Source organism: Proteiniclasticum ruminis DSM 24773 (genome assembly GCF_000701905.1).
GTDB lineage: Bacteria > Bacillota > Clostridia > Clostridiales > Clostridiaceae > Proteiniclasticum > Proteiniclasticum ruminis.
On record NZ_JNKC01000008.1, the window covers coordinates 1 to 57671 of the forward strand.

Genomic DNA, 57671 nt, shown 5'->3' on the forward strand with positions numbered 1-57671 from the left:
AAGAGATAGAAAATATAAATGCTCATGTGGCTTCAAAACACATAGAGATAGAGTTGGTGCAATGAATATCATCAAAGCACCTGTGATAGATGGTAAAAGTCTATCAGCCTAAGATACTAAATGTACTGTCTTAGGAGGGGCAATGGCATGCCCTCAGCTTGGGGTCATACTCGCCTACTGGAAACAGACTGGCGTTTCATCACCCAAGAATCCCATTGCTTTAGCTGTGGGAGTGTCAAGTATCTTGATGACACACAGGTTGGAAAAACAGGGGAGCATACTGATACGTATCATGGGAGATTCACGGAACTTAAGCCCTACGAGAAAATTGTGGAAGAGCTCCAGTTTGAAAGTGAGGAAGAGGGCCTTAGAAATAGGATGTCTCTTACATTTTTGCTGGAAGAAATAAAAGAAGGAACGAAGCTGACGGTGATACACGAAGGGCTTCCGGAGTCCATTTCAATGAAAGACAATGAACTGGGCTGGTTGGAAGCACTGGAACAATTGAGAGTGATTTTGCAATTGGAATAGGAAACCATCCTTTAAGAGAACTGAATGAAATGAATGATAAGAGCAGCTTCTTTTTCAGGAGGCTGTTTTTTTTGATTCACATTTTTTGTCACAGTTAAAACATAATTAGAGTGTATGATAAAGTTACAGAAATAGTGAAAGAGGTGAGATGTATTGATTTCCTGGTGGAAAAGACTTCTTGAAAGAATTGCCGAGTCCAACAAGAAGCAGTATGGTAATAAGAAACTGGATTGCTGTGATCTGAATAAACAGAAATAATGATAAAAGGAGGCCATTCAAATGTTTTTGATACCTGTCTTGCTGCTGGTATTTCTATACCTGCATTATAATGGCCGTGACAGATTAACTCCATCTTCAAAGGGCAATAGTGCTTTAACGAAGCTGAAGGAAAGATATATCCGTGGTGAAATCGACGAGGAAACCTATCTTAGAATGAAAACTGTCATAGAAGACTAAGTAGAAAGGAGGAATGACTTATGATGTTTGGCAGAAGATTCTATGGTTCCGGAAGGTACTTCGATCGGTATTTTGACAGATCCTATTATGGACACCATTTCGGTGATTTTGGTATTTGGCATATCCTCATGATGGTAGGGTTTGTATTATTAATTGTTCTTTTAGTGGTACTGATACTGAAGAAATCCAAAGGAAATAACGACCATCCCGTTCAGGAAGATCATTTAAAGAAGATGCTGGATGAACGGTTTGTCCGAGGAGAGATTACCGAAGAAGAATATCAGCAGAAACTTCGTGTTCTCAATCTGAAGTAAAGGATCAAACTATAGACAAAATCTTGATATAACACCCCTGTCTCAATTAAATCTATAGTTCTGACCGTAAGCCTTATGTGGATGCACATAAGGCTTTTTTTGATGCAATCTTTTTTTCTGAGGGGGTCAACATTCAACGTCAATCAGTTCAGATACAGGTATCAGCAGTAATTTTTGTCTTGAATTCATTGTGATTATTGTCCGTAATTATGGACACAAAACATACTATACTTGACTCATAAGCCCCTGGGAGAGAGAAGGCTCATATATAGTAGAAGATGTTACCACTTCTTCGTAAAGCTGTTATGAGGATTCTTGAACCATGGGGCCCTATTGAGTATAGAGAGCTAAGCTTAATTTACTCATCACGCAATAGGGCCTCTTCCATTGAGGAAGAGGTCTCCTATTTGTCCACATATTTGTTACTACTTCGTCTTTCTTCTGTTACTCCTTTGACAAGTAAATTCGTTCACCAGTGCTACAATAGAATCGACAAAAAGGACCTTCATCAATAAAAGAAGGAGGCGCAACCATGAAAACAAGAAGGTTCATCCCAAAGGTTGTGGTCTCTGCGTTTTGTTTGGTTTTGCTTTTGGTTTTTTCTGGAGTTTCTTTGAAGGAAATACATCATATACTCACGGAGAATATCGCAGCAACAGCGGAAGCGACTGAAGTTAAAGTGACAACAGCGAATTTGAATCTTCGTACAGGTCCCAGCACAAGCTATCAGGTAATCCTTGTCATACCTAAAGGTGCTCAGGTGGAAGTCACGGGGTACAGTGGAAACTGGGCGAAGGTAACCTATAATGGAAAGACGGGTTATGCATCCAATGCCTATCTGAAACCTGCAGCAGTGGAAATGTACTATACCACTGCAAGTCTAAACTTAAGATCTGGTCCGGGTACCAGCTATAAGGTGCTCCTTGTGATGCCCAAAGGTGCAGGTGTTGAAGTGCTGATGAAAAATGGGGACTGGTATCAGGTTAGATATAAAGGCACTACGGGCTACGCCAGCAGAAAGTATCTGACTGCAGAAAAGCCTAGCACAGTTGGAACGGTCCTTTATACCACTGATGAACTGAATCTGAGAAAAGGACCAGGGGTCTCTTATGCAATCGTTGCAGTCATGCCAAAAGGATCTGAGGTAACGGTTCTCAGCACATCAGAAGCATGGCCAAAAGTACGCTATAAAACATATGAAGGCTACTGCAGTCCCAAATACTTGTCGGCGACGAAACCTATGGCTCTAGCACCTGTCCTTCATAAAGGCGATAAAACAAGCAGTGTGAAGCAGATTGCGCTCACCTTTGATGATTCACGCTCTGCAGCGAATATCAGGTCCATTTTGAAGGCTCTCGACGCCTATGGGGCAAAAGCTACCTTTTTCCGTTGCCAAAACATTATAGAACTCTATAGTTTTGTTTCATTCCCCATTCATCGTGTCCGATTTTGCCTAGGCTACTTTCGTTTGATATAACACTCCAAGGGCGTAAATTCCCATACAACGCATGGTACATATTAACAGCTATCTTTCAGGAGATTAGGCCGCTAATCTATATCGAGAGAGATTTATGCTGGCGTTATAATCCCTGTCTATAACACAATCACATTCCTCGCAGATATAAGTCCTTTCTGATAGTGACAATCTTGTTTTTACATGCCCACACTCACTACAGGTCTTGGATGATGGATACCAGGTGTCAACCTCTACAAATTCTATCCCATTAAACTCACACTTATACTTCATCTGCCTTCTGAACTCGTATAAGCCTTGCTTCCCAATAGCCTTTGCTAAGTGTCTATTACTCATCATACCTCTAATATTAAGAGTCTCCATAACAACTCGAGATGGTTTGGTTTTCACGATCTCACTTGTCGTCTGGTGCAAATAGTTACTTCTTATATTACTAATTTCCCTATGAAGCAGCTTAATCTGCTTCTCCAGTTTCACTATGTTACTGGTTTTTACGAACTTTCCTCCGATCTTATTCATCTCATATTTCCTGGACACCTGACGCTGTAACCTGCGTAGCTTCTTCTCCTTCTTCCTCATCTCTTTACTTTTGTTTATATTCTTATATACTTTTCCATTAGAACATACTGCCAGGTCTTTAATCCCAACATCAATACCTAAGCTCTCACCAGTCAATTCTAACTCAGGCTTTTCCATTTCTACCCCATAGACTACGTATTTCCCATCATAGGAAACTCTGGGGTTTCTGTACTTCTTCCCCAATGGAATCTGATTTATCTTTATACTTACCCAACCAACCTTCTCTAATAATACACTGCTCTCCTTGAATTTAATTTTCATATTGTCATTATAAAATGAAGGCTTTGACCTTTTTCTACTCTTAAACTTCGGTTTTTCAGATACCTTCTTAAAGTACCTCTTGTAAGCATCACAGGCATCTTTTACAGCCTGCTTTGCTACATTGTTTGAAACCTCACTTAACCACCTGTACTCATCTTCCTTCTTCATCAGAGTAATCTCTTTCCTCAATTCATTGTCAGACATGAATTTATTTCCATTGTTATAGTTTTCTTCTTGTCTCGCTAGAGTCCAATTATACACAAACCTAGCAGTGCCAGCAGATCTCCATAAGGCCTTCTCCTGCTCTTCACTAGGAAATAGCCTCACTTTCCTCCCCAGTATCATTCTTTAACAACTCCTTCATCATCTTCTTTTTGCTTAGATGAACTCACCCTGTAGTATCCTATTATCCTTCTATTTTTAACTTTAATACCGCTTATGCTTAAAAAATGATTTAGCTGTTCCTGAAAATAGTATCTGTACCCAGTTGGAGCTATATGGTGTGGTTTAAACAAGTCTTTTTTACCCCATTCTCTTAATGTTTGAGCATTTTTACCTATGAGCTCTGCAAATTCACCAATCGTATACTACTTCATATAATCACCTTTCTTCTAGCATAACTTAAACATTGAAGTAATTAAATATATTAAATAGATTTATAGAAACTCTTGTAATGTTATAGTCACTGTTATTCTGCCCCAATGGTGATTTTGTGAAGAATAATCCGGGGATCATTTCAGAGATCGCAGCCAAAGGTCATGAGATTGAAAGCCATGGATACAGCCATAAGAGCCTTACAGGTCTTTCGGACAGTGAAGTGAGAAATGAGATCAGACTGGCAAAAAATGCCCTCTATTCGGCCATCGGCAAAACCTCCACACTGTTAAGGCCACCCAATGGAAGGTATGATGAAAGGATCCAGAGACTGGCAGCAGAGGAAGGCATGAGATATCTGATCCTGTGGTCTGTGGATACCAGCGACTGGGCTACCACCAGGTATGGCGTAACCATCACCACCCAGTATGTCATTGATGAAGCGGTAACAAAAGCAACTCAAAGTGGCATCATTCTGATGCACATGCATTCTTCTAAGACCATGGAAGGACTGCCCACGATCCTGAAACGTCTGAAAGATGCCGGATACAGTTTTGTGAGAATTTCGGATATGGTTCAGTGATGTGACGATAGTAGCCCCTCTGCTCAAAAAAGCAGAGAGGCTTTTTTTATTCCCCTGTGACTTCTACTTTCATCCGATCCGGATCTTCGAAAAATACCGCGTAATAATCGGGTCCACCTGCATAGGGGTGCTTTTCCTCATAGAGGATTTTCACGCCCTTCTCCTTCAGTTTCAGCGTGAGACTGTCAACAAAGTCTTTGCTTCCCCCATGAAAAGCCAGGTGATTGAGGCCTGCTCTGCATCTATGGTAAGGGATGTCCAAAAATCTTTCTTCTGTCTGTACAAATACCAGGTAGGTATGTCCCAGGAGATAGCTGATGCCTTGAGGCCAGACTTGATATTCTTCATAGCCTAGTTCCTGCAGCAGCCACCCCCAGAAAGCCTTGCTTTTTTCGAGATCTTTCACATATAGTTCAATATGATGCAATGCACCCTTCATATTTCATCACCCTTTCTCATGGTGTTTAGTTACTTCTTTCTAGTATAAAGGATTTTAGCACATACATCCTGCATCTGTGATAATTCTTCTAGTGGAAGCTGTATATTTTCTAAGTAAGAGAGGTGGTATACTGAAAACAATGAGAATGAAAGGTGTGGTGAGGATGGAGCTGAGAACAGATAGACTGATCCTGAAGAAGCTCGATCGGCGGGATGCAGAGGAGCTGTATAGGTATCGCTCAAAAGAGGAGGTGCTGAAATTCCAGAGCTTTCACCCTAGGAGCCTTCAGCATGTGGGAGATTTTTTTCAGGATCTTGCAGAGATGCCTGATGTGGAGGATACTTGGTTTCAGCTCGGCATCCATCTGAAAGAAGAGAAGAAGCTCATTGGAGATCTTGGGCTTCATTTTCTGCCAGATGGCTGTCAGGTGGAAATCGGGTATAGCTTGGACCCTTGTTATCAGGGGAAGGGATATGCGACAGAAGCTATAAAAGAGATTCTGAAGTACCTTTTTGAGAAGCTTCAGAAGCATCGCGTCACAGCCTCCGTAGACCCACTGAATGAGAATTCTATCAGGCTTCTGGAAAGACTGGGATTTCGGAGAGAAGCACATTTCATCAAAGGACTTTTCTATGAGGGAGCATGGGTGGATGATGTGATCTATGCTATGCTGCGGGAAGAGTGGGTAGAGAGGAATCAGTAGAAAAAAAGAATATTTCATCGTATTATGTTAAAATGCTAACATAATCATTGAAATGGAGCGGATAGCATCATGAATTACACAATCAAGAAGTTTGCCAGTATGCAGGGTCTAACCGTAGATACGCTGCGTCAGTATGAGAAAAAGGGGATTATACAGCCTTTTCAGGATGAGGAAAATGGATACCGGTATTATTCGGATATGGACGTTCGCATTGTATCTACCTCCAGATGGTATTCCAGTCTTGGATTTACCTTGAGTCAGGTGGCGGAGATTATGAAGACGCTGTCTAATGAATCTCTACAGTCCGCTTTTTCAGAGAAAATCCTGGAGCAAAAGAGGCAGATCGTGTATGAGGAGGAAAAACTCAAGGAGCTGATAAGATTTCAAAGATACTATAATCTTATTGAAAGAGGCGAACCATTCTATGAAGAAGTGGCTCTTCCGGAGCTTCTCTACCTTCCTCATTCTATGAAAGACCAGCTCATGCAGGATGAAGATATTCTCCCTTATGTCAGGGCGTGGATGGAGCTTTTGCCTGTGACGTTCTATACCAGATGGGTACCCAAAGCATCCATCGAAAAGAGAGAGCCCTTTCACTACTATATGGCTCTTTGCATTTCAAAGGAAAATCTAGCTCTGTGGCCAGTACCCCTTCCATCATGCGTGAGAACTTCACCTGAAAGAAAATGTATCCATACCATCCTTAGAAAAAAACATGAGGAAGTACTCTCTGGAAAACATCTGGATCAGGGGCTGCTGTATTTGGAGAAGAATGGCTATCGTCTATCTGGTGATGTCATGACCATGTACATTTCAAGCAGAATAGAACAAGGACAGAAAGTGAACTATCACTACGCATATTTTCCTGTGGAAACCGAATAATATTCCCTTGACCTTGGTGCTGCACCAGGGTTTATATTTAGTTTGATAAATATCAAACTTGAAAGGGGAAAAGGAAATGTTCAAAAAGAAATGTATGGCAGCAGTGCTCCTGATGCTCCTCCTCATCAGCGGTGGCTGTGGAGCGAAAGAGGAGGAGGTTCCTGAAACACCATCGGCTGGATCTGAAAAGCTTTATACCGCAGGAGAATATACAGCAACGGGTGAAGGAAACTACGGGGAAATTCCAGTAACCATGACATTCAGTGAGACAGAAATTCTGTCTATTGTTGTCGGAGATAACGAAGAAACGCCAGATATTGCAAAACCTGTATTTGAAAAGATTCCTGAGGAAATCTTGAAGGGCCAGACTCTTCATGTGGATGTCATTGCGGGAGCAACCAATTCCAGTAAAGGTCTTCTGGCTGCCATTGAAGCTTGCATTCTAAAAGCAGGCGGAGATGTAGAAAAACTCAAGAATAAAGTGGTCGAGCAAGGAAAGAAAGAACCAATAGAAAAGACAGTGGATGTTGTCATTATTGGCGGTGGCGGAGCAGGCGCAGCAGCCGCTGCCTCAGCAGCTGAGAATGGAGCTTCTGTGATTCTAGTGGAAAAAGGTTCCTCACTAGGTGGAAATACTGTTCGTGCAGGCGGTGCCTATAATGCGGTAGATGAAGAAAGACAATCTGCCGTGGACATGAACGATGCACTGATCAATGATCTGAAAGCGATTCTAGAAGTGGATGAAAACACATTTGGTGATTTCAAAGATACAGTCGTAACACTGAAAGGTCAGATTGAGAAGTATTTTGAAGACGGGGATACCACAAAGCTTTTTGACTCTGAAGAACTTCATATGTATCAGATCTACATCGGTGGAAAGCGTACAGATAAGAACGGTGAAGAAATCACAAGCAATCTGTCCCTGGCAAAGAAGCTGACGAGTCAAGCGCTGGATGCGCTCAATTGGCTGGTGTCCAAAGACTCTACTTTAAAAATCAACGACAGCATCGGAACTGTACTTGGAGCCATGTGGCCAAGAACCCACGGACTCTCAGCTAGTGTTGGGGTGGGCTTTATAAACCCTCTAGCAGAGGATGCGAAGAAGAATGGCGCTGAGTTCATGCTGGAAACAAAAGCAGAAGAGCTGATCATCGAAAATGGACGTGTCTCTGGGGTGAAAGCGGTAAAAACAGATGGCACGGAAGTGACATTACATGCGACGAAAGGTGTCATCATGGCTACTGGCGGATTTGGTGCCAATGCAAAGATGGTTGCACAGTACAATACCTACTGGCCTACTATTCCTGAAGATATGAAGAGCACCAATACTTCTAATGCCCAAGGCGATGGCATCAATATGGGTATTGAAGCGGGAGCAGACCTTGTGGGGATGGGATTTGCACAGCTGATGCCAAGCTCACATCCTGAAACAGGAGCTCTTTCCGGTGGTGTGTGGGGAAGTGCAGAATCTCAGGTTTTCATCAATAAAGAAGGAAAGAGATTTGTCAATGAATACGCAGAAAGAGACGTGCTGGCCAGCGCTGCGCTGAAGCAGACAGACAGCCTCTTCTATATCATCTGCGATCAGGTCACCGCAGGAAATCCACAGCCTGGAGATAAGAACGGCTGGGGAGATGTCATTGATGATCTGGTGGCTACTAAGAGCATCTACCGGGCAGGTACTTTGGAAGAACTTGCAGAGCAGATGGGTATTCCTGCAGATGTATTTGTCTCTGAAATCGAGAAGTACAATACCTTTATTGATGATCAGAAGGATCCAGAGTTTGGAAAAACCAATTTTGGTACAAAGATCCTGGAAGCGCCTTTCTATGCAACACCTCGTTCTCCATCGCTCCACCATACCATGGGTGGTCTAGCAATCAATGACGAAGCTCAAGTGCTGGATAAAAACGGAGCAGCTATTCCTGGCTTCTATGCAGCAGGAGAAGTCACCGGCGGTATCCATGCTGGTAACAGACTGGGTGGAAATGCACTGACGGACATTCTGGTCTTTGGAAGAATCGCTGGCAAGAATGCGGCAGAAGGAAAATAAGGATATACAGCAATTAAGAAAGCGGCGATTATAGCCGCTTTTTTGATTCTAGAGCATAAATTAAGTACCTAAGAAAGGTCCATTTGAAATCCTGTGTTTTTAAAAATTGCTGAAATAACTGAAAAGATCAGCAAACCGCCTTGAAACCTTGCAGAATGAAGCTAGAAAGGCTACATTAAAAGAAAAGAACTTGGAGGACAGATGAAATGCAGCTACTTAAGAAAATCAACTACAGAATCGCCCTCATTGCACTCATCATTGTGGTGCAGCTTTTATGGGGAACTCTCTTTCTCATGGACTTTGTGGGAAATCGGGAGTGGATCAGTGTCATGCTTTCCATCCTCAGTCTTATGGTGGTCTTGTTCCTGAATATGAAAGAGGAGAATGCTTCCTATAAAATTGGGTGGATCATTCTCATTATGACACTTCCAGTTTTTGGCGGACTGTTCTATCTTCTTTTTGGCAACAAGAGGCCTTCAGGATTCATGAGACTCAGGCTTCTAAGATCCCATGAAAGAATCCACCCGCTGCTTCCAAAGAGCAAGGAAGTGTTGGATAAACTGAAAAAAGAAGATGACAGGGCTCATGGCACAGCCAAATATGTGGCCAAGAAAAATGACTTCCCATTATATGAAAAAACCGATGTGAAGTACTATCCTGTGGGGGAAGAAATGTTCTCTGATATGATCAAAGTCATGGAGAAGGCAAAACACTTCATATACCTGGAGTATTTTATCGTGGAAGAAGGTCTCATGTGGAACCGGATGCTGGAAGTTCTATCCGGAAAAGTGAAGGAAGGGGTGGATGTCCGCATGATTTACGACGATGTGGGATCCATGTTTCTTCTGCCCAATGACTTCGTCAAAAAAGTGGAGGCTGCTGGCATCAAGTGCATGGCATTCAACCGGTTCCGCCCCATTCTCTCAGTGGTGATGAACCATCGGAACCACAGGAAGATCCTGGTGGTGGACGGTCATACAGCGTTTACCGGAGGAATCAACCTGGCGGATGAGTATATCAATGAAAAGATGCGGTTCGGACACTGGAAAGATACTGGAATCAGGCTTAAAGGAGAAGCAGTGAAAGGCTTTACCCTGATGTTTCTTGAGATGTGGAATGCGTTCCGTAGTGATGCAGTGGACCCCCTGGCACTGCCAGAGGTCTTGTATGATCCGTCATCATTCACTGCCAAGGGCTATGTGCAGCCTTTCTCGGATTCTCCACTGGATGATGAACCCCTTGGAGAGAATATCTATATTGAAATACTGTCTCAAGCCAGAGACTATGTCTATATATTCACTCCTTATCTCATCATAGACAATGAGCTGCAGTCCGCCCTTTGCCTTGCGGCGAAACGCGGGGTGGATGTAAGAATTGTTACCCCTGGGATTCCTGATAAGAAGCTGGTCTTTCGGATCACCAGGTCCAATTACATGCCTCTCCTGAAGGCTGGGGTCCGGATCTATGAGTACACCCCAGGATTCATACACGCTAAGAGCTATGTCAGCGACGATGACATTGGGGTGGTAGGTACCATCAACATGGACTATAGAAGTCTGTATCTTCATTTTGAATGCGGTGCCCTCCTCTATGGACATGAGGTGCTGAAGGATCTAAAGAAAGATGCACTTGAGACCTTTCATGTGAGTAAAGAGATTAAAAAAGGGGACCTGAAGGAAACGCTCCCTGCCAGAATCTTTGATGCTCTCTTGCGGCTCTTTGCCATACTGTTCTGATGATGTTCACCACGGGACTGCCAGGTTCCTTCATATGATACTGAAGTAGAGGAAAGTGTCTCATTCCCCACGATGGCGTAATCCGGAGGAGATAAAAAAGACGAAAAGGAGTGAACCCTTTAAAGGAACGCTCCTTTTCGTCTTTTTCGTCACTCGATGATCTTCACAAGAATCTTTCCACGAACATGTCTAGTGGTCAGTTCCCGGAGTCCTTCCTTCAATGCGCTGAAAGGGAGGATCTTGGAGATCATAGGATCCACTTTTCCTGAAACTGTGAGGGCTGCAAGTTCTTCTGCCATGACCCGGAGGTCTTTTCTTTGCAGGTCATTTTTCGAGCTGTGGGCTCCGCCTAGGGCCAGGCTGTGGATAGAGACAGCTTTTCTGTAAGGGTTAAAACCCGTGAGATCCGGAAGATCCACAATGGAAATGAGATGACCGTTATAGGCAAGCCTATTGAGATCCTCTTCGGCGGATTCTTTACTCACCGTATTAAGGATAAGGTCAGCCCCAAGGGATCTGGTGAGGGTCATGACCCGTTCTGTGACATCCTCACTTTTGTAGTCGATGACTTCGTCAGCGCCAAGACCCTTCACATAGGATTCATTCTCCTTGGAGCAGGTGGTGATGACGTTGAGACCCAGGCTTTTCGCGATCTGTAGGGCGAAGCCGCCAACCCCGCCTGCACCTCCATGGATGAGCACCCAGTTCATAGGGGCTGTGTTTACTTTTCTAGTGAGGGCCTGATAGGCGGTAAGACCTGCGCAGGGAAGTGCAGCGGCGGCAGAAAAGTCCATACCATCAGGAATCTTTGCCGCAGTTAAGGCTGTGGTCACAGCGTATTCTGCAAAAACGCCCGGTTTACTGAGGTCTCCATGATAAAAGACCCGGTCTCCAACCTTGAAGTCATGGACTTCCTCTCCCACAGCTTCCACTTCTCCGGCTCCATCCAGACCTGGCACAAAGGGATACACCCACTTATTATGTCCTCCTGAAAGAACTTTATAGTCCACAGGATTCAGTCCTGCCACATGGATTTTCACAAGGATCTCCCCTTTTTTTGGTTCAGGTTTTGGCAGGTCCATGAGGGTCAGATTCTCAAAAGAGCCTGGACTTTCTATTGCATATGCTTTCATTATATCCACCTCGATCTTTTCATTGTGCCATAGGGATGACACACTACAATTCTACAATGACACTATGAAGCGGAGAAGAAGAACTGGTGAAATTTTTTTAGATTCCCATGGATTGCGTCAGTTATTCGTAACTTCCATACAAAATCTTTGCTATGATAAAAAGAAAAGAGATGACTGGCGGGCTGGTCATTATTGAAGGACCGGTGAATGATGGAAACAGCGCTCTGGACTATAATGGGACCTTCACTGTATCAGGAGGTACGTTGCTTGCACTGAGATCCAGCGGTATGGCCATGAATGTCTCAGAGACCTCTACTCTAGGAGCCTTTCTCTTAAATGGGGAAGAAGTGGTTGCGGGTGAAACCCTGGTCATCAAGACATCCTCAGGAGAAGAGCTGTTATCTTATACTACTGAGAAAAACAGTGCTTCTCTCCTGTTCTCCTCAGAAGACCTGAAACAAGGAGAAACCTATACGGTTTATGCTGAAGGGAATGAGCTGAGTGAAGTGTCTATGACAAGTCTTGTGACAACCATGGGGGCTTCTGGTATGACACCTGGTGGCGGCAATAACCCAGGAGGAGGAAAGATTCCGGGGGGTAGACCTTAAGAAAACAGAGCAAAGGACTGCGCAGACAATGATTTGCACAGCCCTTTGCTTCTTCTTTTTGATGATTATGAAGAAAGTCATGAATCTTTCAGAAAAAACTTGGACTTTTCTAGACTTCCATGGAGATAATAGAAGAAAGTGTAATAATGCAAGGTGTGAGGTGCGAAAATGGAAGAAAAACTGAAACAGGTCGTGGGCGTTCTTTTACTATGTACGTTGATATTCATCCTCTGGATGTTTTTTGGAGGACCTTTTGATACTTATTATCTTCTTTGGAATCTTTTCCTCGCGTGGATTCCCCTCGGAATGGCACTGCTTCTAATTCGTGAGAGGAAGAAAGAGCCATCCGGACCCCGGTCCTTGTTAAAAGGACTCTGGGCGGCGTTATGGCTTTTCTTCTTTGCCAATGCGGTCTATGTGATTACGGATTTTATCCATCTCAGTCAGGATGTTTTTTATTATCCGAACCCGTCCTATGAGCCTTATTCCGGGGCAGAACGTATTCTCTACAGCATGGAGAAACTGCCCTGGAACAATTTTTTCTCCATTTCCTATGCGGTGTTTCTTGGATGTGCTCTCAGTGCCCTTTCCTTATACCTTCTGCATCGGGAGCTAAGAAGGACAAAGGGAAACCTCAAAGCTTGGGGGATGGTTGTAGCTGTCCATCTTCTTAGTGGCTATGCCATCTATCTTGGCAGGTTCATCCGCTTCAACTCCTGGGATGCGGTGCTTCGGCCAGTGCATCTTCTCCGGTTTGTTGTGGGGAGTTTTGATAAACAAGCACTTTCTTTCAGCCTTCAGTTTTTCCTCTTGTCTCTTTTTATTTATCTGATGTTTTATCTCTTTGCAGATCTTGGGAATAGTGAAGGAAAAGCAAAGTAGCTCTGTTTTTCTCTGTTTGAAGATTGGAGAAACAAGCTGCTGCATAGAAGAGTATCCTGGTGATCTTAAGGGAGTGTCATCTGTCCGTACTGGGACTGTTTTCATCACTCATCTGTCATGATGAAATTTAATTCTAATATAATGGGAAAAAAACCAAATCGTTAATAAAAGGTTTACATTCATCTGTTGAATCCATTCGTTTTTTGCTCAATAATAGAGATATGAGGATTCTTTGAGATTCAAATATGTTTCTTGAATGTAGGAAGTATTATGCATTTTAAAGAGCTTTAATATCGTATAAAAGGAGAATGAGTAATGAGAAGACTGATCAATGATCCTTATGATGTGGTGGAGGAAATGCTGTCTGGTTACGTGAAGACACACAGCGACTATGTAAAACTTCTGGAGCATGACGGAAGAGTGGTTGTCACTACAAATCCTGTACCTGGAAAAGTCGGTGTCATCATTGGTGGCGGCTCAGGACACGAACCTCTATTTTTGGGCTATGTAGGAAAAAACTTTGCAGATGCTGCTGTCATCGGCAACATCAATACTTCTCCCTCACCAGAACCTTGTTATAACGCTGTAAAAGCAGTAGATCAGGGCAAAGGCTGTATTTATCTTTATGGAAACTATGCAGGAGACGTGATGAACTTTGATATGGGTGCTGAAATGGCAGCCGACGATGGTATCCGTGTGGAGACAGTTCTTGTGACAGATGACGTGGTTTCTTCTGAAAATATTGAAGACAGAAGAGGAATCGCTGGAGACCTTTTTGTGTTCAAGGCTGCTGCTGCCGCTGCTGCCAAGGGTATGGACCTGGATGAAGTAGTTGCGGCTGCAAAGAAATGTAATGACAATACCCGTTCCATGGGTGTTGCACTGTCTTCCTCCACCATTCCAGTAAAGGGTGGCACCATTTTTGATATGGAAGATGGAGATATGGAAATCGGTATGGGTATTCACGGTGAGCCTGGAGTACGTCGTGGTAAGATCGAACCTGCGGATCAGGTTGTAGATGAAATCATGGAACATATTCTAAAGGATTTCCCGCTTTCTGAAGGCGATGAAGTGTACACACTGGTGAATGGTCTTGGCGGCTTGCCTTTGATGGACCAGTATATCATTCATAACCATCTGGAAGAAGTGCTGAGAGAAAAGGGTGTTAAAATCTACAAATCACTCGTAGGAAACTATGCGACTTCTATGGATATGATCGGTATGGGCATCACCATTGTCAAGGTGGACGAGGAGCTGAAGGAGCTTCTGGATTATCCAGTGGATACTCCTTATATGAGCATCAGATAATATACATCTCTACTTGAGGATATCCGCAGAAAAAGAGGTCTTGGCCTTTTTTGAGCGGATATCCTTCCATTTCAAAAGAAGATAATAATCCCGGAACCAAAGGTTCTGGCCGGAGGAAATAGTATGGTATATAACAAGGAATTTTTTAAAAACTTTATTCTGCGTCTCATCCCCATGTTTGAGGAGCATCGGGACTATCTGTCAAAGCTGGACTCGGATATCGGAGATGGAGACCATGGAATCAACATGTCCATCGGGTTCCGTGAGGTGGAGAAGCAGCTGGATAAAATCTATGAGGAAACAGAAGACATCGCTTCTTTTTATAAGAAAGTCGGCATGATCATTCTTGGAAAAGTAGGTGGGGCTGCAGGTCCCCTTTATGGCAGTCTTTTCATGAAAGCCGGAGACGATGTGAAGGGTAAAAATGAGCTGAGCTTTTCTGAACTTGTAGGATTCATAGACAATGGTGTTAAAGCCATTGAAGCGAGAGGAAAAGCTGTAGTAGGAGATAAGACCATGGTAGATGCGCTTCGTCCTGCAGTAGATAAGCTGAAGGAATCAGCAGAATCTGGAAAGGATGAACTGGAAAGCTTTGAAGCCTTTGTGGAAGAGCTGAAGGCAGGTTCTGACAGAACTATTCCCCTCATCGCAAAGAAGGGAAGAGCCATGAGACTGGGTGAAAGAGCCATTGGATTCAGAGATCCCGGTTCCTTCTCCTCTTATCTCATTTATCAGGAAATGCTGAAGGAAATGAAGAATGCATAAGGAGAACACCATGAAGAGAAAACCCATCGTGGGCATGAGCCTGAAGATTTACGTGAACCGTATGGAAGAGGCGAAGACCCTGGCAGAGGAGATGAAAAAGAGACTCGGGCAGATGGAAGATCTGGATCTTTTTCTCATTCCCTCCATGGGGACACTCTATCCGGTGGCAGAGATCCTAAAAGACTCTGCCATACACTATGGGGTGCAGAATATTGCGCCCAAAGCCCAAGGTGCCTATACAGGAGAGTTTTCCATTGAGAGTGCGGAAGATCTTTCCTGCTCTTTGGTGGAGCTCGGACATGCCGAGCGTAAAGCTCTTTTCCAGGAGACACCAGACATGATCAATGAGAAGGTGCATCTGACCCTACAATACAATATGTGGCCCATTGTCTGTATCGGTGAACGGGAAAAGGGAGATGGAAGAAAGGAAGCGCTGAAGGATCAGATTCTTTCTTATCTGAAAGACGTCTCTCCGGAAAGATTCCAAGACCTCATTCTTGCATATGAACCGGAGTGGGCCATCGGACAGCCGGAGCCTGCAGAGGCTTCTTATGTGCACAAATCCATGGCCCTCATCCGGGAGATTGTCCGGGAGCACTTTGGTGAGAATGCAAGCTCAGCTGTGCGGCTCATCTATGGCGGGTCTGCAAAGAAAGAGACAGCCATGGAAATTGCAAAGTCAGAAGATGTGGATGGTCTTTTCATCGGCAGGTTTGGACACGAGATGGACAACCTGGAAGCCATCATAAGGAACGTAAGAGAAGCAAAGAAAGGTGGAGTATAGTATGAAAATCGCCATTGGTTGCGATGAAATGGGATATGAGCTGAAGCAGCATATCCTTACAGTATTAAAAGACAACGGATTTGAGTTTGAAGATTTTGGATCCTTCGAAGGAGAAAAAATTCTCTATCCCAATATTGCAGAAAAGGTTGCCAAAGAAGTGGCATCAAAGAAATTTGACAGGGGCATCATCCTCTGTGGAACGGGCATTGGCGTAGCCATTACAGCAAACAAAGTCCATGGCATAAGAGCAGCCCAGGTAGCGGATGTGTATTCAGCAGAAAGAGCCGCGAAAAGCAATGATGCAAACATCATCACCATGGGTGGACTCACCATGGGGAAAGCCCATGCAGAAATGCTGACCCTGGCATACCTTCGCAGCGAGTTCCAGGGAGGACGTTCTCTTCCCAAAGTGGACCGTATGAAGGAAATTGATGACCAGTACAGAGGAGAATAGTCTTTGTGAAAATCAGCACTCTATAGAAGGGTGCTGATTTTTCGTTCTGTGCATGATGGGAAGTCACTTGTTCTTCTTTTTTCGGAGTGCTACAATGAGGTCAAACATTCAGCAGTGTATCTTTAACAGAATATGGACGATGTATTCCTGTCGACTGACGCTCCAGGACGATGGCAGGGGAAAATGACCCTGCATGAAAGAAAGGAAGTGTGGTCATGATCAAGAAGTCTTTACTCATCCGATGGATGAGTGTTCTCATGGTGTCTTTGCTGTTTGCCCTGTTTGTTGGTTGCAGTTCCAAAGAGGAGCCTGAAACACCCGTTAAAACACCGCCTGCAGAAGAAGGAGAAGAAGAGGAAGAGAAGCCGGAAGAGACGCCTGGTGAGGAGAAACCTTCCGAAGAAAATACCCTGAGTGAGGAAGAACTGAAAGATCTTTTTGGCAGTGGAAAAGATATGGCGGAAATCTATTATGAAATGAACGTCACAGGTATGGACAGTGAAAATACCATCAGCCGCATGTACCTCAAAGGCAGTAAAATGAGAGTAGAGAGTGAAGTCATGGGGCAGACTTTTGTGATGATTCATGGAGAAGACGCTCTGTATATTCTGGATGACTCCACTAAAACGGCCATGAAAATGCCATTGGGAGAAAATGTCGAGGGAGAGCAGGATACTTTTACCATGGATGATTTCACCAACGATGTGGATGAAACAGACATGACCTATGTGGGGAAAGAAATGCTTAACGGAGTTTCCTGTCATGTGGTGGAGAGCACAAAGCTTGAAGAGGGTTATCATGTGAAAATGTGGCTCCATGAGGAGTACGGCTTCCCCATGAAGATGGAGTCCTATAACAAAGACGGTTCTGAAGCCTTTGTCATGGAAGTGACAGACTTTAAAGTGGGAGATCTTTCTGATGCGCTGTTTGAAGTGCCGGAAGACTATGAGATTGTGGACATGGGAAATCTCATTCCCACTGTCCCATAAGCGATAGGACGGTCTACAGACAAAATATGACAATTTTTACCGGCAGTGGAAAAACTGCCGGTTTTTTCGTGCGGATTTCCAGAAAAGTGATATGATGAATGTAAGAAATGGAGAAAGAGGTGCAGTGATGAAAAGAATTAAAGTGTTCAGTCTGCTAATGTCGAGTCTCGTTCTTTTTTCTTGTATCTCCAATCCGTACTTTTCTAAAGAAGAGACAGACGAGGAGCATCCTGAAGTCCTTCAAGTGGAGAAGGCTCCGGAAAAAGAAGTGATGGAGCCTGTATCAGATCTTCCTTCCTTACCATCCAGTGGAGAAACATCGGCTCAAGAGCCCATGGAGAATGAAAAAAGAAAAGAAGAGCCTCTCACCTTCATAAAGCATCATCAGGTGTTCTTTATGAAAATGACAGGAAATCTTCGCAAAGGTCCCGGGATTCAGTATGAGATTCTTCAAGTGATCTATGAAGGGGAAAAGATTGAAACCTTAGAAAAGGTCAGCAACGGCTGGTACAAAGTCCAATACGGCAGCGTTGGAGGGTATCTCAGCGGTATTCTTCTTACATTGGAAGAACCCCTTGAAATCTCAAAAGAAAATACTGTACCCGTGAAAGAACCAGTAGAAACCCCTTCAAACACGAAACCATCTGAAGCACCAGAGTCACCCACTGAAACCGCTTCGAAGCCTCAGGAGAAATCACCACAGGATGAAACTGCAAAAAGCGCTGGGGAAACTTCCCCACTGAGTACAGAAAAAACTGTGGGAAGCGATGAAGTGATGCTTCCAGATGCTACGATGAAGCACCAGAGGGAAGTTCGGAATATTGGACTGCGTGTCAATGCCATAGAAATCTCTGATGATACACATCCTTACGGGACCATTTTAGAAATGGTATCAAAGCCAGGCATATATAAAAAAGGGGACACCATTGACATAAAGATAGCGGTGGCATCGGATAAAAGAGCATACTTCAGTACTGCAGATAGAAGCCTTCCGCAAAACTACAAATCTGTTGTCCATGAAAATCTGGAGAAAGAGATTCTATCTATTCTGAATGCCTACAGAAAAGACAATGGACTGAAAGAGCTTCTGCTGAAAGAGGATCTCATCAGTTCAGCTAGATATAAAAGTGAGTCTATGCTGCAGCATGATTATTTTGCGCACTATAATCCCCATTTGGAGTATATTTCCTTTGGTGATCTTATGAACTTTATCTTCGGCTATACGCAGTACACCAAAAAAGGAGAGAATCTTTTTGCCAATATGGGCAGTGAGGCTGTCTCCGCTCAAGTGATTTTTGAAGGGTGGAAAAACTCCCCTTCACACAATAAAGCCATGCTGGATCCGGAGTATATTTATGTAGGAGTTGGAGTCATCACAGCTCCTGTCAGCGGAACTTTCTATGGTGGGAAATATGTGACCCTGGCCACCCAGCATTTCGGGAAGTAAGCATAACCCAATTGGATGGATCAAAAATAGAAAGAACACACGAGAAAAAATATTCTTTCCTAAATTGAAAAATAAAGGAGCAGGAAGTGATGTATGAATCTATTTGCAGTTGATATCGGAGGATCCAGTATAAAGTATGGTCTTTATGGGGAGGATGGATTGCGTCATAAGGGATCTTTCAAAACCCCGGATACTTATCCATTAATGAAAGAAGAGCTGTTTCGGGTATTGTCCGAAATGAAAAAAGAAACAGAAATTTCAGGTGCAGCCTTCAGTGCTCCTGGTACAGTGGATAGCGAGCGTGGGTATATCGGAGGTCTTAGTGCGGTGTCTTATATCCATCATTTCAATATCAGAGAGGACTTGGAGAACTTTTTGGGCGTTCCCGTAACCATTGAGAATGATGCCAACTGTGCGGCGCTTGCTGAACTTTATGAAGGAGCTGCACAGGATGTGAATGACGTCCTCTTTATGGTCATCGGCTCCGGTATAGGAGGAGCTGTGATCATGGACAGAAAGCTCTATAAAGGCAGAAATCTCTTTGGCGGTGAGTTCGGCTACATGCTGCTCGCAGAAAATGACAGTTTGAGCTCACTGGGCAGCCCTGTCCAAATGGCAAGAAGATACAGTGAAGAAACAGGGGAACTGGTGGAAGGCAGTGAAGTGTTTCTTCGTGCCGAAGAAGGAGATCCAATAGCAATAAAGCATGTGGAAAGCCTGATTGATGGCCTTGCAAGAGGGATTTTCAATCTGTCCTGCACGTTCAATCCGGATCGGTTTGTCATTGGAGGAGGAATATCCAGAAGAGAGGATTTGATTCCCAGTCTGCTGGAAAGAACAAAGTGGTACTTAGCAGGAAAAGGAGCAGAGGGACTTGAGGTGAATCTTGTTCCCTGCGCCTTCAGAAGTGATGCCAATCTGATTGGAGCCGCCATCCATTTCAGAGAATCCAGGAAATAGTGACTTTAAGGAGAGCGGATAAATCATCTGCTCTCTTTTTACGAGAAAATCTTTCTTTGAACATTAGAACATCATAGAAAATGTCTGAGTTGAAATTCTTCCGATATCCTTGGTACTCAAAGAAATGGTTTTGAGGTACAATAGGAATTGAAAATATTTTATGGGGGCGATTCCATTTTGATCATGGATCTTGAAATTATACGCAGTGTTATATTGAATATCGGCCTACTTGTTATCTTAGCGCTGCTTCTGACCCAGTTTTCCATCACCAAACGGTTCATCACTGGGGAGAAGAAAGCGCTGAGTGAGCAGATTTTTCTCATGGTGCTTTTTGGTGTCATGGGTATTGTTTCCACCATCACAGGCTATGAGGTCTCTGGTGCCATCGCCAACACAAGAGTCATCAGTGTTATGGCAGGAGGACTCATCGGAGGACCTGTTGTGGGTATCGGAGCGTCTGTCATTGCAGGGCTTCATCGCTATTTCAGTGATGTGGGAGGGCTTACAGCACTGTCCTGTGCCATTTCCACCATGGCAGAGGGTGTACTTTCCGCGTTTTTTTATTCTAGAATCAAGGCAAAAGGATATCAGGAGTCCCATGTGTTTCTTCTGACCTTTGCAGCAGAGCTTCTTCAGATGGCGCTGATTCTTCTCATCGCAAGGCCTTTTGATATGGCATATACCCTGGTTCGTGCAATTTTTGTGCCCATGGTCATGTTCAACTCCGTGGGGATGGTGTTTTTCATGAGCATTTTCAAAAGCATCTTCACAGAGCAGGCTTATGAAATTGGGAAAAACACCACCATGACTTTTGAAATTACGAGAAAGTGTCTGCCTTATCTCGCCAAAGGCACCTATGACAAAGAGAATCTTTTTGAGATCGCCAAAACCATAGTGAACCATTCGGGTCATCAGGCAGCAGTATTTACCCAAGGAGAGAAGCTTCTGATTACCTATGGAGAACTCAGCAAGAAAGATCTGGAGATTCTGGAGGACTTTGCCAGAAAAATCTATGTGGAAAAGTCCAGTTTTCTTTACGAGAGCAATATAGAAACCGGCAAAAGAGAGCTTTTTGCGAAAAGTAAAGTATACATGGGGTCCCCGATTTTTAAAAATGGCGAAACCTTAGGGACGCTTATTGTGATCAGCAATAAATCCGGTTTCAGCATCCCTACAGGAAAAGAGTTTGTGGAAGGGCTGACGCAGTTTTTCTCTGTACAGTATGACTTGGCAGAACTGGATCATCAGAAGGCTCTTCTTCATAAAGTGGAGTACCGCGCACTGCAGTCCCAGATCAACCCGCACTTTATTTTTAATTCCCTGAACACCATTTCTGCTTTTACCAGGGAAAAACCGGAAAAAGCAAGAGATCTTCTCATTGCGCTGGCAGCTTATTTTAGAAACAGCATCAAAACCCAAGATGGATTTGTGAGTATTTATGAAGAGCTGGAGTATGTCAATGCATATCTGGAGCTTGAGAAAGCAAGGTTTGAGGATCGGCTGGATGTGAGACTTTCTATTGAGAGTGATCTTAAAATGAAGGTGCCATGCCTCATCCTGCAGCCTATAGTAGAGAATGCCATCCTCCATGGGGCCATGAAGAGAAAGAAAGGCATTGTTGAGATTACGGTGGAAAGTATAGGCGAGAATGTGAGAATTACCATTGAAGACAACGGGCAGGGAATTCCGGAGAAAGTGCTTGCGGCGCTGAAAGAAGGAGAGACCAAGGAATTCTCCATTGGACTGTTCAATGTAGAAAAGAGACTGCGTTATCTCTATGGAAGAGACCAAGGGCTTAAGATCCAAACAGGAGAAGAGGGGACCAAGGTCATCATCACACTCCCCAAAGTAATGGAAATTGAGTATCAGCCAGTATTTGCATAAGGAGGCTTGGAATATGAGAATAGCCATCATTGATGATGAAAAACCCGCTAGAAGTGAGCTGAAATATCTCATTGGGCTGTATGAGGATGAGGCGGAGTTCACAGAAATCTCTTCAGGAGAAGAAGCTCTGGAAGTGTTGAAGAAAGAAGCCTTTGATCTGCTGCTCATAGATATGAATCTTGGAGATATCAGCGGATCTGCTTTGGCCTATATGGCCAGGAAGAAGATGCCGGAGGCGGAGATTGTCTTTGCCACTGCCCTCAGCACCTACGCAGAAAAGGCTTTTGAGGTAGAAGCGCTTTACTATCTCCTGAAGCCTTTTTCAGGAGAAAAGGTAAAACAGATGCTGGAGCGGTATCATGTGAAAAAAGACAGAAAAGAGGAAGAGGAAGAGCCGAAGCGAAAATCTTTTCAGAAGATTCCTGTGACTCTGGATAAGAAAACACTGATGGTGGATCTATCAGAAGTGGTCTATATAGAATCCCAAAACCGAGTCTGTGTCATTCATACGAAGAATGAAGATTTTGAGGATCACAACACACTGAATTACTATGAAGAGCGGTTGAAGGATAAGGGGTTTTTCAGGATTCAGAAGAGCTACATTGTCAATCTCCGCTATGTCTCTGAGATTGCACCCTGGTTTCATGGCACATATTCAGTGAAGCTTTCGGGGCAAAAAGAGGTGGTGCTGCCGGTGAGCAGGAAGATCATCAAGGAGCTGAGAGAAGAGCTTTGCATTTGACACCAGGTTTATTGCATTTCACCCACCCATAATGATAACCTTTACAAAAAATGAGTTCTAAAATTGAACAAAGTGATACCATGAGAATCAAGGAAATGTCTTTAAGGCCTATAAAGACATTTGAACTAGGATGAAGGAGGATTTATTCATGGTATCATTTTTTATTTGTCTCTTTGTTCTCATCGCTGGTTATGCACTCTACGGCAGGTATGTGGAACGGCAGTTCGGACCTGATGATAGAGTGACGCCTGCGGTTGCTCTGGCGGATGGCTCAGACTATGTTGTAATGCCTATGTGGCGTGTATTTCTTGTTCAGCTTCTGAACATCGCAGGTCTTGGACCAATCTTCGGTGCCATTGCAGGAGCCTTATGGGGTCCATCTGTATTTTTATGGATCACCTTTGGTACAATCTTTGCGGGTGGTGTCCATGACTATCTGACCGGAATGATCTCCATGAGACATGAAGGAAAGAGCATTGGCGAGCTTGTGGGTATTTATCTTGGAACTGGCATGAAGCAGGTCATGAGAGTGTTCTCAGTAGTGCTTCTTGTACTGGTTGGTGTGGCTTTCTCCACAGGTCCTGCGGCACTTCTTGCCATGCTGACACCTGACAGTCTGGATAAAGTGTTCTGGCTGGTTGTGATTCTCATTTACTACTTTATTGCGACGTTTGTTCCTGTTGATAAGATCATCGGTAAAATATATCCAATATTTGGATTAAGCCTGATTTTTATGGCACTTGGAGTTATTGGCGGAATTCTTTTCCAAGGATACCATATTCCAGAAATCACCTTATCCAATCTTCACCCAAAGGGTACACCAATTTGGCCTATGATGTTCGTATCCGTAGCTTGTGGAGCCATCTCCGGATTCCATGCAACCCAGTCACCCATTATGGCTAGATGCATGAATACAGAGAAAGACGGAAGAAAGATATTCTACGGAGCCATGGTGGCTGAAGGTGTCATTGCTCTAATTTGGGCTGCTGCTGGTGTGGCATTCTATGAAACCACAGGTGGACTTCAGGCGGCATTAACAGAGCTTGGTGGACAAGGACCTGTTGTATATCAAATTACCTCCACACTCCTCGGGCCAATAGGCGCAGTCATCGCCATGATCGGTGTTATTGCCTGTCCGATTTCTTCAGGAGACACAGCATTCAGAAGTGCTAGACTTGTCATTGCTGACTGGTTTGGCATTGACCAGAAAGACACAAAGAAGAGATTCCTTCTGACACTTCCAATTCTTGGTGTTGGTGCAGTCCTTACACAGATGGATGTGCAGATGATCTGGAGATACTTCTCCTGGAGTAACCAGACCTTAGCCATGATGGCATTATGGCTGGCTGCTATGTATCTGTACAGAAACGCAAAGAATTTCTGGCTGGCTGCGATTCCTGCGACTTTCATGTCCGCAGTAAGTATGACTTACATTCTGATGGCACCTGAAGGCTTCAAGCTCAGCACTTCCATTGCTTACCCAGTGGGTATCGTCTTTGCACTGGGATGCCTCGGACTCTTCTTGAAGGCCAGTGTGCTGAAGAAAGACCAGAAGGCTGATAAAGCAGCTTAAATCATCGTTATCCATTAGTTTTCCATAGCAAAAGACCTGCTTACTCATGAAGGGATCCCTTCATGGAAGCAGGTCTTCTTATTTTTCTTAGAGGTTTCAGCACTTTATTTTTGCGATCCAGGACACCATGGCGGTGAACTGTCCCTCTAGTTTCACGGTGTCCTTAGCCTCTGTCAAGATGAAATGGTCTCCTTTTTTTATTGGAAGATCATTCATGGTGCCTTCTCCGGTAAGGATACTGACCAAGGTGAATCCAGGAAGTTTCTTGTCTGCTTCTCCATGAACATCCCACTTTTCCACCGTGAAGAAGGTGGAGTCCACATAGTGGGTGATGGTGAGATTTTCTTCTTCCTGTACCGTTGGGTGCACTCTGGTGCCAACATGAGGCACCATGGCCACTTTAATAGAGGACTCTATATGAAGATCTCTCTTCTTCCCTTCATCATCCACACGGTCATAGTCATAGACCCGGTAGGTGGTGTCAGAGGACTGCTGGGTTTCAAGAACCAGTGTTCCTTTACACAGGGCATGGATGGTTCCTGAGGGCACATAAAAGAAATCTCCAGGCTGAATGGAGACGCGAGTAAGGAGGCTGTCCCAGCTTCCGCTTTTTATCATCTCTTCCAGCTCTTTTCGTGTTCTAGCGGTATGTCCGAAGATGAGCTCTGCGCCTTCTTCACAATCGAGAATATACCAGCATTCTGTTTTACCTAAGTCATTCTCCTCTTGCATGGCATACTCATCATCAGGGTGGACCTGCACACTGAGATCATTTTTCGCATCCAGAATCTTCGTGAGCAGTGGAAATACAGGCGAATTGATCCTGCCAAAAAGATCTCTATGGGTTTTATAGACTTCACTCAGCTTCTGTCCTGCTAAATCTCCATTCTCAATGAGGCAGTCTCCGTTCCTGTGAGCGGAGATTGCCCAGCATTCTCCAGTGGTATCGCTGGGAATCTCATATCCAAAGTACTCATCTAAGGCTCTTCCACCCCAGATCCTTTCCTGGAAAATAGGCTTTAGTTTTAATATATCCTGCATGTGGCACCTCGTTTCGATATTTCAAATTCATAAGTCCCTTTCATTATAACGTAAATGGGCTGGAAGTTGAAACGAAGAACTCAATTATGCCATAGTTTCAATCTTGAATAGATATGAACGGCAAGACGAATGCAGAAATTCAGAATCTGTTGTTGCGATGAGAGGTTTATCATGATAAACTTATAGGAAAAAGGGGGAGATCTGTATGAGTGCATATAAACTATTTGAAGCGGAATATAATCTAATGGATATTATTTGGGACCATGAACCCATCAACTCCACAGAACTTGTGAAAAAAGCAGAGGACAGCCTCGGCTGGAAAAAATCCACAACCTATACCGTTCTAAGAAAATTGGCACATAAAGGATTTTTGAGAAACGAAGAAGCAACGGTCAGTGCTCTGGTATCCAGAGAAGAAGCTCTCTATGCTGAAAGCAAAGACTTTCTGGACCGGTTCTTTCAAGGTTCTCTTCCATCGTTTCTAGCCTCTTTCACAGGAGAGGGGAAGCTTTCGGAGAAAGAGCTTGCCGAAATACGAAAAATGATGGAGGAGGATAACGGATGAGAGACTTGTTCATCGCCATCCTCAGCCTATCGATTCAGGCATCCTATGTGGCACTTTGGATCTTCTTTGTGAGAATGCTTCTGAAGAAGTTCCCGAAAGTCTTTTCCTACGCTCTATGGAGTATTCTGCTCATCCGTCTTCTTCTGCCCCTTGGCATCAACAGTCCTGTGAGCATTCTGCCAGAGACTCTGGTGGCAGAAAAGACACAAGAAAGCATCACCATGGAGACCACCGAAGCCTTCATTGAGGTTCCAGTGCTGTTTCTGGGAGATAAGGCGTCTCTCGTAAAGGATCTCTTACTGGTTGATATTTTAGCTGCAGTGTACTTCAGTGTTCTTGGAATCCTGCTTCTTCATTTTGCTGGAAGTTTATGGAAAATCCGAAGAAAGATCCAAGGGACAAAGCGGATATCCGGTGAGATTTTCATGGGCAATGAGATAAAAAGACCCTTTGCCTATGGCGTCATACATCCCAGGATATACCTTCCGAAAGATTTAAGCGCCATGGAGAGAACTCATATCATCGAACATGAGAAAGAACATTTGAGAAGACAGGATCCCCTGATTAAAGCCCTTTCTTATCTGATACTTCTTGTTCATTGGTTCAATCCCATCCTCTGGATTTCTTTCGTCCTCATGGTCCGGGATATGGAACAGTCCTGTGATGAGGCCGTTCTGAAAAATATGGAGAAGCCTCAGCACAAAGCCTATATAGAGACCCTGCTCAGCCTTGAAATGAGAAAACCAGATCCGGTGCTTCTCGCGGGGTATTCCGCTGGGGATCTTAAGGGAAGAGTCCGGAATATCCTTCAGTACAGAAGTCCGAAAAAGTGGGTCAGGGTGTTCTCCTTGATGCTTTTGGGCATATCAGCGGTACTGCTTTTGACAAACCCAGTGATGAAGCCATCTGCGGAGATCATAGATGAAATCCTAGAAACAGAAGAGCAGCAGCCTGTCAAAATAGAGTACCAAATCCAGCCCAAGGAAGTGGAAAGGGTATTCGGAGACCATCTGAAAGTTTATGAATATAAGAACTTTATGTTTGTTGTGAGGGACACCGTGGAAAGAGAAGCTGGCTATGATAAAAACCGAGTACTCACATTCCGTGATGTCCAGTGGGAGATGAAGGACGAAAAGACAGGGATGGTCCTTTTTGAAGCGCGAAACTATGTGGCCGGAGACCAGATGATTGTGGAAGACCATTTAGATCAGGTGTATTACGATAGCGAAAGTGACAACACCTACCTGGTCTTTAACACTGGGGATGGAACAGAAGAATCCTTGTCTTATCCGGGATATCGAGTGAAGGACTTTGTGGAAGGGAAACTTTACCGTTTTGTCTTAGATGTGGTGCCGGTGGTTCCCGGTATGGATCGGTTTGTAAAGCTTGAGTTCCGTGAACCAGAAGTACTGAATTAAGGGGGAATTCATTTGAAAATCATTAAAATCCTGAAAAGAGAAGAAGAAGTAGACCAGAAATCCTATATTCTATGGACCTGGCCAGGTCCCATTCTACTGGCTTTTCTACTATTCCTGGGAACAGAGCAAGGGGACCGGTTCATGGGGAAGTATATGATGCATATGAGCGGAGCTCTGCTCGCTGGGGCATTTCTTGTGTTCCTCCTCATGCTGATTTTTGTTATCTTTCTTTCTGGAAGAAGATTCGTCATGTTTCAGCAGTCCGGATACCTTGCGCTGCTGATGCTTCTCATCCCCGGCTATTTCATCATATGGGTCTATCTTGCCTTTCGAAAAGATCTCTATTATCTGAAAGAAAGCAGAGAAAAATAACGAAAAAAGAATGCATCATGTAGTTGATGTAAGGGAGAGTAGTATGAAAAAATATTGGAGTATTGTTCTGGGCGTGCTTCTCTTATTTGGAGCAGCCTGTGACAAAGAAAAGGAAATAGAAAACTACAACAGTTATCTTCAGACACCACGATACAGCGAAGCACAAAAACGCGCTGAAATCGGGAATCTCTTTTATGAGACAGAAGAAAGGATTGGAATTCATACGTCATTTGGTCTATTTCTATATGATGTGGAAGAAGAAAAAATGCTGACGGCTTTTGACCTCAATGTGGAGAAAGCCTTTGGAGAGGGTGTACTTTCAGAGACTAGACTCAGCAGTGATGAAAAAGGAATCTACCTTTTTGGCTTCACCCATGAGAAAACCATAGACGACTATCATTACTATTATGAGATTGCATCGGGCAGTCTCTACAAAAAGAGTGGAAAAGCAGAGGAGAAAGATCTTTTTCCCTTACCGGACCAGGATCGGCAAGCCTTCACAACCACCAACTGGACAGCGGAAGACTTGGCGTATTATCCTGTAGGAAGCTTAGACCCCATTTACCCACTAAAGGGAATACAGTAAGGTATAAGGTCATATATGGGAAAGTATTCCTGAGAAAGTATCATTATGTAGCGTGAGTGGAAAGAAATAAGATGAAATTTTTTTTGCTCTTATGACAGAAAGTCCTATGACCTTTATTCTTCTTCAGATTGAGACGGTGGAGAATCTCACAAAACGTCTGGAAGAGCTGGAGAAAAACAGTATCGTTCCTACAGCTGATGGATCTAAAGAAGAGAAGCCACAGGTATAAAAGAATATGAATTAGCATAGAAAGAGCTGGCAGCCATGAAATCATTCATAGTTGCCAGCTCTTATTGTTTTATCCTCAAATTCTAAACTCAAAGGGTGGTCACTACATACCCTACGATGGCCACCAAGGTGAGACTGAGAAGATTCACGGCATTATTAGATACCAGTCTGAATCCTTTCTTCGGAAGGTCCATGGCATGGGCTGGAATGTCCTGCAGTTTTCCAGAAACATCTTCATACTTACGTTGAAGAGAGGCCCCTAAAACACTGTCTATGATGGTGCCAAAGAACCCAAGAAGAACCCCGAGAAGATATTCTTCTGCCCCGAAGGCTAGAAGAATCGGAAGAGAAAGAAGGACGCTTCCGACGATACCCGCAACTAGTCCTTGAAGGGTCACGCCACCGGAAACACCCATGGGTAGAGGTTTGCCGGTAAGGATATGGAAGACTCTGCCTTTACTCATCATCCCAATTTCAGAGGAGAAGGTATCCGATGCCGCGGCGGAGAAAACTGTAAAAGCAAGAAACAGATAAATGGGCTCCTCTGTGAAAAAGTAGATCCAAGAGAGGATCACCGCAGGAAGTGAGTTTGCCAGGACCTGCTTCCAGTTTCTGGCGCCTGTATGTTCCTGGGTCTTTTCTGCTTCATGCTTCTCTTTGGTTTTCATCTTGCTGACGCCGGTACCAAGAATAAAGAACAGAATGAGGCTGGAGCCCAAAAGAAATCCGCCAAGGGTATATAGAGTCACAGCGGTGAGAAGAGCGGCCACCATTCCATCCGGGGTAATGGCTTCTTTTCTGAAGGCATAAACCAGTATGGCAAGGGCTGCGGCCAGATAAAGAAAATACTGCAGGGTGCCAAACTCCATGGAAAGGACTGAAAAGAGTCCGGATCCTATGGGTAGAGTCAGATTGTCGCAGCCTTTTTTCCCAGTGAGCTCCATGAAGGCAGAGAAAAAACCGTTCAGAAGTGCAATAAATAGAATAAAGAGTAGACTGCGCTCTGGGCGAAACTCCTCTTGGAAGTAGAGAAGACTGCCAAAAGTGGCTAAAAATGCTGCAACGGCCACCGTAAGACTTCCGGCCAATGACTTTTGAGGTGCAAAGAGAAATGGCTTTCTCTTACCCCATTTTTTACCGGTGATGGCGGCAAAGCCGTCTCCGTAGGCCATGGTGAGGACTCCGATATAAGGCAGCGCGCGGAATCCAAGGATAAAACCAAGGCCGGAGAGGAAGAAGAGACTGACAGCATAATAGACTGTCCCCAAGCTGTCATCGTTTCTTTCCATGGCTGAAATGAGCGTGTATTTAAGACTCAAGCTGTTGATGATGATGAAGGTGAAGGGCACAAGAACCACAGCCCAGAGCTCCGTGAAAAGAGGCGTTAAAAAAACCCAGTTGCCCACCAGAATGTGGACCACTTTTCTCGAGGTTTCTGAAGCGCCTTGGCTTTTCTTTGCCACCACTGTGGCGATCCCGATGACAAAGAAAATATAGCCCAGCGATGAAGTGAGACCAATGATGTTTTCCATATTTCTTATCCTTCCTTTAGTTCATTGCTATATTACAGAAGATCCACAAGACTTTTAGCCTTTAGTACCAGTTTAGCCCGGGTCATGGAATCTGTATAGCATCTTTTTGTGAAAACATTATAGCGGGATTTCCGGATGGCTCCGTGGATGCCCTGATAAAGAAGCGCTGCTGATAATAAAGGGGTTCTTGCTGCAGGATGGAAATAGTGGAGATAAGAAGCAATGCCCTCATAAAGGGGATTTGCAAGTTCCATGAGATGATCTGCCATTTGAATGAATCCAGAGGGCAGAGAATCTTCTGTGGTCTGTTCTCCAAAACTCAGTGACCTTAAAGTTTCTTTTGTAATGCCATAGGTTTCCAGAAACTCTGATGGCAGGTAAATTCTGTTTCTTTCCCGAAGATCTTCCCCCACATCCCGCAGGATGTTTGTGATCTGCATACCGATGCCAAGCTCTTCACAAGCTAATAGAAAGTTCGGATCCTCAGCGAGCTTCTCATCCAGTGCCAAAAGAGGCACCATCATTCTGCCTACAGATCCTGCTACTTTCCGGCTGTATTCCTTGAGATCCTCCATGGTTTGTATCTCCTGAAAAGAAAGATCGCTTTTCTGTCCTTCTATTTGATTCAGAAGAGCATTTAGAGGGATCCCCCAGGAGGTTACGGTGTCCTGAAAGGCAGGCCAGAAGCTTTCTTCCAAGGATGAACCCATACATTCATCAGAATACAGGTTTTTCACGTTTCTTTCCAGCTCTTCCAAGGCCATAAGTCTTTCTTCTCTTGTTTTAGCTGCAGCATCCCCATCTGCCAAGTCGTCTGCATAGCGGTTGAAGGCATAAAGAGCACATACTCCATGAAATCTATCTTCGGGAAGTCTTCTGAAAGCCTCATAAAAGCTTTTGGCACGCTGCTTCATGATGTCTTCTGCGGCTTCGTAGGAGCGCTGAAGGACATCTGCTTTTCTTTCTTTTCCCATCACTTGAACTCATCTCCCGGTTCATCCCGCCTCAGTTCCTCGGCGCAGATCTTTCCAGATTGAAGAACGATGGGAACCCCTGCACCAGGATGAGTGCTGGACCCTGTGAAGTAGAGTCCTTCCACTTCCATGGATTTGGCCTGGGGTCTCCAGTGGTTGCTCTGACGGAGGGTGGGCTGAAGTCCAAAAGTAGCGCCTCGATAGGCAGAAAAGGACCGCTCAAAGTCTTTTGGAGTAAAGATCCTCTCTAACACCACTTCCTCCTGGATATTTTCAAGACCAGGGATCCGGGAGAGGGTTTCAAAGGCTTTTTCCCGGTAATGGCTGATGGTCTCCTCGCTCCACTCATAGGTTCCTGTGCCAAGATCTGACACAGGTATCAGTGTGTAGAAACTGGATTTGCCTGCCGGTGCCATGGAAGGGTCCACCTGGGAGGGCACATGAAGGTAGATGGAAGGATCCTCAATGAGACGTCCGTCAAAGATTCGGGTAAGGTTGTCATCCAGATCTTTAGAAATGATAAAGGTGTGCGGTGCGAGTTTTTCGTAGGTTTTATCCATGCCCCAGTAAAAGACCAGGCAGGAGCAGGAATAGTCCATGCTGTCGATCTTTTCTTTGGTGTATTTTCCTCTGGCGCTGTCCTCTTTGATGAGGTGGGTCATGGTGTAGGGGAAATCCGCATTGCTGATGACATAGTCTGATGTCACAGCCTTGCCCTTCACAGAAAGTCCCAGGGCTTTTCCACCCGCGATGAGAATTTCATCCACCTGATGATTGTAGTGGATTTTACCGCCAAGCTCCTCAAAGAGTCTCGCCATGCCTTGTGCCATGGTGTGCATCCCGCCTTCTATGAACCAGACACCGTAGAGAAGTTCAATCATAGGGATGATGTTGTAGAGAGAGGGTCCTTTCTGTGGGGATACCCCAATGTAGAGGGTCTGGAAGGAGAGCATCTGCTGAAGATCCTTGTCTGGCATGAAGGAGGCCATCATATGGTCCGCACTGTCAAAGGTTTTGAGTTTCAGCGCCTGCTGCATCATAAAAGGGTTGTAGATGTCTTTTTTATTCCGGAAGGGCCTCGTGATGAAATGATCAAGAGCGACCTGATACCGGGTGTAGATTTCAGAAAGATACTGAAGAAAGCCTCTGGCATTTTCTGGTCCTTTCTTTTCCACCATCTCCATGAGTTTTGTCAGATCAGAGCTCACTTCGTAATGCCTGTAGGGCTCATCTTTGAAATACACCTCATACATAGGGTCCAGTCTCTTCATGGGGATGTAGTCATCGGGGTTTCTTCCTGCCAGGGTGAAGACTTCACGGTAGATGGATGGCATCATCACTAGGGTAGGCCCCACATCAAAGGTGAATCCTTCGGCTTTGATCTGATGCATTTTACCACCTGGCTTTGATCCCTGTTCATAGATTTCCACCTCATAGCCTGCATGCTGCAGCCGTATGGCGGAAGACAGTCCGGCCATGCCAGCTCCGACTACTAATACTTTTTTTCCCATTTTTCATTTCCTCCGTTTCTTCTGCGATATAAATAATCCAGTTATTTCTTACAGTTCCCAGTAACCCGTGAGATTATAGCCAATCTGGCGGGATGCTTTGAGAAATACTTCCTTTTCTGTTTCAGTGAGTCCACTGAAACACTGATTTTCCCAGATACTCATGATTTCTCTCAGTTCTGGCAGAATGGAAGAGGATTTTACTGTAAGATGACAGTTTTTGATTCTATGGTCTCCTTCCTCCTCCTTCCGTTCAAGAAGATCCTTTTCTTCCATTTCTTTCAGAAGTTTCGCCACATTGGCTTTATCTGTCTGAAGAAAGGGGATGAGTCTTCCCTGGGAGATGCCTGGGACCTGATCTACCACAAGAAGCACCACCATGGAACGCCAATCCAGATGAAGGGGCTGTAGCATCTCATCCAGAATCTGTTTTCCGTATTTGTGGAACACACTGATTGTACAGATAAACATGTTCTTCCTCCTTAATTTTTCACTTAGTTGTATTATACAACAGATATACGGTTTATAGGGGTAATAAAGAGCAAGAAAAAAGGCATCCCTTTTGTATAAAAGAGGAGAAGTCACTGTAAAGCTTCATTTAAGGGAGTTTCCACAGGTCCATGATCCTTTTGCAAGGAAGACTCGATTTGAAAATATCACGCAATGTAATTTAGTGGAGGTGATATTTCAAAGTGTGATTCCAAGTGGTAGATGAGGAGGAAGACTGAGGTCTATTCATAAAGAAACACATTAGTGAGCTCCGTAAAGATAAGACCCGTAAAGAATATTTCTGTTCGAACAAAGAAAATTATTGTAAAACAATAATTATGATGATAGACTAAGGTAAGAATTATCGTTTCGCAATAATTATAAAGAAGGTGTGTTGTATGCTTCCATCCAAAAAGTTCTGGAAAATCAGTGCGGGGATGCTCTCCGCGATTCTTCTCCTTCTGCTATTATTTCGCAGAAATTCTCCAGAACTGTTTCTTTCCGCGTTCTCTTTTCCTCTCGTGCCCCTTGCAAAGATCTTGAGAAGCCTTTCCTTAAAGGGAGGATTTTATAATGTGCTGGCCTGGCTTCTTTATCTGGATGTGTCTTTGTCTCCTTTATATGTGCTGTTCCTCAGACGAAAAAAAGAGAGGCAGTTTCGGGAACTGATTTTAGCGGCAGGAAGTGTGCTCCTATTTTTCTCCTTGTATCAGCTGATGAACCCAAAAGGGTTGGCTGCGCTATATGGAGACGTTGGCGGGAAGACAGTTTTTTCGACGATCATGGGCGGAATGCTGTATTCTCTTCTCTTTTCCTATATTGTGCTTTCTGCTCTTCATGCCCTAAAAGAGCAGGATCGGACTGGTCTTTTTGCCTATGGGCAAGGAGCACTTTATCTCATGTTTCTTCTTTTTGTTTTTCAAGTGATGGGACCTCAGCTGTGGCAGTGGATCTCTAAAAGTGAAACCCTCATCCAAGGAAATACTGCAATGCTCGGTGGACTCTATGGAAATGACAATCTTACCATCAGCCAGTTTTTCCTTCTGCTGCAGTTTTTACTGGGCGCTCTTCCGTACCTTCTGGGTATCCCACTTCTTTATCGGGGAGCGAAGCTTCTGGAAATTTCAAAAAAGGGGACTTCAGAAGAGGCCATGGCACTCTCAGAGCGGCTTGGAAAAGGGAGTGTTACGCTCATCCAGATGACGGTTCTGATGAACCTTTCCTATCACTTCCTGCAGATGCTCTTTTTGGGGAACATCCTTTCCATGGAAGTGACCCTCCTACTGCCGGTTCTGCCCATGATGGCATCCATCGGGATCTATCTTCTGACAGTGCTTTTGAAGGAAAACAAAGCGCTGAGAGAAGACAATGATCTGTTCATATAAAAAGGAGGGAGTTTCTTGGCGATTAACGTGCATCTGGATGAGATGCTGAAAGAGCGGGGCATGACAGCAAAGGAGCTTTGCGGTCTTGTGGGGATCACAGAAGCCAATCTCTCCATTTTAAGAAGTGGAAAAGCGAAAGGCATCAGGTTCCATACGATAAACCGAATCTGTTATTTTCTGGGGTGTGATGTGGGGGATCTGTTGAAATTTGACGGAGAACTGGAGGAGGAAGAATATGAAGCATAAATTTTTGATTGGTGGTCTCCTATTGGGGGTCATGATGATCACAGGATGTCAGCTGGCGAAAGAGGAGGAGCAGGTTTCCAAAGGAAGGTTCATCGGGGTGTACCTACGGACAGACCGGATGGGTCATCTTGCGGAAGAAGATCTGCCGCAAGTGGTCTATGATGAAGAAACGGAGACCTATGAGGTGAAAGAGGAGAAAGAGGAGAAAGGATATTTCTTTTTTTCTCCTTCTGTAACCAAAAAAGATGGAGAAAGATATCAGGAGCAGGTCACCAGTGGCCATCTTTCAGACATGAATATCACTGTCAGTGTGGGAGAAGGAGGTGGAACCGCGCAAGATGTGGAAGCCGTGCTCTACTTCACAGAGAAAAACCATATCTTCTATCCTTACCGGATTCGCCAGGATGAGAACGGTGAGGTTTTCATGCAGCGGTCTGATGACATGGGCTATCAGGTGGATCATCTCAGTGCGCTGATGCTTTCAGAAGATGACTCTTATGACGAGATCGGAAACAACGAAGGATATCAGATGAAGTTCAAGGTGAGCTTTGAGTATAAAGCGGCACCGGAAGTCGTGAGAATATTTGAGATGGGAAAGGACCATGCCATCAGAAAGAAAACAGTTCTTCAGGCCTCTATGCGTCCGGAAGAGTATAGACCAGAAGAAAATACGGCATATCTTCTCCTGGAGTATGAATCTTCTTTAGAAGGAGAAGAGTCCATAGACAGGCTTCTCGTATCCAAGGAGGAAGCGTCCTTCCCTCTTTATGAGGAAGCGGAGGGCGTTCTTCTAAAGAAGCTTGTGCCCATCCTTTGGAAAGAGTAAGGAAGAGTAAGACCGAAAGCTGTGAGATGCTCCGGTCTTTTCACTTTTACATATGATTTGGTTACTATAACCAAATGAAGCTGGTTTTTTTAGCTGTTTTGTGGGTGGGTTGTTCTTTCTTTCTCATGATAAAGTTATTCCTAGAAAAGGATTTCAGAAAGGAAGGATTATCATGAAAACAGCAGTCATTGCGATAGGCGGAAATGCCATCATCATGGAAGGGCAAAAAGGAACCATCGAAGAGCAGTTTGAAAATGTAAGTAAAAGTTGTGACCATATCATTGATATACTTGAGGAAGGATACAATGTGGTGCTGACCCATTATCTGGTGCAGACCAGCTTCTCCACCAAAGACAAGGTGGACGTGTTCAACTTCGTAGCATCCTCTGGCTACTTCTCCGGACCTACTTGGATGGCTCTTGCGAAGAATGCCATGGACGCTGCCCACAATGTGGAATACAGGTCCATTTTGACCACCATGGCCAGAAATGGATATGAGTTCGGTATCCGTGTCAGCGGACTGGAAGGCAACCAGTGGTTCACTGGACCAGCTCAGGTGGTTGTAGGGCCTCTCTTTGCAGGATTCAAGCCAGAAGACTCAGGCCTTGACATCGGAGACAGCGCCATCACAGAAACCTATGGCATTGGCGGATTCGCTATGTCCACAGCCCCAGCCATCATTTCTCTCGTAGGTGGAACAGTGAATGATGCCATCAACTACACCTAGAAGATGGGTGAAATCACCACCACTGAAAATCCAAACGTGACCATTCCAATCCTGAACTTCCAGGGTATTCCAACTGGAATCGATCTGAGAAAAGTTCTGGAGACAGGTGTTCTGCCACTGATCGATACTGCTATTGCTCTTAAAGGCCTGGTATCGGTATGATTGGAGCAGGTGTTGTAAATCCTCCAATGGAGTGCTTCAAGAAGGCAGCCCTGGCACTGGCGAAGAGAATCAAGGAACTGGAAGCATAAGATCGTTTTATCCCTTATAGACCATGCCTCTCATTTCAAAACCCCATTCTTTCAACGGAGATTTCCGAAAAAGAATGGGGTCTTTTTTGCAACATGAATATCCTGGAGAAACAAGAAGCCTCCTGTTTAAGGTGTTTGCTTAAACAGGAGACTCTAGCTGTAAAAAGGAAGAAGCGCCCAAAAATTAAATCAAGGGAAGGAATGTTTGATTTCAAGGTGGAATTGGAAAAGACACTTCTCCCAAGGGTTTACCCTTTTATGATACAGCAGGTAAAGGTTACATCCTAGACTTATTTTGTATGAAATGAATATTTATGCAAATATTGTGAATTTGATATTTAGAGCGTCTAATAATGAGAATGTGAAAATAAAAAGAAAAGAAACTCTTTGAAAACCAAGGAGTTTCTTTTCTTGATTAAAAGACAGGGTAAGTATCTTTATGACGATTTAGGGAAGTGGTACTTTACTTTAGACTCAGAAAAGTAACACGGACCAGATAAGATTCTAACCTCTCAGCACCTGAAGATCTGGACCACGGCCTTCTAACATGTCCTTCACTCTACGTCCGATGATGGTATTGTAGAGAGGATGAGTCAGAATATAAAATTGATTTTCCTCTATGGCTGTGAGTACACTCATACCGATGGAATCAATGGGCATTCCTGTTTTGATGACAAACTCTGCTCTTTTCAGACCTGCAAAGTAGGAAGGACTTTGATAGTAGGGATCACTTTTGTCATTAAACCGTTCTGGACGATGACGCTCATAATTATGAAGGTCAGTCTGCACAAAGCCTGGACAGAATACAGATAGCTTTATCTTGGATCCAATGGCCTGAAGGTCGAAGCTTGTGCTTTCTGTGAGTGCTACACTGGCATGCTTTGTAGTATGATAGGCCGGCATCCCATTGGAGGTGATAAGGCCTGCCACGGAGGCTACATTGAGAATATGGCATTCTGTATCCTGTTTCAGCATGAGAGGAATGACCTTTTTCATAGCATAAACTTGGCTCATAATATTTGCGGAGACTATCCATTCCCAATCCTGGAGTGGTAGCTCCCAGACAGGTCCGGAGATGGCGACGCCGGCGTTGTTGACAAGAAAATCGATTTGCCCAAAAGTATCGATGGTCCTGTCTACCATCTTATCCACTTCTTCAGGAATTGTGACATCCGCGTGGAGAGTGAGTACTTCTGCTCCTTCTTTACGAAGAGCCTCTGAAGCTATTTCGAGGTCTTTTTTATCGATATCATTTAATGCCAGCTTCATACCTCTAGCTGCACATTCTTTGGCAATTTCAAACCCAAACCCATTTCCTGCACCTGTTATAAGCGCTACTTTATTTTTAAACTCTTTCATCTTTTTCTCCTTTACTCCATAGAGGTGAAAGCGAAGGCTTCCTGATAGCCGTCTTTGATCGCTTCTTGAATTCTACCACCCCGGTTGGCATCGCCGATGACACGAACGTTATTAAATGACTGTCTGAAAGCAGCCACTTGTTCCCTACGTGGACTTACTCCTAATGCAAGAACTATCGTGTCAGCTTCTACGAAGATACCTTGAGAAGTCCGTTGGTTCATAAGCATGACACCCTGGTCAGATATAGACAGAAGTTTATGATTGGGCAATAGTGCAGGATTGAATTTCTTAAACCGCATCATAAGATCGATAAGAATGGTGCGGTTGATGCCAGGGCCAATCTCCTTCTGCATTTCTACTACAGTTACAGGATGTCCTTTCTCTGCAAGGACTTCGGCGGTCTCTAAACCAGTAAGCCCTGAACCGATGATGAGAACTCTCCCTACGGGTTTCACCTTTCCAAGAAGAACATCTTCTGCTTTCAGCACATGTTTTTTATCAATACCAGGAATGGGAGGTATAGAAGGAGAAGCACCCACAGCAACGAAGACGCTGGATGGATTTAGTGCTTTCACATCTTCCACAGAAGCTTTCTTTCCCAACCGGACTTCTACAGAGCTTGCTTTGATTTCACTAATTAGACCATCATTCATAGCTTTGACTTTATCCTTTAAAGGAGCCTGATAGGCAACATTTAATGTTCCCCCCAGATGATCCTTTTCCTCAAAAAGAACCACCTGGTATCCTTTCTTGTCAAGGACAAGCGATGCCTGCATCCCGGCAGGACCGCCGCCGATGACTGCAGCTACTTTTCCGACGCCGTTTTTCTCCAGTGAGCTAAATTCGACTTCTCTGCCCAGTGCACCATTGACCGTGCATTTAATATGTCTGCCCTGGTTCAGTTCTGCGAAGCAGTTGAGGCAGCCGATGCATTTCCGGATTTCATTGCTTCTTCCGGTGGAGGCTTTATGAACAAAGTAAGGATCTGCAAGATGTCCTCGGGCAATACCGATAAAGTCACAAACGCCTTCTTCCAAAAGCGCTTCAGCGGTCTCAGGATCTTTTATGTTATTGACTGCGATTACTGGAATTTTGACATTTTTTCGGATTTCAGAAGCCAGATGTTTTTTCCAGCCTTGTGCATAGGAGCCAGGTTCAATGATGGTGATTGCACTTTCGTAGATTCCTGAACTGATATTTAGAGCATCTATGCCATAGCTTTCAAGGGTTCTAGCAATTTTCACTGAATCAGGAAGGCGTAACCCTCCTTCTACAAACTCATCTGCACTCAGTCTGACAGAGACAGGAAAGTGTGTACCGCACATATATTTGATACCTGTGATGATTTCAGAGAGAATTCTGATTCGATTGTGGAAGCTTCCACCGTACTTGTCAGTCCTATGGTTGGTATAGGGAGACAAGAACTGATTCAAAAGATATCCGTGTGCAGCATGGATTTCCACACCGTCTGCGCCTGCAGTTTTCGCGATAACTGCCCCTTTGATAAATTTTTTTACTAGCGATTCACATTCTTCTGTTGTCAGTGCTCTTGGCATTTCTCCAGTGACTTTGCACATGACTTCGGAGGGGGCAACAATCTGTTTTCCACCAATGAGGGCGCTTTTTGTTTCTCTTCCTGGATGATGCAGCTGGATAAAAACCTTCGTACCATATTTTTGGATGGAAGAAATCATCCGCTCAAGGTGAGGGATGTGTCTTCCTTCTGTTACAGAAAGCTGGTTTGGGGTACCGACACCATACTCCTCATCAATTCTGGCGATTTCTGTGATGATCAGGCCTACACCGCCTTTTGCACGTTCTTCGTAGTAGCGGGAGATGACTTCTGTAGCTTCTCCATTCGTATTGGCTAGATTGACTCCCATGGCGGGCATGACCACACGGTTCTTGAGATAAAGTCCACCTATGGAACCGGGACTTAATAGATGTTCATAATACATGTTGTTCCTCCTTTAGATTGCTTGTTTGGCATTTTGCACATCAGAGAGCTGATGATGTAGAGTCCACTTGATTAATCAAACTGAGGATCGTCTAGAATTAACTCAAGCTTAATAATAGTGAAACATCTTACAATTCATGCTCAAATCTGATTGTGACAATAATAACAATATCTGTTACAATAATAACAATCAATGAAAACAATATCTATGTGAGCTTTGTAAGAAAGTAGTTGGAACAAATTGTGCAAAGAGCACAATGGAACTACAGGAGGGATCAGTATGAAAATAAGTGAGATAATGGAAGAAATCAGAAGAAAGACAAACGTTTTAACAATAGAAGAGTGGATTCTGGAAGAAGACATTGAAGAGGTCATATATGATCAAGAAGGTGCAGAGAGGGAAAATGCTCTGTATTTTGAAAAGGCATCTGAAGTGATGTCTCTGACGAAAGCTGCTGTGTTTTTCTTTGTTTTGGAGGAGCAAAGAGAGATGCTGAGGCCGGTTCTTAAAAAGATGAAGAAAGAAGGGAGAAGCTATTGTGTTTTTCCACTTTCTCTTTACAAGGAGATTTATGAGGTAGTTAAAGAACTCATGTGGATGGAGCTGAAATCAGATCGGTTCATACTAGAAGTAGTTGCCGATGTTCTGAAAGGAGAGACTCTTGATGTAGTACTTGGAAAAATGGAAAAGAGGCTGAAAAACCCCCTCATCGTCATAGATGCAGGTTTTAAGATCATTGGATGGTCAAAGGGGATAGAGGTGACAGATCCCATCTGGTCGGTAAACATTGGCCGAGGGTACTGCAGTTATGAGTTCATCAAAGAGGTGCATAAAATTGAAGCGCTTTCTCCATTCCCTAATAGCTCAGAGCCTTTTGAAGTCGTCTGCACCGCTTCCCCTAACCGTAAGATTTGCACCAAGATTTATGATAAAGGGATCCTTGTGGCATATGTGATTCTTCTAGATCTTCATGGCACAGATGCTGGATATAGGCGCATACTAAAGCAATCTGCAGGAGTCCTTTGTGAAGTTTTGAAAAAATCCGAGCATCATGGGCAGCTTTTTGCATCTCAGAAAGAATCTCTTTTTTTAGATCTTCTTCGCGGAGAGAATGGCGAGCATATGGATCATAGACTGAATATGCATAGTCTTCACTTTACAAAGCCTAAACTACTTTTGTCTGTCCTTCCTGCAAAACATCTTTTAGATCTTTCCGCAGAGGGACATTTGAGAGAAAAGCTGAAAGAGATTTTTCCAATGGCTTTTATTTGTGAAGAAGAAGGCCTTCTTTATATCCTCTGCGAAGAAGAGGAAGGAGGCAAGCTTTGTGAAAAAACAGAGAAAAAGCTTTCTGATCTCACCTTAAATGGAGTAGAGAATATTATCATCTCGAGAAAGATTCAGAAGTCAGAAGAAGTAAGGGTTGCATTTCATGAAATTTCCAGAGTCAGGGAAGCTGCAGAGATGATAGGCGAAAATAAATATCTTTATTATTTTCAGGAATATATGATCTATGTCCTTCTCCTGGAAATAGAAAAAGGCACTTGGAATAGATTTGTGCATCCAGCCCTCGATATACTGAAGAATTTTGATGGACATACTCAGGGAGAGCTCTATAAGACCCTGGAAACATATCTTTCCTGTGAGAGCCAAATGTTACATACAGCAGAAAAGCTGAGCATTCATCGGAACAGTCTGAGTTATAGACTGAATAGAATTATAGAACTTACAGGAATATCTTTAGATAGCGAGGTGGAGAGATTTTCATTAAGAATCTCCTTTAGAATTGATCGATTAGCAACTGGTATTGAATCAAAACATAAAGTTTTGTCGTATACTTAAGAGGGGAAATGTAATAGGGAGGAGATTTAAGATGCCGTTAGAACTGATTAGAGAAGATATCACCAGAATGAAGGTAGATGCCATTGTGAACGCAGCCAATGAAAGCCTTTTAGGCGGTGGCGGAGTGGATGGAGCCATTCATCGTGCCGCAGGCAGCGGTCTTCTTGAGGAATGCAAAGCCCTGGGAGGATGCAAAACCGGTGAAGCCAAAATTACCAAAGGATATGATCTTCCAGCAAAATACATCATCCATACGGTGGGGCCAAGATATCAGGATGGGACCCATGGAGAAGAGGAGCTTTTAAAAAGCGCCTATAGAAACTCTTTACAGATTGCAAAGGAGAAGGGTTTCCATAGCATAGCCTTTCCTCTGATTTCTGCAGGGATATACGGATATCCAAAGAAAGAAGCCATGAGGATAGCGGTGGAGACCATCCGAGAATTTCTGAAGGAAGAGGATATTCTGGTATATCTGGTTCTCTTTGATAAAGGTGCTTTTCTTCTTTCCACACATCTCTATGATGCTGTAAAAAGCTATGTGGACGATCATTATGTGGAGGAAAAAGAAGATCTCTTTAGCCGGGACAGGAGAAATCAGAGAAGGGTCTTCCAGGCAGAAGTCAGGATAGACATGCCGATGATGGAAGTGGAGGAAGCGGTCCGATCCCCAGGGAAGGACAGAAAACTGGAAGAGCTTCTTCATAGAAAGGAAGAGACATTCAGCAGGATGCTGTTAAGGCTCATAGATGAAAAAGGATATACGGATACAGAAATCTATAAAAGAGCCAATATGGACAGAAAACTGTTCTCTAAAATTAGAAAAGATGAAGACTATCAGCCCAGCAAAAAGACGGTACTGTCCTTGGCGGTGGCGCTCCATCTCTCTAAAGATGAAACGGAGGATCTTCTGAAAAGAGCAGGGTATGCTCTTTCAAGAAGCAGCAGGTTTGATCTCATTCTTTCCTACTTCATCGAAGAGGAGAACTACAACATTTTTGAAATCAATGAGGTGCTCTTCACCTTCCTTGAAACGACCCTCACCAGTTCCTGAAGATGTCGCTTTTGAGGCGACCCAATCCCCTCGAAAGTCCTGTATGCTAAAGGCATCATATCATACAGGAGGAAATTTCAATGAAAAAGAATTACACAGAACTGGTCTTTATTCTGGACAGAAGCGGCAGTATGGCAGGGCTTGAGAAGGACACCATCGGAGGATATAATGCACTCCTTGAAAAACAGAAGAAAGAAAAAGGAAAGGCAAGAATCACCACGGTGCTGTTTGATGACCGGTACGAACTTCTTCATAAAATAATACCGCTGAAAGAAGTGCTTCCGCTTACACAGGAAGAATATTATGTGAGAGGCTCCACAGCTCTACTGGATGCAGTGGGACTTACCATCAGCGAGATGATCAGAGTGCACAAAAGTGAAAAGCCGGAAGATAAGCCGGATAAGGTTCTCTTTGTGATCACCACAGACGGCTATGAGAATGCCAGCAGGGAGTTTACAAAGGCAAAGGTGAAAAGACTCATTGAAACACAAAAGGAAAAGTATGGATGGGAGTTTCTTTTCTTAGGTGCGAACATCGATGCGGAGGAAGCTGCGGAGCAGTATGGAATCAGCAGAGACCATGCGGTGACCTATCATGCCGATGAGGAGGGCACAAGACTCAATTATGCGGTGATCAGCGAAGCAGTAAGCAATGTGAGAAAGAACAATATTATGGATCCGAACTGGAAAAAGAAAATTGAAGAAGACTTTGAAAAGAGAAAGAAACAGCCATAGAGTTATAAAATGCTGGAGAAGAGTGCAGATGCATCTTCTCCTTCTTTTTTTTGTGAATATCATTTGAACAGCATAGGTTTTTTCAAGGTATCCGAGTATAATGGAAATAGATTGTATACACTGAATGTGGAAGGATTTTAATCGTATGAATGAACAGAACCTACTGAGTCTTGAGGAGTTTATCGCTGCACTTCAAGCACTGCCCTATCCAGCTGCACTAATATTGGAAAAAAATAAAGAAGAAGTCTTTTTTCTCGGAAGAAATCAGGCTTTTTCTTCATATCTGGAAATTCTGGAAGATCAGAATACTCTTCCGGAGACAAAGAACTGTCTGGACGTATTGAATATCCAGTTGGATGAAAAAAGCAGGAACCCCCTCATTCATCATGGTGGACATACCTTTCCGCTTACTGTAAGAAATGCAGAAGGGACGTCTATGTCCGTTACTGCCAGAATCACTCCTCTGAGGAAAAAGGAAGGGGAAGTGCTGTCACTACTGCTTCTGGAAGACAAAAGAGAGCAGGACAGGCTTCTTCAGAAACTGAATAAAATTCATCTGCAGTATGACGCTTTTTTTGAACAGAGTCCAGACATCCACTATCTCATAGACACCAAAGGATATTTTCAGGAGATGAATCTCAAAGGAACAGAATATTTTAAAAGATCGAAAGAAGAAATCATCGGTCTTCATTATCTTGAAGTGATTCACGAATCGGACCATGCCCTGGTCAATGAGTATTTCAAGAAGGTTCTCGATAAGCAGATTGCCCAGGTGGAGCTCCGCTCCGTGACTAAAACCGGTGATGTGGGATACCTGGACATCACCGCCATCCCTGTCATCATCGAAGGGGAAGTCATGGAAGTCTTTGGTGTGGCCAAGGACATCTCCAAGAGAAAAGATATGGAGATTGAGCTTCTTGAAAGTGAGGAGCGGTACAGATCCCTTTTTGAGGATAACATCGATGCAGTGGTTACCTATGATCTGGAAGGGAACTTTCTGCATCTTAACAAAGCCACAGAGGATCTCATGGGCTACAGCGCAGAAGAACTCATCGGAAAGCCTTTTTTTCCTTTTATTGTGCCAGAGTACCAGCAGTTTACCTTGAAGGAGTTCTCCAAGGTTCTGAATGGTCACTCCATCCGCTACGAAACTGCCATGTACAATAGAAAACAAGAGGTGGTGCATCTTCATATCACCGTAATGCCTCTGATCATCGGCGGAGAAATGAAAGGGATCCACTGCATCGGCAAAGACATCACCAACCGGAAAAATATGGAGCGCTCCCTGAAAAAGGTAGCGTACCAGGATCATCTGACCCATCTACCCAACCAGAGAGCCATGATGGAGGATTTTGAGCGTCTATTGGAGGATGAGGCGAGGATTGGGGTTCTGGTTCTGGATCTGGACCGGTTTAAATCCATCAATGACAATTGGGGACATGAAGTAGGAGATGAACTTTTGAAGGCTGTGTCCCAAAGACTTCTTTACCATGTCCAAGACAATAGAGCAAAACTATACCGTTATGGTGGGGATGAGTACATTTTTCTTTATGGATTCACAGAGCGGAACGAAGTGGAGTCCTTTGCTGAGAATCTTCAAGGTCTCTTTAAAGATCCCTTTATCATTCATTATGCTGAAGTCAGCGTATCGTCCAGTATCGGCATCAGCACCTATCCGGAGGATGGAGAAGATCTGGAAACACTTCTCAAGAAGTCGGATAATGCCATGTACTATTCTAAAAAAACGGGAAGAAACCATGCCACGTTCTATGGAACCAAGGGGATGGGGAAGGAAGATGAAGCGATCCGAATGGAGCTGCTGCTGAAAGAAGCCATGAAAAATGAAGAGTTTTCCCTGGTATATCAGCCTCAGGTCGATCTTTCAAGCGGAAAAATCACAGGGGTGGAAGCGCTTCTCAGATGGCACAGTCATGAGTTGGGTACGGTGCCTACCGGTCAGTTTATTCGGGTGGCGGAGGAAAGTGGGCTCATCATTGAACTAGGAAACTGGGTGACAATGAAAGCACTATCAGATTTAGCCAGGTGGAATCAGATGGGGTATCAGCTGGAAATGTCGGTGAACATCTCTACCCATCAGTTTTATCATCCGGAGTTTCTTCTTTATCTTGAAAGAATAATCAGAGACCAGAAGGTTCCACCAAGCCAGCTGGTGCTGGAGATCACAGAGTCCATTGCTTCCCATGCAGAAGTAGTGTTGAAAGAGCTGCAGAAGATTAAAGAGATGGGACTGAAAGTCGCCATTGATGATTTTGGCACTGGATACAGCTCTCTCAAATATCTCAAGGATTTCCCCATCGATTACTTAAAAATCGACAAGTCCTTCGTGGATGGGATTGAAGAGGATGATAAAAGCAGGGACATCGTGTCCACCATCATTACCTTGGCTCATAATCTGGGGCTGCTCACGGTGGCAGAAGGGGCTGAAACCAGAGAGCAAGTGGATTTTTTGAAGATGGAAGGCTGCGACAGTGTTCAAGGGTATTATTATGGAAAACCCATGACAGAAGCTATGCTGTTGGAGTTCTTAAATAGGGTCCAAGGTTCATAAAGAGTGATAATCAGTAGTCAGCAAGAAGCAAAGAAGAAAGGAGGATGCAAGGATTCTCCTTTCTTTATATTAGTCTAGAATCTCTATCCAATTTTTTTCAGTCCGAAGGATCTGCGCTTCACTCATTTTTCTCAGTTCCCGTGATACAGAAGTTCGTTGAACCCCCATTTTTTCTGCCAGAGCTTTTTTGGTCATTGGCAGAAGAAAGGGGTTTCTCTTTTGTTTTTTCATCTCTATTTCAAAGTATCGCAGAAGCTTTTCCCGCAGTGGCTGGCCCATATAGTTTCTAACCGTATGGCTTAAAGAAGAAGCCTGATTGTTGGAGAAAGAGAGGAAGGAACGGAGTATCACCGGATGGGTCGAGAGAATTTCAAACAGATTTTCTTTTTCAATGGCTAAGATCGTAACATCCGTTTTGCAGGAGGCGGTCATGGGATAATAAGGATACGCTGTATAAAGAAGATTTCCGCCTAGGATATCCTGTTCCTTCAGTTCAAAAAGAGTGAGGAGAGTACCGTCTTCACTAATTCGGTCTATGGTGATAACACCTGAAAGAACAATCTCAAGATGTGTGCAATGTTCTCCTTCAAAATGCAGTACACTGTTTTTTTTATAGTCTTTTCTGAAGAAGAACTGCCTCGATATATAGTTGGACCGCTCAGGGTCCGTTAAACTTTGAAAAAGGGGCAGCATTTCTAATAATTCCTTCATGATAAAATCTCCTTGTAGTATCTCTAACCAGGTGTGACCACAGGTCACACCTTTTTTGTAATTATATCTGTATCATGGGAGGAAATCAAAGAAATTAGGAGTGAGGGAATGCGTAATTGGAAAAATTATGTGCGATGGTTATTTTTTGGTCTTTTTCTATTTATCATTGCGCAGGGGAAGATGGTTCTGTGGCTTATTATTTTTGCTGCCAGTCTTCCGCTGGCTTATTATTTTGGACGGCTTTACTGTGGGTATGTCTGCCCCATGAACACGGTCATGAAGCTTTCGGAGAAGATGTCCGGGAAAATGAAAAGGATCCCGAAAGAAGCGCCCAGATGGCTCTCCAGCGGAAGGATGCCTTGGGTTTTTCTTTTTCTTAGTTTAGGGTGGATGGTTTTCTCAAGAACTGTGCTTGGGAAGAATCCTCCCGTACTTCTGATCTGGCTTCTATTATCGGTGGTGATTACACTTTTTTATAAGCCTTCTGTCTTCCATAATCTCATCTGTCCTTTCGGAGTTCTACAGAAAGCATTCAGCAGGAAGCCCTATCTTGCCTATAAAGTAGTGGAGAGTCAGTGTATAGGCTGCAAAAAATGTGAAAAGGTGTGTCCTTCAGCTTCCATTGAAGTGCTGAAAGCGAGTAATAAGGCATGTATCACCACTTCATTGTGTCTTCAGTGTGGAAACTGCAAACAGGTGTGCCCAAAAGATACTATTTTCTATCAGAAACGCTAAAGAACGTATTCTAAAAACACTACGTTAATAGAAGCTTAGTAATATTGAACGAAATCTAAAAACAAGATAAAGTGAGGAACCATATGAATCGAATTTTTGCTGCACTAGGAAGACGTATTGAAAAGAATCCATTTAAAATGCTTATTATTTCTGTACTTATATTTGTTGTCCTGATGACTGGAGCAAGGGTCATCCGAATGGCTACAGGCAATGAAACCCTTGTGGATAAAGACCATACGGTATACCAGTCTAATGAGAAAATGGAAGAAACCTTTGGTGGGGATTCTATTCTTATTCTGTTCCAAGGAGAGAAGGAGGATCTGCTGGGTTTGGAAACTCTGGAGAAAATGTTTGAGCTGCAAAAGCGGTTTGAATATGAGGAAGAAGTAAGAACCATTCTGAGTCCCGCTGCAGTTCTTCATAGTATGACAGTGAATGGCAGTGAAGAACTGAAAGAGAATCTTCTTGTCATGGGTGAGGGACTGGGAGAGATGGGAGAGAAAATTGAAGAGGTGGGACATACGCTAAAAAGCAAAGATGTTATGGATCCACAGCTGATGGGCGAAAAGCTTGATGGTCTCCGTGGAGTATCAGATCATTTCAGCAAGCTCATCACCGGGCAGGAGAACATTGCTGCAGGAACCGCTGGGCTTCAAACAGGACTTTCAGAAGTTTCCGAGGGACTGGCCCATCTGTCCTTAAAGCTGGTGGAATTCAGTTCATTATCAGAAGGGAATCCGCAGCTAACAGAAGGGCTCCGGATGGCGTCGGAAAGTTTGAAGAAAAGTGCGGAAGGTCTTACCATCATGGCAAGCAAAACTGAGAATCTCAAAAAAGGAGCGGACCAGACTGCTACAGGCTTAACAGAAATCGAAAGAAAGCTTTCAGGAGAGCTGAATGAGATGAAAGGGGCGCTGTCTGATGGTGTAAACCCAAAAGAACTGGAAGAGATGGCGGATGGGTTTCTCCTTATGGGAGAGAACTTAAGTCAGATTTCGGAAGGTCTTCTTACATTTTATGATAAAAGTAGTATGATGAAAGCGTCTTTCCCAGGAACCGAGACAGATCTGAAGTCCATGCTGTATGATGAGAATGAGAAAATCCGATCTGTTTTCCATGAAGTGCTACCCAATGATGAGAGTGCGCTGATGGTATTGAAGCTGGAAGGAAATCTCACGGATGCGGAAAAGGATCAGATGGTAGAAATTGTGATGGAAGCAGTAGAGAAAGAAGAGCTTTCGAACCTCACAGTGACGGTATCTGGAAAACCCGTTCTGGACAGTGCTTTAAGAAGTGAGATGAAAAGTAATATGGCCAGGATGGTGGGCTTTGCAGTGGTCATCATGCTGGGGGTACTGGTGCTGGTTTTCAAAGTGGAATGGAGGGCGCTCAGCTTAGCCATCATACTCATTTCAGTGCTGGCTACCTTAGGGGTTATGGGCTATCTTTCCATACCTGTGACCATGGTGTCCATGGCTGTATTTCCCATACTCATTGGGCTTGGCATTGATTACTCGATTCAGTTTCACAATAGATTCGAGGAAGAAGGATCTGTGGAAACAACACTGAAACATATGGGTAAGGCTGTATTTATTGCAGTGGCGGCCACTGTTCTTGGATTCGCCTCTCTCTATATCTCTCCGGTGCCGATGATCCGGGACTTTGGAAAGATGCTGACCGTTGGTGTGACCATCAGCTTCATTGGAAGTGTTATTGTTCTAATGCCGGTTCTTTATTTAAGAAATAAGAATAGAGGCGATAGAAGCGGTGCCATGAAGAAGAATATCAAAGAAAAAGGAAAAGAAGGGGTATTAGACAGATTTCTGAAAAGAACCACAGAACTTGTACTTAGGGCATCTGTGCCAGTGCTTCTTCTGGCGGCTCTGTTGGCAGCCTCTGGTTACTATCTGGATCAGAAGATCGGAGTGGAGAGCAATATAGAAACCTTTATGCCACAGGAGATGGAAGCGCTGAAGGATATCAAGACTCTCCGCCAAGTAGTGGGATCCACGGATCAGATTGCTCTTTATATGGTGTCGGAAGACTTTATGACTGAAGAAGCGGTGGCTTATCTTCAACAGACAGAAGAAAAGCTTCTTAGTAAATACCCGGATGAAATTGTTTCAGTGGGATCCTTAGATACACTGATTTCAAACTTTCGAGACCCTAGAGAGATGAGCCATAAAGAGTACACGAGCCAGGTGGAAAAACTCCCGCAGATGCAAAGAGAGATGTTTCTCAGTGAGGATCGGACGAAAGGATTGCTGCTTCTAAATACAGTCAGTATGAGTGCAGAAGACCTTCAGATTTTCACGGAAAATCTTGCGGAGGATATTGCAGATGCGCCTTATGATATTTATGTGACTGGAAAAGGTGCTTTAGACGTGGAGATGGTGAAGGGACTGACCACTGGCAGAATGGAGATGACACTTCTCGGGCTTGGACTTGTGTTTCTTGCACTGCTTCTCGTCTATAGAAACATCATGAAAGCATTCATTCCGATGATTCCAGTTCTTGTGATCATTGGAATCTCCAGTGGGCTCATGTACTATCTTGGCATCCAGTATACCCCGATTACTGCAACCATTGGTGCATTAGTTCTTGGGATGGGGGTTGAAATGACGATTATGCTCACGGAAAGATATCTTGAGGAGAGAATCATGGGGAAGAGTAAAAAAGAGGCCATGATTCATGGAGTCTCCACCATCGGCAAAGCCATTGTCGCTTCAGGACTGACCACGGTGGGCGGATTCTCGGTGCTGATGCTGTCTGATTTTGTCATATTGAAAGACTTTGGACTAATGACCGTGATCAATATTTCACTGGCACTTCTCAGTACCCTTGTGGTGCTGCCACCTGTTTTAGTACTATTTGATAGATTTCTCTTCAGCAAAAAAGAAAAAGAAATCTGGGACATCTGAAGAACAAGAAAGCCATCCTTTTGAGGGTGGCTTTTTTCACATAGTATAAGGTTGTGTTGGAAGAAGAGGATTCAAGGATCTACTTCCAAAGAAGGCACAAATTCTGATTCTTTTGAAAGCCTCACCTGATTTCTTCCCATAGCCTTAGCGGTGTAGAGGGCGTCATCCGCTCTTTTGTAGAGTTCATTGAAGGACTCTCCAGGTTGCTTTTCTGCAACACCTAAACTGATAGTAAGAGGTCTTTTCAGTCCAAAATCTGTAAGTTCCACAATCCTTCGGGCACGCTCAGCAAGGTGCTCCGCTGTTTTTAGGTTGCTGTCATAGAGGAGAATAATGAATTCTTCTCCGCCAAGTCTTGTAACCGAATCCTCTTTTCTGAATGTGGTTTCCAGCTTCCTTGCCAGCTCCTGAAGCACCTCATCTCCTTTGTCATGACCAAAATCATCATTGACGGATTTAAAGAAGTCGATGTCCAGAATGATCATGGAGGTTGATTTACCGCTCTTTTCTAGAAGGAGCATTTTATCTTTTGCAAATTTGTCGAGATAATATCTGTTTTTTAGTCCAGTGAGGTGATCTGTGGTTACCTGATTTTTCAGGAAAGCATTTTCCGCCTGCTGCTCCCGGATAAAGTAGAAGATACTGTAGGTGAATACCACAGCTTCCGTTAGAACAGCTGTAAAGATCATCAGACTGATGTTCACATGGCTTTCAATATATGCCAGTAGGCTCAGGCTTTGAAGGATTGAGGAAACCATGAGCACAAAGGTGGCGAAGGGAATCCAAACGGAGAATCTGATCTTGCGCATGGAAGTATACAGTGCCACCAGGAAAATATAGAGATAGGAGATACTTACAGCCACTGAGGTGATGAGCATTTCCCAATCGTGGTCAGTCAGAAGAATGAAAAATGCAGAAAGAGCCGTGACGGCCAGAGCTCCTTGATAGAGCTCTTTAAAGCGGACGCCCTTATTTTTCACTTTCAGGTAGTCATAGAGGAAAAAATACATGAATACCAGTGCCAACATCTGAAACTCCTCATAATAGAAACTGGTACCCATATCATACATCCGGTTTCCGAAGGATGTGTAATAGTAGAGAGAAAGGGTGGTGAAGAGCTGAAACAGACCATGGAAGAGATAGGACTTTTCTTTGAAGATATAATATAGTATGACATTTACGAGGAATATGATCAAAAACACAGTGAAATGCACCGAAAAGAAGAGAGACAGCCGGTTTTCGAAGATGGAAAAATCTTCATAGAGCATGGTCCTGAACTCAGGATTCTGAACTGGACCTTCGATCCGGATATAAATCGGCATTTCAGCATCAATGGAATTTGGCATGTGAGAGAATGCATGAATGCTTCTACCTCTGACTTTTCCTGTAGACAGAATCTCGGTGTTCTGATATTTGGTCAGTCTCCCAGTGAAAATGGGAAAGTAGATGTCAAAATTCCTGATATAGGGCTGAGCTGAGAAAATGGAATAGTCCTGCTTCAGGATATTGCTTGGGATTCTGATCCACATGGCTTCGCCGCTTTCTGCCCGGCTGTATCTTTCATGATCAAATAGCCGAAGGTTTTTCAGCTGCTGGATTTCAGAAAGTCTCAGGGAAGAGCCTGTGGTGATATACTCCGCGTGGTCCATGAGGGTTTCTGATTGATTGCGCCACAATTTCCCCTCCAGGTTCTGGAACCAGGAAGGGTAGAAAGCAAGCAGTATCACATAGAGACTTACCGCAGCAGTAAAAACTGCAGCCAGCCCAAAAGAGTTCCCAATTTTTTTCTTCATTTTTAACACTTCAATCCACCGGGTTTTCACCCTACTCCCTTAATTTCAGAAAAATCCATGATTTACTATAATAATATCGGAAATCCCATGGAGGTTCAATGAAAATCAACAGAGGTGCAGGTTTTGGAAAGATTCTTCCCGTTTCTGAATGTGCGGGTGACCAAAGATGGAACGGATCAGTAAAGGTTTACAAATTTCAGATTCTGTGAGTATTTTTCATCAGTTCTTGAAATATTTATCGTATGGACCCACAGTCATTCAAAAAATAATGATAATCTTGAGGGTTTTACGAAATACAAACTGCACTTTTGAGGGTTTTTCATCCGAGGATATGAATATCCTATGGGGAAATGAGGATTTCCATAGTATAATAAGTGAAATAAAGGAATTTGTTATGATTTGGGGGCGTTACAATGACAAATGAATTGACTGGAAGCGAAGTGAAAACCATAAGAGATCTGGATTATCTGACACTGCTGGCCAAGCAGTATCCGACCATAGACGCGGCAACAACAGAAATCATCAATCTGCAGGCGATTCTGGACCTGCCCAAGGGTACGGAACATTTTCTGTCAGACATCCATGGGGAGTTTGAGTCTTTTCGGCATGTGCTGAAAAATGCATCCGGGGTTATCCGCAATAAAATCAATGATCTTTATGGTAACACCTTAAGAGAAGCAGAAAAGAGAGCTCTAGCGACGCTCATCTATTATCCCAACGAGAAGCTGGATATGCTGGACATCAATGAAAGAGAACTCAGCGACTGGTATAAAGTCCACCTGTTCAGGCTCATAGAAGTCTGCAAGAGAGTTTCTTCCAAATACACCAGGTCAAAGGTGCGTAAAGCCTTTCCAAAGGAGTTCGCTTATATTCTGGATGAACTTCTCAATGAGAATGAAGACCGAATCAATAAGTATGACTACTATAACAAGATCATTGACACCATCATTGATCTGGACAGATCCAGAGCATTTATTGTAGCCATCTGCAATCTTATCCAGCGGTTTGCGGTGGACCGTCTTCATATCATTGGAGATATTTATGACAGGGGTCCTGGAGCGGATATCATTATGGATATGCTGAAAGAGTACCACTCGTTAGATATTCAGTGGGGGAACCATGATATGATCTGGATGGGCGCTTGTGCGGGCAATGAGGCTCTCATTGCAAATGTCATCCGAATCACCGCCCGATACAACCATCTTGAACTTCTCGAAGACCGCTATGGCATCAATCTTTTGCCACTGGCGACCTTCGCCATGGATACCTATGGAAATGAAGAACTGAAGAATTTCATGCCTAGAGGTGTGGAGATCACAGAGAAAAATCAGCGGGAAATGGAAATGGTGGCTAAAATCCATAAGGCAATCTTCCTCATTCAGATGAAGCTGGAGGCCGAAATCATTTACCGTCATCCGGAGTATGGCATGAATGACCGGATGCTTCTGGATATGATTGACTACGAAAAAGGAACCATCCTTGTGGATGGGGTGGAGTACGCTCTCAATTCCAAGGAGTTCCCAACCATAGACCCCAAGAATCCTTTTATCCTCACAGAAGAGGAGAAGGAGATTGTGGACCGCTTGAAGAGAAGCTTTATGAACTCTTTAAGGCTCAATGACCACGTGAAGCTTCTCTATTCAAAGGGCAGCATGTACAAGGTGTTCAACGGCAATCTGCTTTTGCATGGCTGCATTCCCATGGAGGCCAATGGTGACTTCATGCCCATCATGATTGATGGAGAAGAATACCACGGGAAAAGAGCATTGGATGAACTGGAGAGACTGGCGAGGCAAGGATACTTCAATAATGATCCAGTTCTTCGTGAAAAGGGACTGGATGCCATGTGGTATCTCTGGTGTGGACCTGCATCACCACTCTTTGGGAAGAAAAAGATGGCGACCTTCGAACGCTATTATATAGAAGAGAGGGAAACCCATGCGGAAGAGAAGAATCCCTACTATAAGGACCGTGAAAATATAAAATGGATTGAAAAGATCCTGGCGGATTTCGGTCTTGATATTGAAACCTCCCATCTCATCAACGGTCATGTTCCTGTGAAGGTTATGAAGGGAGAAAGTCCCATCAAAGCAGGAGGGAAGCTTTTGGTCATCGATGGCGGATTTGCCAAAGCTTATCAGAAGGAAACTGGTATTGCCGGGTACACCCTCATCTATAATTCTCATGGCATGAATCTTGTGAGTCATGAGCCCTTTGAATCCACCAAGAAAGCCATTATGGAGGAGAAGGACATCGTCTCCACGGTGATGGTTCTTGAAAGCGTCACCAGCAGAAGACGGGTGGCTGATACGGACACAGGATATGAACTGAAGTCCCAGGTGGAAGATCTTCTGCAGCTGGTGAATGCATACAGAAAAGGGTATATCAAGGAAATGATCCAGACAGCCTATATCAATGAAACCAAACCCTAAAGAAAAGGAAAACCCCGAAGACTGGTGTCTTCGGGGTTAAAATATTTGAAATATACAAAAAAGAGAAAGTATATTTCAAATAGGAGGAAGCAAAAGGGTGGTTGTTATCTGATAAACCCTCGGTGCACTTCATATAGAATGTTACTGGGGTCCCGGTGGACCATTTTGTAGCTTTCTGTCTTATAGAGTGCATCATAGATGGAGGGCTCCAGATAGAGGGTAAATGAATGAATTCCAGGATAATGGTCTTCCTTTTCTTTTGGAGAACCTGGCAGCCAAAGATTCATGGCGATGTGATGGTGGTATCCATCTCTGGAATAAAAGCCTGCACTGGGATAATCAAACATTTTCGCAAGTCCCAGGGTTTCCTTGTAATGCCGGGAGGAAGCTTCCAAATCCAGAACATGAAGATGGATATGTCCGAGGACTGTATTCTTTGGGAATTTTATGAATTCATTGGAATACCTTGATTTGAGGACACCATCTATGTCCATCACTTCTGTGGACATATGGAGAGTCCCATCTTTCATCCACTTTTCTTGAGGCCTGTCCCAGTAAACTTCAATGCCGTTTCCTTCAGGATCTGTCAGATATACAGCTTCTGACACATAATGGTCAGAGAATCCGGTGACGGGAATTCTTGTTTTTGCTGCATGATACAGAAAATCCCCGAAATCACCTCTCGTGGGGACTTTAATCGCAAAATGATAAAGACCCACCTCGTGACGTCTGGTTTTGTGGGTTTCATGAAGAATAAGAAGAGGACGGTCGTCTGCATAGAGCACTACTTTTCCGTCTTCCATTTTACCAGTGAGCCCAAGATGCTCATAATATTCTCTCATGTTGGTTAAGTTGTTTACATTGAGGTGCACTGCACCTAGTTCTATTGTTTTCATCTAATCGCCTTCATTTCATCTCAACTTCTAAATCCGTGATTGTTATGGGATTTAGTCTAAGTGTACGGGACGGATGAAAAGTCTGTATGAAGTGCAAGATAAAAAATTGTGAACACTTCCTCTGAAAATGTTGTCATAAAAGGCTTTTAGAAGATTTAGCCTGTTCTTCAGCAAGGTTCTGGAAATAGCTTGAAAGGAGTGCATAGAGATAGACTAGGCTTTCACTGTGATTGCTCTCTGCCACAACAGAAGCGGAAAGAGCAGACGCAGCAGTGAGCGTACTCTGGTAGTGGGAAAGAAAAGATCCATATAGAGTGTAAAGAGTGGCAGTTTCTCCCTTTTCCAGTTCTTTGCTGAGAGGAGAGAGGAGGGTCTTGATCTGAGGCAGAGTCAGGGTTCTTTTTAGAATCTGGATGAGAGACAGCATCATCAAATGCTCTCTGGAGTATTTTTTCTTTTCTGTAGGAAAAAGTATTTTGTCTTTGGTATAATTATTAATCATGGTTTTTGTCAGTGGCCATTTGGGGAACTGTTTCTCCATAAGAGTCATGACCTGATCCATATAGAGGCCAAAATCCGGCAGAGCTTCCACTTCTGGCAGCTGGGGGAAGGATGTTTCAAGCATTGTTTCATCTCCTTATCTTGTTTTCAGAACTACATAACATCATCATAATAGATACAATTCACATTTTCAATATTGCATTTTATGGAAGCTGCGGTATAATACAAATAAGACAACACATAGTTATTAAAACTAGATGGAGGGATCTACATGAAAAAAAGCAAACTGAGAGAGCCTGTGAATGCCTGGACACATTTGGGAGGGGCGATCTTATTCTTTATCGGAACCATTGTGATGCTGGTCCATAGAATAGTGACAGAAGCATCAGTGAAGAGTATCGTTGGTGTTATTATATTCGGACTCAGCCTGGTTCTTCTGTACCTGGCCAGCGGAATTTATCACAGTTATAATGGCAGTGAAAAGGTTATAAAAAAACTGAAGAAACTGGACCACAGTATGATTTATGTGCTCATTGCAGGAAGCTATACACCAATGTGCCTCATGGTTCTTGAAGGACAGCAGAGGGTAGTGATATTAAGCGTTATCTGGGGCATTGCATTGTTTGGGATCCTCTCAAAGATTTTTATACCAGGGATTCCCAGAGTGCTCTACACTCTCTTCTATCTCATGATGGGATGGATGGTCATCTTTTTCATTGGTGATGTGTATTCGAGTATTCCCCAAGGCGGATTCCTCCTGCTTCTTTTTGGTGGGATTCTCTATTCCATCGGCGGCATCATCTATATGATCAAGAAGCCAAACTTTTCCAAGGTGCTGGGCTTTCATGAACTTTTCCATTTGTTCATTTTAGGCGGCAGTCTTCTACATTATTTCTTCACATTCTTTTATCTCGCTTAATTTTTTAAGGGGATACTGGAAACAAAATGGTTACAGAACCCATTGAATTTAGGGGCTTATGGCAGTTGTAAAGACTGCCTTTAATTTTTTGCTGTAAAATGTTTAATTCTCTTCATATTTTCTTTACAAAAAAGACGTACTATAAAAAAGTTGTATGAAAATGATGGAGGAATAAACATGAAGCCTTGGAATAAAGCGGTTGCCGCTGCGTTGGTGATTTTTGCTGTGGGCAGTTTCCCGAAAGTAAGGGTACTGGCAGATGAAAGCAGTAAAGCAAAACTAAATGAAGTTGTTGCACAAATACAGACCTTGGAAGAAGTTAAAAGTGAAAATGAACGTTTGGTTGAAACCAGAATAAATGAAATTGAAACCATTGGACAGACAGTTTCTACATTGCAGGACCGCATTGAGTTCCTGACAGAAGAAAAAGCAGCGGTGGATGAGAGAATTGGCCTCCTTAACCAGCTGAAGCCTTCGAACCTGCTTCAAGCAGCGGTGCTGACCATTGCAAGAGCCTATACGGTACTTGAAGAAGCAGAAAGGACTGCACTGATTCATGGAGAACTTGAAGTGTATGAGACCTATGAAAATCAGTATCTGCATCAGGATACTTACCGCGTAATTGAAGAAGAGCTGCTGCTGAAAAAAGCAGAGATTGAAGAAAATCTTCTTCAGGTGGAAGCTCTGGTGAACTCAGAAATGACTAAGAAAGAGCAGTACACAAACGTAGTGACGGAAGCTCAGAGAGTTTCTTCTGAGGCTTCTGTGACACTGTCTGCCCTCAGTGTGGAAAAAGTCACACTGGAAGAGCAGATTGAAAAAGAAGAGGCCGTGAGAAAATCCACTACCTTTATCTGGCCAACAGCAGGAAGATTGACCAGCCCCTTTGGATACAGAATCCATCCGATCTCCAGAACTAGAAGAATGCATTCAGGAATTGATCTGGCGAACAGCACGGGCACAAACAT

56 protein-coding genes and 1 pseudogene (1 of these 57 running past the window's edge) are annotated in these 57671 nt (G+C 43.8%); 42 read left to right on the plus strand and 15 right to left on the minus strand.

The window, feature by feature from the left end:
* The 6 genes from T487_RS16255 to T487_RS15970 all read left to right on the plus strand — a co-directional run.
* Positions 1-112 (plus strand): zinc ribbon domain-containing protein (locus T487_RS16255; protein WP_155953259.1); only part of this gene is annotated, 112 nt, incomplete at its 5' end.
* Between the two features lie 35 nt (positions 113-147).
* On the plus strand, positions 148-531 hold the full coding sequence (locus tag T487_RS0110010; RefSeq protein ID WP_051651655.1) for an SRPBCC domain-containing protein: 384 nt from the start codon (positions 148-150) through the stop codon (positions 529-531).
* Between the two features lie 153 nt (positions 532-684).
* The gene (locus tag T487_RS16750) at positions 685-789 is read left to right on the plus strand and encodes an LDCC motif putative metal-binding protein (protein ID WP_278245033.1); all 105 of its coding nucleotides are present in this window, start codon (positions 685-687) and stop codon (positions 787-789) included.
* Between the two features lie 21 nt (positions 790-810).
* Positions 811-987 carry an SHOCT domain-containing protein gene (locus tag T487_RS16260; RefSeq protein WP_081827616.1) on the plus strand — a complete coding sequence of 59 codons (177 nt, stop codon included), beginning with the start codon at positions 811-813 and terminating at the stop codon, positions 985-987.
* 20 nt (positions 988-1007) lie between these two features.
* The gene (locus T487_RS0110025; RefSeq protein ID WP_031576889.1) at positions 1008-1301 is read left to right on the plus strand and encodes an SHOCT domain-containing protein; all 294 of its coding nucleotides are present in this window, start codon (positions 1008-1010) and stop codon (positions 1299-1301) included.
* A 532-nt stretch (positions 1302-1833) separates the two neighbouring features.
* On the plus strand, positions 1834-2778 hold the full coding sequence (locus tag T487_RS15970; RefSeq protein ID WP_051651656.1) for an SH3 domain-containing protein: 945 nt from the start codon (positions 1834-1836) through the stop codon (positions 2776-2778).
* Between the two features lie 63 nt (positions 2779-2841).
* Here the strand turns inward: T487_RS15970 and T487_RS0110035 are convergent, their stop codons facing one another.
* Together T487_RS0110035 and T487_RS16265 are read right to left on the minus strand one after the other, a co-directional pair.
* Positions 2842-3960, minus strand: a complete 1119-nt coding sequence (locus T487_RS0110035) for an RNA-guided endonuclease InsQ/TnpB family protein (RefSeq protein ID WP_031576891.1) — start codon at positions 3958-3960, stop codon at positions 2842-2844.
* Between the two features lie 14 nt (positions 3961-3974).
* Positions 3975-4196, minus strand: a pseudogene (locus T487_RS16265) (MerR family DNA-binding transcriptional regulator); the annotation flags it as partial.
* A 104-nt stretch (positions 4197-4300) separates the two neighbouring features.
* Here T487_RS16265 and T487_RS0110040 point away from each other — a divergent pair.
* Complete coding sequence (locus tag T487_RS0110040; RefSeq protein ID WP_081827618.1) at positions 4301-4792, plus strand: polysaccharide deacetylase family protein; 492 nt, start codon at positions 4301-4303, stop codon at positions 4790-4792.
* Positions 4793-4838: 46 nt separating this feature from the next.
* On the opposite strand, the gene T487_RS0110045 is transcribed toward T487_RS0110040, so the two are convergent.
* Complete coding sequence (locus T487_RS0110045; RefSeq protein WP_031576893.1) at positions 4839-5231, minus strand: VOC family protein; 393 nt, start codon at positions 5229-5231, stop codon at positions 4839-4841.
* 139 nt (positions 5232-5370) lie between these two features.
* Between T487_RS0110045 and T487_RS0110050 the strand changes: the two genes are divergently transcribed.
* The 4 genes from T487_RS0110050 to cls all read left to right on the plus strand — a co-directional run bounded on the left by T487_RS0110050 (position 5371) and on the right by cls (position 10605).
* The gene (locus tag T487_RS0110050) at positions 5371-5934 is read left to right on the plus strand and encodes a GNAT family N-acetyltransferase (protein WP_242848052.1); all 564 of its coding nucleotides are present in this window, start codon (positions 5371-5373) and stop codon (positions 5932-5934) included.
* A gap of 69 nt (positions 5935-6003) precedes the next feature.
* Positions 6004-6816, plus strand: a complete 813-nt coding sequence (locus tag T487_RS0110055; RefSeq protein WP_031576895.1) for a MerR family transcriptional regulator — start codon at positions 6004-6006, stop codon at positions 6814-6816.
* Positions 6817-6892: 76 nt separating this feature from the next.
* Entirely contained in the window at positions 6893-8869 is a 1977-nt protein-coding gene (locus tag T487_RS0110060; RefSeq protein WP_031576896.1) for a flavocytochrome c, read from the plus strand.
* A gap of 206 nt (positions 8870-9075) precedes the next feature.
* Complete coding sequence (gene cls / locus T487_RS0110065; RefSeq protein WP_031576897.1) at positions 9076-10605, plus strand: cardiolipin synthase; 1530 nt, start codon at positions 9076-9078, stop codon at positions 10603-10605.
* Between the two features lie 149 nt (positions 10606-10754).
* On the opposite strand, the gene T487_RS0110070 is transcribed toward cls, so the two are convergent.
* Positions 10755-11738 (minus strand): zinc-binding dehydrogenase, encoded by a 984-nt coding sequence (locus T487_RS0110070; protein ID WP_031576898.1) that lies wholly within the window; start codon positions 11736-11738, stop codon positions 10755-10757.
* 152 nt (positions 11739-11890) lie between these two features.
* Here T487_RS0110070 and T487_RS0110075 point away from each other — a divergent pair, with 152 nt between their 5' ends.
* The 12 genes from T487_RS0110075 to T487_RS0110130 all read left to right on the plus strand — a co-directional run bounded on the left by T487_RS0110075 (position 11891) and on the right by T487_RS0110130 (position 24134).
* Positions 11891-12346, plus strand: coding sequence for a hypothetical protein (locus T487_RS0110075; protein WP_143004636.1), 456 nt, complete (start codon positions 11891-11893; stop codon positions 12344-12346).
* Positions 12347-12514: 168 nt separating this feature from the next.
* On the plus strand, positions 12515-13228 hold the full coding sequence (locus T487_RS0110080) for a DUF1361 domain-containing protein (RefSeq protein ID WP_031576900.1): 714 nt from the start codon (positions 12515-12517) through the stop codon (positions 13226-13228).
* A gap of 315 nt (positions 13229-13543) precedes the next feature.
* Positions 13544-14536: a dihydroxyacetone kinase subunit DhaK gene (locus tag T487_RS0110085; RefSeq protein ID WP_031576901.1), complete on the plus strand. Its 993-nt coding sequence runs from the start codon at positions 13544-13546 to the stop codon at positions 14534-14536.
* A gap of 123 nt (positions 14537-14659) precedes the next feature.
* Positions 14660-15301 carry a dihydroxyacetone kinase subunit DhaL gene (gene dhaL / locus T487_RS0110090; RefSeq protein ID WP_031576902.1) on the plus strand — a complete coding sequence of 214 codons (642 nt, stop codon included), beginning with the start codon at positions 14660-14662 and terminating at the stop codon, positions 15299-15301.
* Between the two features lie 10 nt (positions 15302-15311).
* Complete coding sequence (locus tag T487_RS0110095) at positions 15312-16085, plus strand: triose-phosphate isomerase family protein (protein WP_031576903.1); 774 nt, start codon at positions 15312-15314, stop codon at positions 16083-16085.
* Between the two features lies 1 nt (position 16086).
* Positions 16087-16539: an RpiB/LacA/LacB family sugar-phosphate isomerase gene (locus T487_RS0110100; protein ID WP_031576904.1), complete on the plus strand. Its 453-nt coding sequence runs from the start codon at positions 16087-16089 to the stop codon at positions 16537-16539.
* Between the two features lie 215 nt (positions 16540-16754).
* The gene (locus T487_RS0110105; protein WP_031576905.1) at positions 16755-17528 is read left to right on the plus strand and encodes a DUF4412 domain-containing protein; all 774 of its coding nucleotides are present in this window, start codon (positions 16755-16757) and stop codon (positions 17526-17528) included.
* A 127-nt stretch (positions 17529-17655) separates the two neighbouring features.
* On the plus strand, positions 17656-18975 hold the full coding sequence (locus tag T487_RS0110110; RefSeq protein ID WP_162178247.1) for a CAP domain-containing protein: 1320 nt from the start codon (positions 17656-17658) through the stop codon (positions 18973-18975).
* 93 nt (positions 18976-19068) lie between these two features.
* Positions 19069-19935, plus strand: coding sequence for an ROK family protein (locus T487_RS0110115; protein ID WP_031576907.1), 867 nt, complete (start codon positions 19069-19071; stop codon positions 19933-19935).
* 183 nt (positions 19936-20118) lie between these two features.
* Positions 20119-21819 (plus strand): LytS/YhcK type 5TM receptor domain-containing protein, encoded by a 1701-nt coding sequence (locus T487_RS0110120; protein WP_155953260.1) that lies wholly within the window; start codon positions 20119-20121, stop codon positions 21817-21819.
* 13 nt (positions 21820-21832) lie between these two features.
* A complete protein-coding gene (locus T487_RS0110125) occupies positions 21833-22561 on the plus strand; it encodes a LytR/AlgR family response regulator transcription factor (RefSeq protein WP_031576909.1) in 729 nt (242 codons plus the stop codon).
* Between the two features lie 148 nt (positions 22562-22709).
* Positions 22710-24134 carry a carbon starvation CstA family protein gene (locus tag T487_RS0110130; protein WP_031576910.1) on the plus strand — a complete coding sequence of 475 codons (1425 nt, stop codon included), beginning with the start codon at positions 22710-22712 and terminating at the stop codon, positions 24132-24134.
* A gap of 96 nt (positions 24135-24230) precedes the next feature.
* Here the strand turns inward: T487_RS0110130 and manA are convergent, their stop codons facing one another.
* Positions 24231-25175, minus strand: coding sequence for a mannose-6-phosphate isomerase, class I (gene manA, locus T487_RS0110135; RefSeq protein ID WP_031576911.1), 945 nt, complete (start codon positions 25173-25175; stop codon positions 24231-24233).
* A 205-nt stretch (positions 25176-25380) separates the two neighbouring features.
* Between manA and T487_RS0110140 the strand changes: the two genes are divergently transcribed.
* From T487_RS0110140 to T487_RS16455, 5 genes are all read left to right on the plus strand, one after another.
* On the plus strand, positions 25381-25740 hold the full coding sequence (locus T487_RS0110140; RefSeq protein ID WP_031576912.1) for a BlaI/MecI/CopY family transcriptional regulator: 360 nt from the start codon (positions 25381-25383) through the stop codon (positions 25738-25740).
* Entirely contained in the window at positions 25737-27158 is a 1422-nt protein-coding gene (locus T487_RS0110145) for a M56 family metallopeptidase (RefSeq protein WP_051651658.1), read from the plus strand. The genes T487_RS0110140 and T487_RS0110145 overlap by 4 nt, the downstream gene beginning before the upstream one ends.
* 12 nt (positions 27159-27170) lie before the next feature.
* Positions 27171-27530, plus strand: a complete 360-nt coding sequence (locus tag T487_RS0110155; protein WP_031576914.1) for a hypothetical protein — start codon at positions 27171-27173, stop codon at positions 27528-27530.
* 43 nt (positions 27531-27573) lie between these two features.
* Positions 27574-28116, plus strand: coding sequence for a hypothetical protein (locus tag T487_RS0110160; RefSeq protein WP_031576915.1), 543 nt, complete (start codon positions 27574-27576; stop codon positions 28114-28116).
* A gap of 91 nt (positions 28117-28207) precedes the next feature.
* Positions 28208-28345 carry a hypothetical protein gene (locus T487_RS16455; protein ID WP_155953261.1) on the plus strand — a complete coding sequence of 46 codons (138 nt, stop codon included), beginning with the start codon at positions 28208-28210 and terminating at the stop codon, positions 28343-28345.
* Between the two features lie 88 nt (positions 28346-28433).
* Here T487_RS16455 and T487_RS0110170 read toward each other — a convergent pair whose 3' ends face one another.
* From T487_RS0110170 to T487_RS0110185, 4 genes are read right to left on the minus strand one after another with little or no spacing between them, the layout of a single operon-like run.
* Entirely contained in the window at positions 28434-29876 is a 1443-nt protein-coding gene (locus tag T487_RS0110170; RefSeq protein WP_031576916.1) for a DUF92 domain-containing protein, read from the minus strand.
* 32 nt (positions 29877-29908) lie between these two features.
* Positions 29909-30850 carry a phytoene/squalene synthase family protein gene (locus tag T487_RS0110175; protein WP_031576917.1) on the minus strand — a complete coding sequence of 314 codons (942 nt, stop codon included), beginning with the start codon at positions 30848-30850 and terminating at the stop codon, positions 29909-29911.
* Entirely contained in the window at positions 30850-32361 is a 1512-nt protein-coding gene (locus T487_RS0110180; RefSeq protein ID WP_031576919.1) for a phytoene desaturase family protein, read from the minus strand. Before T487_RS0110180 ends, T487_RS0110175 begins: the two co-directional genes overlap by 1 nt.
* A gap of 48 nt (positions 32362-32409) precedes the next feature.
* A complete protein-coding gene (locus T487_RS0110185) occupies positions 32410-32829 on the minus strand; it encodes a MarR family winged helix-turn-helix transcriptional regulator (RefSeq protein ID WP_031576922.1) in 420 nt (139 codons plus the stop codon).
* A gap of 416 nt (positions 32830-33245) precedes the next feature.
* Here T487_RS0110185 and T487_RS0110190 point away from each other — a divergent pair, with 416 nt between their 5' ends.
* The 5 genes from T487_RS0110190 (at position 33246) to T487_RS16620 (ending at position 36193) form a co-directional block, all read left to right on the plus strand.
* On the plus strand, positions 33246-34232 hold the full coding sequence (locus T487_RS0110190) for a hypothetical protein (RefSeq protein ID WP_031576924.1): 987 nt from the start codon (positions 33246-33248) through the stop codon (positions 34230-34232).
* Positions 34233-34247: 15 nt separating this feature from the next.
* Positions 34248-34478, plus strand: coding sequence for a helix-turn-helix domain-containing protein (locus T487_RS0110195; RefSeq protein ID WP_031576925.1), 231 nt, complete (start codon positions 34248-34250; stop codon positions 34476-34478).
* Positions 34468-35304, plus strand: coding sequence for a hypothetical protein (locus tag T487_RS0110200; RefSeq protein WP_031576926.1), 837 nt, complete (start codon positions 34468-34470; stop codon positions 35302-35304). Before T487_RS0110195 ends, T487_RS0110200 begins: the two co-directional genes overlap by 11 nt.
* 172 nt (positions 35305-35476) lie before the next feature.
* Positions 35477-36031, plus strand: a complete 555-nt coding sequence (locus tag T487_RS15470) for an oxamate carbamoyltransferase subunit AllG family protein (RefSeq protein ID WP_207638308.1) — start codon at positions 35477-35479, stop codon at positions 36029-36031.
* Between the two features lie 3 nt (positions 36032-36034).
* Complete coding sequence (locus T487_RS16620; protein ID WP_207638309.1) at positions 36035-36193, plus strand: hypothetical protein; 159 nt, start codon at positions 36035-36037, stop codon at positions 36191-36193.
* A 593-nt stretch (positions 36194-36786) separates the two neighbouring features.
* On the opposite strand, the gene T487_RS0110215 is transcribed toward T487_RS16620, so the two are convergent.
* Both T487_RS0110215 and T487_RS0110220 read right to left on the minus strand, forming a co-directional pair.
* Positions 36787-37641, minus strand: coding sequence for an SDR family NAD(P)-dependent oxidoreductase (locus T487_RS0110215; protein ID WP_031576929.1), 855 nt, complete (start codon positions 37639-37641; stop codon positions 36787-36789).
* Between the two features lie 11 nt (positions 37642-37652).
* Positions 37653-39599 (minus strand): oxidoreductase, encoded by a 1947-nt coding sequence (locus tag T487_RS0110220; RefSeq protein WP_031576930.1) that lies wholly within the window; start codon positions 39597-39599, stop codon positions 37653-37655.
* 279 nt (positions 39600-39878) lie between these two features.
* Here T487_RS0110220 and T487_RS0110225 point away from each other — a divergent pair, with 279 nt between their 5' ends.
* The 4 genes from T487_RS0110225 (at position 39879) to T487_RS0110245 (ending at position 45795) form a co-directional block, all read left to right on the plus strand.
* A complete protein-coding gene (locus T487_RS0110225) occupies positions 39879-41441 on the plus strand; it encodes a PucR family transcriptional regulator (RefSeq protein WP_031576931.1) in 1563 nt (520 codons plus the stop codon).
* Between the two features lie 31 nt (positions 41442-41472).
* A complete protein-coding gene (locus T487_RS0110230; RefSeq protein WP_031576933.1) occupies positions 41473-42492 on the plus strand; it encodes an O-acetyl-ADP-ribose deacetylase in 1020 nt (339 codons plus the stop codon).
* Positions 42493-42572: 80 nt separating this feature from the next.
* Positions 42573-43226, plus strand: coding sequence for a vWA domain-containing protein (locus T487_RS0110235; protein ID WP_031576936.1), 654 nt, complete (start codon positions 42573-42575; stop codon positions 43224-43226).
* A gap of 145 nt (positions 43227-43371) precedes the next feature.
* Positions 43372-45795, plus strand: a complete 2424-nt coding sequence (locus T487_RS0110245; protein WP_051651659.1) for a sensor domain-containing protein — start codon at positions 43372-43374, stop codon at positions 45793-45795.
* Positions 45796-45864: 69 nt separating this feature from the next.
* On the opposite strand, the gene T487_RS0110250 is transcribed toward T487_RS0110245, so the two are convergent.
* Positions 45865-46506: a Crp/Fnr family transcriptional regulator gene (locus T487_RS0110250; RefSeq protein WP_031576946.1), complete on the minus strand. Its 642-nt coding sequence runs from the start codon at positions 46504-46506 to the stop codon at positions 45865-45867.
* Between the two features lie 108 nt (positions 46507-46614).
* Here T487_RS0110250 and T487_RS0110255 point away from each other — a divergent pair, with 108 nt between their 5' ends.
* Both T487_RS0110255 and T487_RS15975 read left to right on the plus strand, forming a co-directional pair.
* Positions 46615-47241: a 4Fe-4S binding protein gene (locus T487_RS0110255; protein WP_031576948.1), complete on the plus strand. Its 627-nt coding sequence runs from the start codon at positions 46615-46617 to the stop codon at positions 47239-47241.
* An 83-nt stretch (positions 47242-47324) separates the two neighbouring features.
* A complete protein-coding gene (locus tag T487_RS15975) occupies positions 47325-50162 on the plus strand; it encodes an efflux RND transporter permease subunit (RefSeq protein WP_051651660.1) in 2838 nt (945 codons plus the stop codon).
* Positions 50163-50233: 71 nt separating this feature from the next.
* Here T487_RS15975 and T487_RS15980 read toward each other — a convergent pair whose 3' ends face one another.
* Positions 50234-51955, minus strand: coding sequence for a sensor domain-containing diguanylate cyclase (locus T487_RS15980; RefSeq protein ID WP_051651661.1), 1722 nt, complete (start codon positions 51953-51955; stop codon positions 50234-50236).
* 413 nt (positions 51956-52368) lie between these two features.
* Between T487_RS15980 and T487_RS0110275 the strand changes: the two genes are divergently transcribed.
* A complete protein-coding gene (locus T487_RS0110275) occupies positions 52369-54387 on the plus strand; it encodes a fructose-bisphosphatase class III (protein ID WP_036909382.1) in 2019 nt (672 codons plus the stop codon).
* Positions 54388-54491: 104 nt separating this feature from the next.
* On the opposite strand, the gene T487_RS0110280 is transcribed toward T487_RS0110275, so the two are convergent.
* Both T487_RS0110280 and T487_RS0110285 read right to left on the minus strand, forming a co-directional pair.
* Positions 54492-55283, minus strand: a complete 792-nt coding sequence (locus T487_RS0110280) for a VOC family protein (protein ID WP_051651662.1) — start codon at positions 55281-55283, stop codon at positions 54492-54494.
* 133 nt (positions 55284-55416) lie between these two features.
* Positions 55417-55908 carry a DUF1836 domain-containing protein gene (locus tag T487_RS0110285; protein WP_051651663.1) on the minus strand — a complete coding sequence of 164 codons (492 nt, stop codon included), beginning with the start codon at positions 55906-55908 and terminating at the stop codon, positions 55417-55419.
* A gap of 147 nt (positions 55909-56055) precedes the next feature.
* Here T487_RS0110285 and trhA point away from each other — a divergent pair, with 147 nt between their 5' ends.
* Positions 56056-56703, plus strand: coding sequence for a PAQR family membrane homeostasis protein TrhA (trhA, locus tag T487_RS0110290; RefSeq protein WP_031576957.1), 648 nt, complete (start codon positions 56056-56058; stop codon positions 56701-56703).
* Between the two features lie 177 nt (positions 56704-56880).
* A protein-coding gene (locus T487_RS15985) for a M23 family metallopeptidase (RefSeq protein WP_051651664.1) crosses the window boundary here: on the plus strand, positions 56881-57671 show its 5' portion. Its footprint extends 259 nt past the window's final position; 791 of the gene's 1050 nt are visible here — the first part of the coding sequence; its start codon is at positions 56881-56883; its stop codon lies beyond the right edge, outside the window.

What these genes read in the sequence shown, in the direction of transcription:
- T487_RS0110250 (WP_031576946.1), bottom strand. Translation starts at nt 46,506, where the DNA reads ATGAAGGAATTATTAGAAATGCTGCCCCTTTTTCAAAGTTTAACGGAC.
- T487_RS0110215 (WP_031576929.1), bottom strand. Translation starts at nt 37,641, where the DNA reads ATGAAAGAGTTTAAAAATAAAGTAGCGCTTATAACAGGTGCAGGAAAT.
- T487_RS0110140 (WP_031576912.1), top strand. Translation starts at nt 25,381, where the DNA reads ATGAGTGCATATAAACTATTTGAAGCGGAATATAATCTAATGGATATT.
- T487_RS0110145 (WP_051651658.1), top strand. Translation starts at nt 25,737, where the DNA reads ATGAGAGACTTGTTCATCGCCATCCTCAGCCTATCGATTCAGGCATCC.
- T487_RS0110025 (WP_031576889.1), top strand. Translation starts at nt 1,008, where the DNA reads ATGATGTTTGGCAGAAGATTCTATGGTTCCGGAAGGTACTTCGATCGG.
- T487_RS0110085 (WP_031576901.1), top strand. Translation starts at nt 13,544, where the DNA reads ATGAGAAGACTGATCAATGATCCTTATGATGTGGTGGAGGAAATGCTG.
- manA (WP_031576911.1), bottom strand. Translation starts at nt 25,175, where the DNA reads ATGCAGGATATATTAAAACTAAAGCCTATTTTCCAGGAAAGGATCTGG.
- T487_RS0110080 (WP_031576900.1), top strand. Translation starts at nt 12,515, where the DNA reads ATGGAAGAAAAACTGAAACAGGTCGTGGGCGTTCTTTTACTATGTACG.
- T487_RS0110170 (WP_031576916.1), bottom strand. Translation starts at nt 29,876, where the DNA reads ATGGAAAACATCATTGGTCTCACTTCATCGCTGGGCTATATTTTCTTT.
- T487_RS0110160 (WP_031576915.1), top strand. Translation starts at nt 27,574, where the DNA reads ATGAAAAAATATTGGAGTATTGTTCTGGGCGTGCTTCTCTTATTTGGA.
- T487_RS0110070 (WP_031576898.1), bottom strand. Translation starts at nt 11,738, where the DNA reads ATGAAAGCATATGCAATAGAAAGTCCAGGCTCTTTTGAGAATCTGACC.
- T487_RS0110275 (WP_036909382.1), top strand. Translation starts at nt 52,369, where the DNA reads ATGACAAATGAATTGACTGGAAGCGAAGTGAAAACCATAAGAGATCTG.
- T487_RS0110035 (WP_031576891.1), bottom strand. Translation starts at nt 3,960, where the DNA reads ATGATACTGGGGAGGAAAGTGAGGCTATTTCCTAGTGAAGAGCAGGAG.
- T487_RS0110285 (WP_051651663.1), bottom strand. Translation starts at nt 55,908, where the DNA reads ATGCTTGAAACATCCTTCCCCCAGCTGCCAGAAGTGGAAGCTCTGCCG.
- T487_RS16260 (WP_081827616.1), top strand. Translation starts at nt 811, where the DNA reads ATGTTTTTGATACCTGTCTTGCTGCTGGTATTTCTATACCTGCATTAT.
- T487_RS15975 (WP_051651660.1), top strand. Translation starts at nt 47,325, where the DNA reads ATGAATCGAATTTTTGCTGCACTAGGAAGACGTATTGAAAAGAATCCA.
- T487_RS0110185 (WP_031576922.1), bottom strand. Translation starts at nt 32,829, where the DNA reads ATGTTTATCTGTACAATCAGTGTGTTCCACAAATACGGAAAACAGATT.
- dhaL (WP_031576902.1), top strand. Translation starts at nt 14,660, where the DNA reads ATGGTATATAACAAGGAATTTTTTAAAAACTTTATTCTGCGTCTCATC.
- T487_RS15970 (WP_051651656.1), top strand. Translation starts at nt 1,834, where the DNA reads ATGAAAACAAGAAGGTTCATCCCAAAGGTTGTGGTCTCTGCGTTTTGT.
- T487_RS0110200 (WP_031576926.1), top strand. Translation starts at nt 34,468, where the DNA reads ATGAAGCATAAATTTTTGATTGGTGGTCTCCTATTGGGGGTCATGATG.
- T487_RS0110050 (WP_242848052.1), top strand. Translation starts at nt 5,371, where the DNA reads ATGAGAATGAAAGGTGTGGTGAGGATGGAGCTGAGAACAGATAGACTG.
- cls (WP_031576897.1), top strand. Translation starts at nt 9,076, where the DNA reads ATGCAGCTACTTAAGAAAATCAACTACAGAATCGCCCTCATTGCACTC.
- T487_RS0110125 (WP_031576909.1), top strand. Translation starts at nt 21,833, where the DNA reads ATGAGAATAGCCATCATTGATGATGAAAAACCCGCTAGAAGTGAGCTG.
- T487_RS0110130 (WP_031576910.1), top strand. Translation starts at nt 22,710, where the DNA reads ATGGTATCATTTTTTATTTGTCTCTTTGTTCTCATCGCTGGTTATGCA.
- T487_RS15980 (WP_051651661.1), bottom strand. Translation starts at nt 51,955, where the DNA reads ATGAAGAAAAAAATTGGGAACTCTTTTGGGCTGGCTGCAGTTTTTACT.
- T487_RS0110245 (WP_051651659.1), top strand. Translation starts at nt 43,372, where the DNA reads ATGAATGAACAGAACCTACTGAGTCTTGAGGAGTTTATCGCTGCACTT.
- T487_RS16455 (WP_155953261.1), top strand. Translation starts at nt 28,208, where the DNA reads ATGACAGAAAGTCCTATGACCTTTATTCTTCTTCAGATTGAGACGGTG.
- T487_RS0110120 (WP_155953260.1), top strand. Translation starts at nt 20,119, where the DNA reads ATGGATCTTGAAATTATACGCAGTGTTATATTGAATATCGGCCTACTT.
- T487_RS0110095 (WP_031576903.1), top strand. Translation starts at nt 15,312, where the DNA reads ATGAAGAGAAAACCCATCGTGGGCATGAGCCTGAAGATTTACGTGAAC.
- T487_RS0110225 (WP_031576931.1), top strand. Translation starts at nt 39,879, where the DNA reads ATGAAAATAAGTGAGATAATGGAAGAAATCAGAAGAAAGACAAACGTT.
- T487_RS0110010 (WP_051651655.1), top strand. Translation starts at nt 148, where the DNA reads ATGCCCTCAGCTTGGGGTCATACTCGCCTACTGGAAACAGACTGGCGT.
- T487_RS0110235 (WP_031576936.1), top strand. Translation starts at nt 42,573, where the DNA reads ATGAAAAAGAATTACACAGAACTGGTCTTTATTCTGGACAGAAGCGGC.
- T487_RS0110075 (WP_143004636.1), top strand. Translation starts at nt 11,891, where the DNA reads ATGATAAAAAGAAAAGAGATGACTGGCGGGCTGGTCATTATTGAAGGA.
- T487_RS0110100 (WP_031576904.1), top strand. Translation starts at nt 16,087, where the DNA reads ATGAAAATCGCCATTGGTTGCGATGAAATGGGATATGAGCTGAAGCAG.
- T487_RS0110220 (WP_031576930.1), bottom strand. Translation starts at nt 39,599, where the DNA reads ATGTATTATGAACATCTATTAAGTCCCGGTTCCATAGGTGGACTTTAT.
- T487_RS0110060 (WP_031576896.1), top strand. Translation starts at nt 6,893, where the DNA reads ATGTTCAAAAAGAAATGTATGGCAGCAGTGCTCCTGATGCTCCTCCTC.
- T487_RS0110110 (WP_162178247.1), top strand. Translation starts at nt 17,656, where the DNA reads ATGAAAAGAATTAAAGTGTTCAGTCTGCTAATGTCGAGTCTCGTTCTT.
- T487_RS15470 (WP_207638308.1), top strand. Translation starts at nt 35,477, where the DNA reads ATGAAAACAGCAGTCATTGCGATAGGCGGAAATGCCATCATCATGGAA.
- T487_RS0110280 (WP_051651662.1), bottom strand. Translation starts at nt 55,283, where the DNA reads ATGAAAACAATAGAACTAGGTGCAGTGCACCTCAATGTAAACAACTTA.
- T487_RS0110180 (WP_031576919.1), bottom strand. Translation starts at nt 32,361, where the DNA reads ATGGGAAAAAAAGTATTAGTAGTCGGAGCTGGCATGGCCGGACTGTCT.
- T487_RS16620 (WP_207638309.1), top strand. Translation starts at nt 36,035, where the DNA reads ATGGGTGAAATCACCACCACTGAAAATCCAAACGTGACCATTCCAATC.
- T487_RS0110255 (WP_031576948.1), top strand. Translation starts at nt 46,615, where the DNA reads ATGCGTAATTGGAAAAATTATGTGCGATGGTTATTTTTTGGTCTTTTT.
- T487_RS0110115 (WP_031576907.1), top strand. Translation starts at nt 19,069, where the DNA reads ATGAATCTATTTGCAGTTGATATCGGAGGATCCAGTATAAAGTATGGT.
- T487_RS0110105 (WP_031576905.1), top strand. Translation starts at nt 16,755, where the DNA reads ATGATCAAGAAGTCTTTACTCATCCGATGGATGAGTGTTCTCATGGTG.
- T487_RS0110045 (WP_031576893.1), bottom strand. Translation starts at nt 5,231, where the DNA reads ATGAAGGGTGCATTGCATCATATTGAACTATATGTGAAAGATCTCGAA.
- trhA (WP_031576957.1), top strand. Translation starts at nt 56,056, where the DNA reads ATGAAAAAAAGCAAACTGAGAGAGCCTGTGAATGCCTGGACACATTTG.
- T487_RS0110230 (WP_031576933.1), top strand. Translation starts at nt 41,473, where the DNA reads ATGCCGTTAGAACTGATTAGAGAAGATATCACCAGAATGAAGGTAGAT.
- T487_RS0110055 (WP_031576895.1), top strand. Translation starts at nt 6,004, where the DNA reads ATGAATTACACAATCAAGAAGTTTGCCAGTATGCAGGGTCTAACCGTA.
- T487_RS0110190 (WP_031576924.1), top strand. Translation starts at nt 33,246, where the DNA reads ATGCTTCCATCCAAAAAGTTCTGGAAAATCAGTGCGGGGATGCTCTCC.
- T487_RS0110175 (WP_031576917.1), bottom strand. Translation starts at nt 30,850, where the DNA reads ATGGGAAAAGAAAGAAAAGCAGATGTCCTTCAGCGCTCCTACGAAGCC.